At 61.7% G+C, this 57,671-nt stretch carries 48 protein-coding genes; 39 read left to right on the forward strand and 9 right to left on the reverse strand.

The window, feature by feature from the left end; all coding sequences use genetic code 11:
- Window positions 1-135: 135 nt before the first annotated feature.
- The 3 genes from JNK74_21430 to tsaA form a co-directional block, all read right to left on the reverse strand.
- Complete coding sequence (locus tag JNK74_21430) at window positions 136-831, reverse strand: DUF1080 domain-containing protein (protein MBL7648747.1); 696 nt, start codon at window positions 829-831, stop codon at window positions 136-138.
- Between the two features lie 205 nt (window positions 832-1,036).
- The gene (locus tag JNK74_21435) at window positions 1,037-2,470 is read right to left on the reverse strand and encodes a Gfo/Idh/MocA family oxidoreductase (GenBank protein ID MBL7648748.1); all 1,434 of its coding nucleotides are present in this window, start codon (window positions 2,468-2,470) and stop codon (window positions 1,037-1,039) included.
- A 238-nt stretch (window positions 2,471-2,708) separates the two neighbouring features.
- Complete coding sequence (tsaA, locus tag JNK74_21440) at window positions 2,709-3,482, reverse strand: tRNA (N6-threonylcarbamoyladenosine(37)-N6)-methyltransferase TrmO (protein ID MBL7648749.1); 774 nt, start codon at window positions 3,480-3,482, stop codon at window positions 2,709-2,711.
- Between the two features lie 196 nt (window positions 3,483-3,678).
- On the opposite strand from tsaA, the gene JNK74_21445 reads away from it, so the two are divergent.
- The 4 genes from JNK74_21445 to JNK74_21460 are packed head-to-tail and all read left to right on the forward strand — an operon-like array spanning window position 3,679 to window position 6,873.
- Window positions 3,679-4,167 carry an SRPBCC family protein gene (locus JNK74_21445; protein MBL7648750.1) on the forward strand — a complete coding sequence of 163 codons (489 nt, stop codon included), beginning with the start codon at window positions 3,679-3,681 and terminating at the stop codon, window positions 4,165-4,167.
- Window positions 4,164-4,913, forward strand: coding sequence for an SDR family oxidoreductase (locus JNK74_21450; protein MBL7648751.1), 750 nt, complete (start codon window positions 4,164-4,166; stop codon window positions 4,911-4,913). The genes JNK74_21445 and JNK74_21450 overlap by 4 nt, the downstream gene beginning before the upstream one ends.
- Complete coding sequence (locus JNK74_21455; protein ID MBL7648752.1) at window positions 4,910-5,371, forward strand: hypothetical protein; 462 nt, start codon at window positions 4,910-4,912, stop codon at window positions 5,369-5,371. The genes JNK74_21450 and JNK74_21455 overlap by 4 nt, the downstream gene beginning before the upstream one ends.
- The gene (locus tag JNK74_21460) at window positions 5,368-6,873 is read left to right on the forward strand and encodes a cryptochrome/photolyase family protein (protein ID MBL7648753.1); all 1,506 of its coding nucleotides are present in this window, start codon (window positions 5,368-5,370) and stop codon (window positions 6,871-6,873) included. The genes JNK74_21455 and JNK74_21460 overlap by 4 nt, the downstream gene beginning before the upstream one ends.
- A gap of 59 nt (window positions 6,874-6,932) precedes the next feature.
- Here JNK74_21460 and JNK74_21465 read toward each other — a convergent pair whose 3' ends face one another.
- Window positions 6,933-7,556: a hydrolase gene (locus JNK74_21465; protein MBL7648754.1), complete on the reverse strand. Its 624-nt coding sequence runs from the start codon at window positions 7,554-7,556 to the stop codon at window positions 6,933-6,935.
- 692 nt (window positions 7,557-8,248) lie between these two features.
- Here JNK74_21465 and JNK74_21470 point away from each other — a divergent pair.
- Together JNK74_21470 and JNK74_21475 are read left to right on the forward strand one after the other, a co-directional pair.
- Window positions 8,249-11,104 carry a PASTA domain-containing protein gene (locus tag JNK74_21470; GenBank protein ID MBL7648755.1) on the forward strand — a complete coding sequence of 952 codons (2,856 nt, stop codon included), beginning with the start codon at window positions 8,249-8,251 and terminating at the stop codon, window positions 11,102-11,104.
- Window positions 11,105-11,195: 91 nt separating this feature from the next.
- A complete protein-coding gene (locus JNK74_21475) occupies window positions 11,196-12,077 on the forward strand; it encodes a four helix bundle protein (protein ID MBL7648756.1) in 882 nt (293 codons plus the stop codon).
- An 18-nt stretch (window positions 12,078-12,095) separates the two neighbouring features.
- Here JNK74_21475 and JNK74_21480 read toward each other — a convergent pair whose 3' ends face one another.
- A complete protein-coding gene (locus JNK74_21480; protein MBL7648757.1) occupies window positions 12,096-12,881 on the reverse strand; it encodes a serine/threonine-protein phosphatase in 786 nt (261 codons plus the stop codon).
- Between the two features lie 254 nt (window positions 12,882-13,135).
- Between JNK74_21480 and JNK74_21485 the strand changes: the two genes are divergently transcribed.
- The 4 genes from JNK74_21485 (at window position 13,136) to JNK74_21500 (ending at window position 19,773) form a co-directional block, all read left to right on the forward strand.
- Window positions 13,136-13,690: a TetR family transcriptional regulator gene (locus JNK74_21485; protein MBL7648758.1), complete on the forward strand. Its 555-nt coding sequence runs from the start codon at window positions 13,136-13,138 to the stop codon at window positions 13,688-13,690.
- A gap of 272 nt (window positions 13,691-13,962) precedes the next feature.
- A complete protein-coding gene (locus JNK74_21490) occupies window positions 13,963-15,003 on the forward strand; it encodes an efflux RND transporter periplasmic adaptor subunit (protein MBL7648759.1) in 1,041 nt (346 codons plus the stop codon).
- Window positions 15,004-15,007: 4 nt separating this feature from the next.
- Window positions 15,008-18,157, forward strand: a complete 3,150-nt coding sequence (locus JNK74_21495; GenBank protein ID MBL7648760.1) for a multidrug efflux RND transporter permease subunit — start codon at window positions 15,008-15,010, stop codon at window positions 18,155-18,157.
- Complete coding sequence (locus JNK74_21500; GenBank protein MBL7648761.1) at window positions 18,157-19,773, forward strand: efflux transporter outer membrane subunit; 1,617 nt, start codon at window positions 18,157-18,159, stop codon at window positions 19,771-19,773. The genes JNK74_21495 and JNK74_21500 overlap by 1 nt, the downstream gene beginning before the upstream one ends.
- Window positions 19,774-20,237: 464 nt before the next feature.
- On the opposite strand, the gene JNK74_21505 is transcribed toward JNK74_21500, so the two are convergent.
- Window positions 20,238-20,762 carry a hypothetical protein gene (locus tag JNK74_21505; protein ID MBL7648762.1) on the reverse strand — a complete coding sequence of 175 codons (525 nt, stop codon included), beginning with the start codon at window positions 20,760-20,762 and terminating at the stop codon, window positions 20,238-20,240.
- 55 nt (window positions 20,763-20,817) lie between these two features.
- Between JNK74_21505 and JNK74_21510 the strand changes: the two genes are divergently transcribed.
- The 8 genes from JNK74_21510 (at window position 20,818) to fliS (ending at window position 27,173) form a co-directional block, all read left to right on the forward strand.
- Window positions 20,818-21,546, forward strand: a complete 729-nt coding sequence (locus tag JNK74_21510) for a 16S rRNA (uracil(1498)-N(3))-methyltransferase (protein ID MBL7648763.1) — start codon at window positions 20,818-20,820, stop codon at window positions 21,544-21,546.
- A gap of 173 nt (window positions 21,547-21,719) precedes the next feature.
- The gene (locus JNK74_21515) at window positions 21,720-22,067 is read left to right on the forward strand and encodes a histidine triad nucleotide-binding protein (protein MBL7648764.1); all 348 of its coding nucleotides are present in this window, start codon (window positions 21,720-21,722) and stop codon (window positions 22,065-22,067) included.
- Window positions 22,068-22,142: 75 nt separating this feature from the next.
- Complete coding sequence (locus tag JNK74_21520) at window positions 22,143-23,003, forward strand: shikimate dehydrogenase (GenBank protein ID MBL7648765.1); 861 nt, start codon at window positions 22,143-22,145, stop codon at window positions 23,001-23,003.
- Window positions 23,004-23,076: 73 nt separating this feature from the next.
- On the forward strand, window positions 23,077-23,271 hold the full coding sequence (locus JNK74_21525; protein MBL7648766.1) for a hypothetical protein: 195 nt from the start codon (window positions 23,077-23,079) through the stop codon (window positions 23,269-23,271).
- A gap of 139 nt (window positions 23,272-23,410) precedes the next feature.
- Window positions 23,411-24,241: a PTS sugar transporter subunit IIA gene (locus JNK74_21530; GenBank protein MBL7648767.1), complete on the forward strand. Its 831-nt coding sequence runs from the start codon at window positions 23,411-23,413 to the stop codon at window positions 24,239-24,241.
- An 81-nt stretch (window positions 24,242-24,322) separates the two neighbouring features.
- The gene (locus JNK74_21535) at window positions 24,323-24,751 is read left to right on the forward strand and encodes a cyclic nucleotide-binding domain-containing protein (GenBank protein MBL7648768.1); all 429 of its coding nucleotides are present in this window, start codon (window positions 24,323-24,325) and stop codon (window positions 24,749-24,751) included.
- 180 nt (window positions 24,752-24,931) lie between these two features.
- Window positions 24,932-26,647 carry a flagellar filament capping protein FliD gene (fliD, locus tag JNK74_21540; GenBank protein ID MBL7648769.1) on the forward strand — a complete coding sequence of 572 codons (1,716 nt, stop codon included), beginning with the start codon at window positions 24,932-24,934 and terminating at the stop codon, window positions 26,645-26,647.
- Between the two features lie 85 nt (window positions 26,648-26,732).
- Window positions 26,733-27,173: a flagellar export chaperone FliS gene (gene fliS / locus JNK74_21545; protein MBL7648770.1), complete on the forward strand. Its 441-nt coding sequence runs from the start codon at window positions 26,733-26,735 to the stop codon at window positions 27,171-27,173.
- 189 nt (window positions 27,174-27,362) lie between these two features.
- On the opposite strand, the gene JNK74_21550 is transcribed toward fliS, so the two are convergent.
- Complete coding sequence (locus JNK74_21550; protein MBL7648771.1) at window positions 27,363-27,947, reverse strand: DJ-1/PfpI family protein; 585 nt, start codon at window positions 27,945-27,947, stop codon at window positions 27,363-27,365.
- A 95-nt stretch (window positions 27,948-28,042) separates the two neighbouring features.
- Here JNK74_21550 and sfsA point away from each other — a divergent pair, with 95 nt between their 5' ends.
- The 6 genes from sfsA to JNK74_21580 all read left to right on the forward strand — a co-directional run bounded on the left by sfsA (window position 28,043) and on the right by JNK74_21580 (window position 34,858).
- Window positions 28,043-29,149 carry a DNA/RNA nuclease SfsA gene (sfsA, locus tag JNK74_21555; protein ID MBL7648772.1) on the forward strand — a complete coding sequence of 369 codons (1,107 nt, stop codon included), beginning with the start codon at window positions 28,043-28,045 and terminating at the stop codon, window positions 29,147-29,149.
- 315 nt (window positions 29,150-29,464) lie between these two features.
- On the forward strand, window positions 29,465-29,716 hold the full coding sequence (locus tag JNK74_21560; protein MBL7648773.1) for a hypothetical protein: 252 nt from the start codon (window positions 29,465-29,467) through the stop codon (window positions 29,714-29,716).
- A gap of 197 nt (window positions 29,717-29,913) precedes the next feature.
- Entirely contained in the window at window positions 29,914-32,322 is a 2,409-nt protein-coding gene (locus JNK74_21565) for an ATP-dependent Clp protease ATP-binding subunit (protein MBL7648774.1), read from the forward strand.
- The gene (locus JNK74_21570) at window positions 32,319-32,903 is read left to right on the forward strand and encodes a hypothetical protein (protein ID MBL7648775.1); all 585 of its coding nucleotides are present in this window, start codon (window positions 32,319-32,321) and stop codon (window positions 32,901-32,903) included. Before JNK74_21565 ends, JNK74_21570 begins: the two co-directional genes overlap by 4 nt.
- A 121-nt stretch (window positions 32,904-33,024) precedes the next feature.
- Window positions 33,025-34,104 carry a sigma-54-dependent Fis family transcriptional regulator gene (locus tag JNK74_21575; protein MBL7648776.1) on the forward strand — a complete coding sequence of 360 codons (1,080 nt, stop codon included), beginning with the start codon at window positions 33,025-33,027 and terminating at the stop codon, window positions 34,102-34,104.
- Window positions 34,105-34,291: 187 nt separating this feature from the next.
- Window positions 34,292-34,858 (forward strand): hypothetical protein, encoded by a 567-nt coding sequence (locus JNK74_21580; protein MBL7648777.1) that lies wholly within the window; start codon window positions 34,292-34,294, stop codon window positions 34,856-34,858.
- Between the two features lie 103 nt (window positions 34,859-34,961).
- Here JNK74_21580 and JNK74_21585 read toward each other — a convergent pair whose 3' ends face one another.
- A complete protein-coding gene (locus tag JNK74_21585) occupies window positions 34,962-36,548 on the reverse strand; it encodes an amidohydrolase family protein (protein MBL7648778.1) in 1,587 nt (528 codons plus the stop codon).
- A gap of 262 nt (window positions 36,549-36,810) precedes the next feature.
- Here JNK74_21585 and aroA point away from each other — a divergent pair, with 262 nt between their 5' ends.
- From aroA to aroC, 3 genes are all read left to right on the forward strand, one after another.
- Window positions 36,811-38,085, forward strand: a complete 1,275-nt coding sequence (aroA, locus tag JNK74_21590; protein ID MBL7648779.1) for a 3-phosphoshikimate 1-carboxyvinyltransferase — start codon at window positions 36,811-36,813, stop codon at window positions 38,083-38,085.
- Window positions 38,086-38,344: 259 nt separating this feature from the next.
- Entirely contained in the window at window positions 38,345-39,601 is a 1,257-nt protein-coding gene (locus JNK74_21595) for a sterol carrier protein domain-containing protein (protein ID MBL7648780.1), read from the forward strand.
- Window positions 39,602-40,230: 629 nt separating this feature from the next.
- Window positions 40,231-41,847 (forward strand): chorismate synthase, encoded by a 1,617-nt coding sequence (aroC, locus tag JNK74_21600; protein ID MBL7648781.1) that lies wholly within the window; start codon window positions 40,231-40,233, stop codon window positions 41,845-41,847.
- 110 nt (window positions 41,848-41,957) lie between these two features.
- Here the strand turns inward: aroC and JNK74_21605 are convergent, their stop codons facing one another.
- Window positions 41,958-43,403 carry a hypothetical protein gene (locus JNK74_21605; GenBank protein MBL7648782.1) on the reverse strand — a complete coding sequence of 482 codons (1,446 nt, stop codon included), beginning with the start codon at window positions 43,401-43,403 and terminating at the stop codon, window positions 41,958-41,960.
- Between the two features lie 386 nt (window positions 43,404-43,789).
- Between JNK74_21605 and JNK74_21610 the strand changes: the two genes are divergently transcribed.
- The 12 genes from JNK74_21610 to JNK74_21665 all read left to right on the forward strand — a co-directional run bounded on the left by JNK74_21610 (window position 43,790) and on the right by JNK74_21665 (window position 57,653).
- Window positions 43,790-44,278, forward strand: coding sequence for a division/cell wall cluster transcriptional repressor MraZ (locus JNK74_21610; protein MBL7648783.1), 489 nt, complete (start codon window positions 43,790-43,792; stop codon window positions 44,276-44,278).
- Window positions 44,265-44,612 carry an STAS domain-containing protein gene (locus JNK74_21615; protein MBL7648784.1) on the forward strand — a complete coding sequence of 116 codons (348 nt, stop codon included), beginning with the start codon at window positions 44,265-44,267 and terminating at the stop codon, window positions 44,610-44,612. The genes JNK74_21610 and JNK74_21615 overlap by 14 nt, the downstream gene beginning before the upstream one ends.
- An 80-nt stretch (window positions 44,613-44,692) precedes the next feature.
- Window positions 44,693-45,610, forward strand: a complete 918-nt coding sequence (rsmH, locus tag JNK74_21620) for a 16S rRNA (cytosine(1402)-N(4))-methyltransferase RsmH (protein MBL7648785.1) — start codon at window positions 44,693-44,695, stop codon at window positions 45,608-45,610.
- Window positions 45,611-45,630: 20 nt separating this feature from the next.
- Entirely contained in the window at window positions 45,631-46,302 is a 672-nt protein-coding gene (locus tag JNK74_21625) for a hypothetical protein (protein MBL7648786.1), read from the forward strand.
- A 115-nt stretch (window positions 46,303-46,417) separates the two neighbouring features.
- Window positions 46,418-48,667: a transpeptidase family protein gene (locus JNK74_21630; protein MBL7648787.1), complete on the forward strand. Its 2,250-nt coding sequence runs from the start codon at window positions 46,418-46,420 to the stop codon at window positions 48,665-48,667.
- Window positions 48,654-50,120: a UDP-N-acetylmuramoyl-L-alanyl-D-glutamate--2,6-diaminopimelate ligase gene (locus JNK74_21635; GenBank protein ID MBL7648788.1), complete on the forward strand. Its 1,467-nt coding sequence runs from the start codon at window positions 48,654-48,656 to the stop codon at window positions 50,118-50,120. The genes JNK74_21630 and JNK74_21635 overlap by 14 nt, the downstream gene beginning before the upstream one ends.
- Window positions 50,120-51,481: a UDP-N-acetylmuramoyl-tripeptide--D-alanyl-D-alanine ligase gene (murF, locus tag JNK74_21640; protein ID MBL7648789.1), complete on the forward strand. Its 1,362-nt coding sequence runs from the start codon at window positions 50,120-50,122 to the stop codon at window positions 51,479-51,481. The genes JNK74_21635 and murF overlap by 1 nt, the downstream gene beginning before the upstream one ends.
- Before the next feature lie 11 nt (window positions 51,482-51,492).
- Entirely contained in the window at window positions 51,493-52,977 is a 1,485-nt protein-coding gene (gene mraY / locus JNK74_21645; GenBank protein MBL7648790.1) for a phospho-N-acetylmuramoyl-pentapeptide-transferase, read from the forward strand.
- A gap of 10 nt (window positions 52,978-52,987) precedes the next feature.
- Complete coding sequence (gene murD / locus JNK74_21650) at window positions 52,988-54,340, forward strand: UDP-N-acetylmuramoyl-L-alanine--D-glutamate ligase (GenBank protein ID MBL7648791.1); 1,353 nt, start codon at window positions 52,988-52,990, stop codon at window positions 54,338-54,340.
- Window positions 54,337-55,440: a cell division protein FtsW gene (locus JNK74_21655; GenBank protein ID MBL7648792.1), complete on the forward strand. Its 1,104-nt coding sequence runs from the start codon at window positions 54,337-54,339 to the stop codon at window positions 55,438-55,440. The genes murD and JNK74_21655 overlap by 4 nt, the downstream gene beginning before the upstream one ends.
- An 82-nt stretch (window positions 55,441-55,522) precedes the next feature.
- Window positions 55,523-56,686, forward strand: a complete 1,164-nt coding sequence (gene murG, locus JNK74_21660) for an undecaprenyldiphospho-muramoylpentapeptide beta-N-acetylglucosaminyltransferase (GenBank protein MBL7648793.1) — start codon at window positions 55,523-55,525, stop codon at window positions 56,684-56,686.
- Window positions 56,673-57,653, forward strand: a complete 981-nt coding sequence (locus tag JNK74_21665; GenBank protein MBL7648794.1) for an HD domain-containing protein — start codon at window positions 56,673-56,675, stop codon at window positions 57,651-57,653. The genes murG and JNK74_21665 overlap by 14 nt, the downstream gene beginning before the upstream one ends.
- Window positions 57,654-57,671: the final 18 nt, after the last annotated feature.

A 57,671-nucleotide genomic window follows, 5' to 3' on the forward strand; every position in this document is an offset into this window, starting at 1 on the left:
CCATACGACCCATACGACCCATACGACCCATACGACCCATACGACCCATAAGACCCATAAGACCCATAAGACCCATCATCACTACCGCGCCGGTTGCGTTCTACCAGACCCCACTTCGTTGTCAGTTGTCCATTGTCAATTGTCAATTACCCTAATCCGCAAGTCCTTGAACTGGATCTTCATCGGCGGACCGGGGTGCATCTGTACCGCGATGTATCCATCCTTGCAGGCCATCTTTGCGTCGCGGTCATCCACTTCGCACATCAGTTCTCCGTTGATGCGCAGCGTAATCTTTGAGCCAATGGCGGAAACTTCATAGTCGTTCCACTCGCCTTCTTTGACGACCTTCTGCAGTTCGGCAGGATCGCCGATGGGCGTGTCCTGGCGGGAGCCGTCCTCCGCGATGACTGCGGTGAAGCCCCGCTTTACCACCGCCTCGCGATCATGCTGAAACAGGCAACCCGTCCACTGGCCGGGGGACTCCATGTCGGCCTGATAGCCCCAGGCGTCGTAACCATCGAGCTTTTTACTGCGGATCTGCACGCCTGAGTTTCCGCCCACAAGCTTGTAGCGAAATCGCAGGATGAAGTCCGCAGGTTTTGCCGTTTCCCAGAACAGATAGTGATGCTTCAGGCAGGGCTTTTCCGTCGTGCTTTCGGAGGTAATGGCGCCATCCTCCACCCACCAGCCCCCTTCCTTGCCATCCCAGCCACTGAGATCCTTGCCGTTGAACATAGGCACAAAGCCTTCCTCTTCGACCGGTGCCGCCGTTAGGTTGGCAGCGGACAGGAATGCGACGGCGAGCAGACCGAATACGTAAAGGTGCTTCATGTGCGAGTCCTCATGGATTTACTATCATCGCCACAGTCCGAGGCTGGTCTATTCGTGTAACCACGGGACGCGTGAACGAAAAATTACACCACGAAGGCAGGAAGAGCACGAAGGTGAAAAACAGGGCAACCTGATTGCGGAGCCTACTTTCCTCTTTCCTTCGTGAACTTCGTGCTCTTCGTGGCGACAGAATTTCCAAGCGAGATCACGTGGGCAGTTCGTAGCCCTTGCGGCGCGGGCGCGACAACATCGCGTTGCCCTCGGGACAATTGCGGAATTCTTCTTTCTTCGGATTCCACTGGAGTACTTCGCCGACCTTGCCCACGCTCCGGGCGATGTTCACGAGGTAGCACAGCGTTGAACTGCGCTGGCCATACTCGATATCGCCGTTGCAGGTTGCCCGGGTCTTGATGCACTCGATCCAGTTCTCCACATGGGGATGGGTTTCAGGCACGCCGATGGGCGTGGGCTTGCCCGCGGGATCCACCAGTGTGTCGGGCGAACAGGTGTACATGTTGCGGTTCAGCTCGATCTCGCCCTTGTCGCCAATGTAGACGCAACCGAGACCGGGGGAGCGGTCGCCGTCCATGTCGAGCTGAAGTTCGACGCCGTTCTTATACTTCATCCGAACCTTCGCGCGCGGTCCCGTCTGATCGGCCATGCCGTAATAGGGCGATCCCGTGTCTTCCGGCGGGATATTCGTACGCTCGAACTTGCCCGTGCGGCGCTCGGCCACTTCCTCCTCCAGCACCACTTCCACGGGACCCGTTTCGTCGGTGCCCAGACCCCGCTGGATCTGGTCGTAGCCATGGGCACCCCAGCCCGTTACGCCATAGGTCGTGCCGCCGCCGTCATAGTCATCCCACTTGTCCCACATGCGATGGATCTTTTCATGATAGGGGCGCACGACCGCCTGATTCGTCCAGATGTCCCACCAATTCTCGCCGCCATCGGGCATGGGCTGTTCTTCGGTACTGGTGTAGATCCACGGGCCAATGTAGTTGCAACCGCGCACGGTATGAACCTTGCCGATGGCGCCGTTCTTCACCAGATCGCTGATCCAGTTGTTAACCGGGATGCTGCGCTGCTGCGTTCCGATCTGGGTGACGCGATTGTACTTCCGCGCGATATTCACCATGTCGCGGCCTTCCGCAATGGTCAGCGCCATGGGCTTTTCAATGTAGGCATCCATGCCCATCGCCATGGCGTGACAGGCCACCCACGCGCGGGCGTGGGTGGTGGTTTCCACCATGACACCGTCCAGTTTCTCCGATTCGATCATCTTCCGGAAATCGGGGTAGCCGGTGAATTTGTGCGTCGCGCCGTGGAGTTCCTGGAACTGGGCGATGCGCGGCTGGAAGCAGTCACTCACCGCGACCAACTGGAAGTTGGGCACATCCTTGCACTGGCCAATAAGATCGCGGGCGCGTCCGCCCAGGCCGATCACGCCGATGGCGACTTTCTCATTGGGCGAAAGCTTGCCGGGAACGACTCGGGCCGTGTTGGTGCGCGTGGCGCAGCCGGCAAGGGCGCCGACGGCGGTGAGGGTGGTCGAGGCGAGAAAGGCGCGCCGCGTCAGGTCATGGTGTTTCATGGTGCTCAAACTCCTTGGACCGGACTGGCCGGTGCATCGTCTCATCGTGGGCTCCCGGGGAACCGGGCGCTACCCATGGACAACCTGCTGTTGTCCAGTAAGATAGATGCATAAAGCATGCCCGTGGCTTCGGCCCCCTCAAAGGGCAATGACCTTCGGGATACAGGGCGTAATCGCGTGGGGGCATCCCTGATCGTGATGCGCTTGAACAAATGTGTATTGAGCAATGTTGGGCTATGGTCGCCATTGCTCAGCGGTGCGGCATGGACCAGAAACGTCCGTTTCAGCCCGTGGTCCGAATGGCAAATATCCGATGGACCCCTTTGTCTTCATAAGGGTCGTGATCACTTGCCAGTTCTTCGGGCGTATAGCCGGAGCTCAGGTCTTCGATCCGGATCGTGCATTCGGCCTCTTCTACCGTGAAGCGCGCGCGCCAGGTGCGGTAGGCGATTTCCCATTCCCGCTCGCCCAGTTGGCGCAGCCGTTTCCGTTTGCGGTTGAAGGGTTCGTCGGCAAGCTGCTGCACCAGAAAGGCCTCCAGACACTCCACCCCCTTCGACTCCAGCCAGCGCACCTGCGTCTCGGCCGTCTCGCTGAAGGTAACGGTCCAGGTCGGCTCTTCAATTTCGTCAAGCCAGCCGAGCGTAGCGTCCGGAAAACTATCTGCATAGGTGAGATAGGGCTTGATATCCAGGACAGGCGTGCCGTCCAGCAGATCGTGGTCCGCCACCTCCACAATTCGGCCCGACACGGCGATCAGGCGCACACACGTGAGGCCGATGCTGTTGGGGCGGTAGGGCGCGCGGGAGGCAAAGACACCCACCTTCCGATTGCCCCTTGGCGGCTGCACGAGGGGCTTCCAGGCCTTGTTGTGGTGAAACTGGAAGATGACCCAGATGTGGGAAAAGCCCGCCAGATCCTGCAGGGCCTGCTCGAAGTTCTGGCCGCCGTCCAATTCGATCCGCCCCAGGCTGTCAAGGGCCACCGTGCCCTGACGCGCGGCGTCGTAGGGGTGTTTTTCCGAACAATGGAATACACCGATGGGTACGATCTGCATGTCGGTCTCCTCACTCGCTGCCCAGATTCGACCGCCATAGTAACACGGAGTCGGGTCGAATACGAATGCATATCTCAACATATTGTCTAAAACATATTAGACAAAAACTTTACAAGATCGCCGCCGAATGGTAGAATAGAAACGGTGATCGAAATCGCACGGCCCAACCCGGAGCCTCCATCAGGAGAAGCAACCCATGAAAGTTCACCTGCTCCAGCAGGAGCAATATCTCCCCGCCCCGCTCGACGAGGTGTTTCCATTTTTTGCCCGACCGGAGAATCTCGGGAAGTTGACGCCCGGTTTTCTTGGCTTCAAATTGTTGACGCCCAGTCCCATTCCGATGCACGTTGGCGCTATCATTGACTATGTCGTTTCGGTGAATGGAATCCCCATGCGCTGGACGACGTGCATTTCTGAATACGACCCACCCCATCGCTTCGTGGATGTACAGCTCAAGGGTCCGTATTCCTTCTGGCACCATACCCACACCTTCGAAGCGCAGGGGGAGGGGACCCTGATTCGCGACGAAGTGCGCTACGCCCTGCCCTTTGGTCCACTCGGCGAGATTGCCCACGCCGTGATGGTGAAGCGCCAGCTCAATACCATATTCAATTTCCGCCGTGGCTACCTCGATGCGATTAAAGATTGGTCCACGATAAACTCGGGCGCGGTGTCGACTTCATGAGCGAAGAGCGGATCGCAATATTGGCTCCGCGCAGCGCCATCGCGACGGCCCTCATGGCGCAACTTCATGAGCGGGGCGCGCACATCGCCGCGATTGGACGCGACGTGGCGGGTCTCGCGGCGCCAGGCGCCGCATGGCGCACGGCCTGCGATTTGACCGATTTTGATGCCGTGGCCAGCGCGCTGGCGGAAGCAAAAAAAGCGCTCGGCGGCCTTACCGGTCTGGTGAATTGCTCCGGCTCCATCCTGTTGAAGCCGGCCCACCTCACCTCTCGCGAGGATTTCGATAGCACGTTGAACGCCAACCTCGTCACGGCCTTTGCCGTGGTGCGCAGCGCCAAAGCCGTATTTGGGAGGGACGCCGGCTCGGTGGTGCTGGTGTCTTCTGCCGCCGCGAGCTTCGGCATGGGCAACCACGAAGCCATCGCCGCAGCAAAAGGGGCCATCGAGGGGCTGGTTCGGTCAGCCGCCGCCACCTATGCGTCCAGCGGCATTCGCTTCAATGCCGTGGCGCCCGGTCTGGTGGAAACGCCCCTCTCGGCGTCCATCACCGCCGCACCGGCCGCGCGCAAGCTTTCCGAGTCGCTTCACCCCATCGGGTCGCTCGGCCAAGCCGACGACATCGCCTCCGCCATCGCCTGGTTTCTCGATCCCGCGCAGCGCTGGGTCACCGGGCAGGTGCTGGGGGTGGATGGGGGATTGAGTCGGGTTCAGCCCCGCCCCCGCGTAAGTCCGGCAATCGGATGAATCCGGGCACGGCAGTATTGCTGGCCAATGCCGCCAGCACCTTCGCCCTGACGGGTCTGATCTGGACCATACAGATCGCGCATTACCCCGCCTTTCGCTACATTGCCGGGCCGAAATTCATCGAGTTCGAGGCCTTTCACCAGCGCCAGATCAGTCGGGTGGTGGTGCCGCTCATGCTGGTCGAGCTTTTCACGGCCGCCGCCTTGCTCGGGTGGCGCCCGGCAACATTGCCCGTGCATTTTGCCATCACGGGCGGGCTACTGGTAGCAGCCATCTGGGCGTGCACGTTCGCGGTGCAGGTGCCGTTGCACAACCGCCTGACCCAGGGCTATGATCGCGCTGCGATCGATGCGCTCGTCAACAGCAACTGGATACGGACCGCCCTCTGGTCCCTGCGCGCGGGCCTCTTGCTCTGGGCGCTCTGCGTCACATGGCCCGTCGCGGAGCAGACGCTTTGAACACGCTATTCGTTCAGCCCGATCAACTCTCCACGGATACGGCGCTCTTTCGTGGTTGCACGCCCCGTAATACGCGCGTAATTCTTGCGGAGTACAAGAGCGAATTCACCCTCGTGCCCTTTCACAGGCAGCGATTGACCTTCGTGTTTTCCGCCATGCGTCATTTCGCGGAAGAGCTGCGCGGCGCCGGCTTCACGGTGGACTACTTCGCCTGTTGCGACGACCTGACGGCGGCACTCAAGTTAACCGGTGTGCGCGAAGTTCGGATGATGGATTCGGCGGACTGGGGCGCAAGTGCGCGATACCAGGCGGCCGCGGAGTCCGCCGGTATCGCGGTCGAGGTCGTGGACAACGACATGTTCATCAACGCGCGGTTGGATCAGCCCGTCATGCTGGTCCGCGGCAAGGCCACGCGGATGGAAGTCTTCTACCGCAAGCTGCGCGCCGCCACCGGCATGCTCATGGATGGGCCGGAACCGACGGGCGGGGCCTGGAACTTCGACGCGGAGAACCGTAACCCGCCGAAGAAGGGGCTGGAATCACCGCCAGTACCGCGCTATGCCCCCGACGCGATCACCCGCCAGGTTGTCGCCGATGTAAATGAGCACTTTCCGAAGGCCTTTGGGCGACTCGACTCGTTCCATTGGCCCGTCACCCGCCGCGAGGCCCAGGAGTTTTATGACAACTTTCTCCAATGGCGTTTTCCCCTCTTCGGGGACTACCAGGACGCCATGGTGGCGGGCAACGTGGCCCTCTTTCATTCGCTGATATCCGCCCACATCAATATCGGCCTGCTCGACCCCGATGGGGTGTGCCGTCAGGCCGAGGCCCACTTTCGACGGGGGCGCGTGCCGCTCAATGCGGCCGAGGGCTTCATTCGCCAGATCGTGGGTTGGCGAGAATTTGTGCGGGAGCTCTACCGCGCCAATATGCCGGGCTACGAAGAATCCAATCGACTGGAGGCGGACTTGCCCCTGCCCGGGGTGTACTGGCACGGTCAGACCCGTATGAACTGCATGGCCGAGGCCGTGGTCCCGGTCATACACCATGGCCTCAATCACCACATTCAGCGGCTGATGATCACGGGAAACTTTGGCCTCCTCGCCGGGGTGCGACCGCAGGCTCTGAACGAGTGGTACTGGCTCGCCTATATCGACGCGTGGCACTGGGTGGTGACGCCCAATGTGATCGGCATGGCCACCTTCGCCGATGGTGGACTCATGGCCTCCAAGCCCTATGCGGGTTCGGCGAACTACATCAACAAAATGAGCAACTACTGCAAGTACTGCCCCTATGACCCCAAGCAATTCCTTGGCGAAAAGGCCTGCCCCTTTAACGCCCTCTACTGGGATTTCCTGGCGCGAAACAAGGCGCTCCTGTTCCGCAATCCGCGAATGGCCCTGAGCTACAAGAATCTCGATCGCAAAACGCGCGATGAATTGAACGATATTCGAAAGAAGGCCGACTCCATCAGACTGGCCTCGGTGAACGATGCCCTTTGAACGTGAAGCCCGGTGCGTAGTCAAACGCACCGGGTTTCGCATACTTACTGCGGTCTCTCTTATTTGCGTGCGTTATAGCTCGTAATCAAATTCTTGTAGGCGGGCAGATGATTGGCAAAGAGCGTTCCCAATCCTTCCACGTCGTTGCGCCAGTCCCGGTGCAATTCGCACGCCACGCCAAACCAGCTCATCAATTGCGCGCCCGCCGCCTCCATGCGCGACCAGGCCGCCTCGCGCGTGGTTTTGTTGAAGGTGCCGGAGGCGTCTGTGACCACGAACACTTCGTAGCCCTCCTCCAGCGCCGAGAGGGCCGGAAAAGCCACGCACACCTCGGTGACCACACCCGCGATAATCAACTGCCTCTTTCCCGTCGCCTTGATGGCGTCGACGAAGTCCTGGTTGTCCCACGCGTTGATCTGGCCGGGGCGCGCAACGTAGGGTGCATCGGGGAATAGGGCCTTGATTTCAGGTATCAGCGGGCCGTTCGGGCCATCCTCAAAGCTCGTGGTCAGGATCGTGGGCAGTTTGAAATACTTTGCCGAATCCGCCAGCGCGAGCACATTGTTGATGAAGTCGTCGGGCGAAAAATCGCCCACGATGTTGCAGAGCCCCGACTGATGATCCACCAGCAGCACCGCCGCATCATCCTTGTCCAGCCGACGATAGGTGTACCTGTTGCTCATTCTTTGTGCTCCTTATAGATGAGATTTCGATCACTGTGCCAAACCTGTGGTGCAAGTATAGCATCGCTACTATTTCTCCAGTTAACGAAGGAGACCGTGAAAGTGGTTGTGTTGGCGCGCGCGCCGCCGGGCAGGCTACACTAACGGCAGGTTGCGGAAAAAAGCCGTGGTGCGTTCGCGCGATCTGCCTCCGGGCATCGTTGGGTGCGGTGAATCCAGGCGGGTTTCGTACGAGACGCCGTGGCCTGGCCGGGAGTCGGCTGCGGCGCATTCAATCAAACGAAAAAGGGAGTCGGGATCGGATGTCTGAAGTTGTCTTAACTACCTGCGCGGTAATCGCTTGTGCGGGTTTGTCCGCGCGGGTTTTGCGCGTTCGCATTTTTCGGGGTATACTTTCTGCGGTGGCGTTTTGGGCCGCCGATGCGAGAACTGTTTTCACGACCTTGCTCCGCACTGACGTGTCTGCAGACAACGTAGAAAGGTTGGGAAATCATGCCGTTTTCGATCCTTGTCGCCGCTCTTCTTTTCTCCGCCGTCATTCTCCTTCCACGCCCCGCCGCACTCCAGAAGGCTACTGTACTCGCACGTGGTCGACGTCGGCGCCTCAGGCGTCGCGCCCGTCAGTGGTATGCCGACTGAGGCGATATCCGCAGCCGGCGCAGTGCCTTATAGCGTTGGGGCTCCTCGTCACCATGCTGACCGGGTGTCCCACGCCCCCGAATACCGTAACCGTTCCCGATCTGTCCGGCCTCACCCGCGAAGTCGCGGAGGATATGCTGCATGATGAAGGTCTTGAATTAGGCACCGTTACCCAGGCCCACCACGATACCATTCCCGTCGGGCAGGTCATCTCGCAAAGTCCGCTGGCTGGCGCTGAAGTCGCCGCGGATTCTACCGTCTCCATCACCATCTCGCTCGGTCATGATCACGGAGGCGAGGGCGAAGGAGAGGGCGAAGGTGAAGGTGAAGGTGAAGGTGAAGGTGAAGGTGAAGGAGAACTCGTTTCCCTCTGGTCTGATCCCGCCACCTGGGGGGGCGCTGTGCCCGCAGCCGGCGAAGATGTCACCATCGACACCGACATGCACGTGCTATTGGATGTGAGTCCGCCCGCCCTCGGCGTGATCACCGTGCTGGGCATGCTGGAAATCGAAGACGCTGATCTTGAACTTACGGCTGAGGCCATCATGGTCCACGGCGAATTGCGCGCCGGTTCAGAAGCGGATCCCGTCGAACACAATGTCACTTTCACGCTCACCGGTGTGATTGGCCAGGACATCATGGGTATGGGCACCCGAGGCATCATGGTAATGGACGGCTCTCTCGAACTCTTCGGCACCCCGCCCGCCGTGGCCTGGACCAAAATCAACGCCCACGCGGAAGCCGGCGCCACCGCCCTCGAAACCCTGGAGGAAACCGGCTGGAACGCGGGCGACGAAATCGTCCTGGCGCCAACGGACTGGTATGGCGTTTCCGAGACCGAAGTGCGCACGCTCGGCCCGGTCACCGGCAACACGGTGTCACTGCAGAGTCCCGTGACCGATTTTCACTGGGGCCGCCTCCAGTATGTCACCCCCGAAGGCATGAGCCTCGATGCCACCAACGTCATTACCCCCGATCATCCCGATACCCCCGTGGTGCTGGATGAGCGCGCGGAAATAGGCAATCTCTCCCGCAATATCGTGATTCAGGCGCCCGATGATTCACTCTGGCGGGACGAAGGCTTCGGCGTGCATGTCATGATGATGCAGCACGGCTCATCGGCCAAGGTGGACAGCGTGGAGTTTCGCCGTGGCGGTCAGCGCGGCCGACTCGGGCGCTACCCCTTTCACTGGCACATGCTCAGCTACGATGGCGTGAATTTCCTCGGCGACGCCGACGGCCAGTTCATCCGCAATTCGACCATCAACCTGTCCGCCAGCCGCGGCATCGTAGTTCACGGCACCAACGGCGTGCTCGTGCAGAACAACATCGTCTACAGCACCCACGGCCACGGTATCTTCACGGAAGACGCGGTGGAGCGTCGCAACACCTTTGACGGAAATCTGGTGCTTCATGTGCGGAACCCCGAGCCGGAAGATGCGCTGAAGCAGCACGAGATCTTCGGTGACGGCGGCTCCAGCGGCTTCTGGATTGCGAATCCCGACAATGTCACCATCAACAACGCCGTGGCGGATTGCCGGGGTTTCGGCTATTGGCTGGCCTTCCCCGCCAATCCCTGGGGGCCGAATATCGGTGTCGCCATGCGGCCGAACCGGCTTCAATTCGGCGCCTTCGGCGACAACAGCACCCACACCAGCGGCGCCGAAGGCATCATGCTCGACTTCGTCGAAATCGACAACGCGGGCAATGTTTTTCCTGCCCAGTACATCTCCACCATCGACGGTATTGACCCGGTCTATCCCCGGGCCAATATGCGCCGTTTCGATCTGACGGGCCTGAGCACCTGGAAGAGCGGACGCAGCGGCATCTGGGATCGTTCCAGTTGGCCCACAAACTCCGGCATCGTCTCCGCCGACAACGCGGGCCGCTTCTTCGCGGGCGCGGGCGAAGACGGTATCATCGAGCACTGCCTGGCCATCGGCGACAGTCTCAACAGCGCCACGCCCCGTCCAGATGCCTATGTGGAGGCCCTCGGCGGCACAGAAATTCCAACGGCCTTCGCCACCTACCACAGCACCTTCGATATTCGCGAAAACGTCGTTGTGAACTTTCCGCTGGTCCCCGATGAACGCAGCGGCACTTTCGCAACGGACGACTACTACATCCGCCCCGTGGAAAAAGGGCAGACGCGCAACACGGACAACCTTCTCATCAACAGCCACCCCGGCTATCGATCCCGCTCGAACTACGATCACTTCGTGCTTGCGGGTGCAATGCTCGATCCCCACGGTCTCTGGGGTCCTGCGGAACAGTTCATCGTTTACGACGAGCCCTTCTTCACGTTTGGCCTGACCCCCACGCCTGTTGCTCCCGGCGCGGGCACGGGCGGCGTCAGTGTGCCCGGTCCCTTCTATGGCATCACGGAATTCGTCATCAACAACCTGCGCCCCTACTACCATCCCCTCATGGCGGTGCAGGCCACACGCCTGAATCCGGATACCCTTGTGCCCATCGCCACCTGGAGCGTTGCCGAAGCGGGCGAGGACTGGCTGCTGTCGCCCTTCCGCCACTTTGCGGCCCATGCCAGCGGGATCTATATGGTCGAATTCCCCGGATCGCCCATGCCCACGGATTTTCGCCTGAATTTCGAAAACATGCTGGAGCCTCAGGACACCCTCGTCATCGGCATCCAGTTCAGCGGCGACGTTACGCCGGAAGTCTCCGTGGAGTCTTATGGCCGTTTCCAGGCCTACAACGCGGTGGAATCGCTTCAGGCAGTCCGTGATTCGGCCGGGGAGACCTGGTGGCAGGATACCGAGAATGATCGCGTGTGGGTGAAGCTGCGGGGAGGATTCTGGCAGTTCTGGGACCTTACCGGCGAAGAGGCCGTGCCAAGCAACGATGAGCTGCTGTACGAGAACACGACGCTGCATTTGGATGGGGAGTGAGGGCTGAAATTGCTAAAATATCGGTCTTATACGACGGATAAGACGGATAGGACCGATTTGATCGATCTCAACTCAATTTGGAGCACGAGCCATGGGCAAGCTGCGCGCCAGTGGTGGCTACCGCAACCTCGCCACCTTTCAGATGGCGACCATCATCTACGACGCCACGGTGTGGTTCTGCGAGCGCTTCATCGACAGCCGCTCGCGAACCGTAGACCAGATGGTTCAGGCGGCAAGATCCGGTAGGCAAAACATCGCCGAGGGGAGCCGCGCCTCCGCGACTTCCTCGCAAACGGAGTTGCGCCTCGTAAATGTTGCCCGAGCGAGTCTTGAGGAATTGCTGCTGGACTATGAAGATTTCCTGCGACATCGACACCTGACGCAGTGGGCGTTGAACAGCCGCGAAGTGTCGGAAGTGCGGAGAGTTGCGCGATCACTTCGACCAGACTCGAAGAATAGGGCGGATTCGACGGATAGGACCGATTCGATGGGACAAGCCGATCCAAGTAATCAGTCCTATCCGTCGAATCCGTCCTATATGCTCCACCTCACCGATCACCAGCGCTACGCCCTCTACGCCCCCTGGCTCGACCACGCCGATCCCGCCATCCGCGCGAACGCCCTGATCTGCCTGATCCACCAGGCGAACTATCTGCTCGATCAGCAGATCCTCGCACTCGAGGCGCAATTCATCGGCGAAGGCGGCTACAGCGAGCTACTCGCCACCGCGCGACTCGAAGAGCGGAGCCGACAGAAAGCACGGTCCACAAATCGGATTTATCAGACTGCTCAGACCGATCAAACTGATCCGTCAGATCGGTCGGATCGGTCAGATCGCTCCAATTCCATCCCCGACTGCCCCCAGTGCGGCAGGCCCATGGCCATGCGCACGGCGAAGCAAGGCAAAAACACTGGCCAGTCCTTCTGGGGCTGTACCGGCTATCCCGACTGCAAGGGCGTCGCCCGCGCTTAGACGCGCAGGACGGTCCCCTTAGCCCTGCCCCTCGCGCTTTCGCGCTCGCGCTTCTTTGCCGTAGTTGTTGCGGAAGTAGACCATCACCCGGTTGCCGCGCTGGAAGGGAAGGACTTCCAGCACGGTAAAAGTGACATCATCGTCCGCTACCGCTGGATTGGCGAGGTGCTCGCGCAGCACCTGCAACAAGCCCGTCGCGATGTCGCTCGGCCGGGCGCTGCTGTCAGGAAGGCGCCCAGGTGTCCAGAGGTTTTCGGCCAACTGCGTGCCGCTCGCGTCGTGCGCTTCGGTCAGACCGTCGGTGTGAATGAGCAGGCGATCGCCCGGTTGCAGGCGCGCCTTGCCCACGGAGTAGCGCGCTTCGCCCGTTACGGCCAGGGGTACATTCCAGGGCCTGGACTTGTCGCGTGCGTGGACTTCCAGCGCTTCCCAGCGATCCGAACCCGCCCGGCAGACGCGCAGATGCGGGTGTCCCGCATTGCAGAACACGAGCCGCCCGTTCAGGGAGTTGTAGCTGAAGCACAAGGCGGTGGACATGAGGCACAGCCCACGCCTTACCGCACGTTGGTTCACTTCGCGGAGCACGCCCGAAGGGCTGTGACGGTTCATGTGCGCCGAAAAGACCTGCTCCAGCCAGGTGGCGAAATCGGCTACACCCTCCCCGTGGCCGCGCACATCGGCGATACACATGCGCGAAACGATTCCGGCGCCGCAGGCGGAAAGGTAGTAGAGGTCCCCTCCCACATGGCTGTCCTTCGGGATGGCGTGGAGGACCCCGGCCAGTCCGGGCATGGAAACGGGCATGGCGGCTTGCGAATTGCCGCCCCAGATCTTCCGGCACGCAAGCGCTACGGGCTGTCCAGTTTCGGGGGCTGCGTTCGTCGTAGGGGGAGAAGTCATAGCGCAGAGCATAGCACAAGGAGTTGATCGGGCTCTCCGCAAGATTTCCAGAGTCGACCGGGCGGTCAAGTCGGTCTGATCGCTCCAGAAGTTGACAACAGTGGAGTTTGGTGTTACTATACCGTCCAGACGGTTTAGTAACTCTCCGAAAGGTAGCCATGGTACGACCCAGTTGTAAAGATCTGATGCTGGACGCCGCCGAAGTGCTGTTGACCGAGCAGGGTGCCTGGCGCCTGACCCTCGATTCAGTGGCGGAGCGCGCTCAGGTCAGCAAGGGCGGCCTGCTCTACCATTTCCCCACCAAGGATGCCCTGCTTCAAGCCCTGGTGGACCGTCTGATAGAGAAGGGCAGAGAAAAGCGCCGGGCGCGGCGCGCGGCCTATGGCGACGGCCCGGAGGCCATGCTGAGAGCCGATGTGGAAGGGGCCCTGCTCGACGAGGAGCGAAATCCTCAGCTCTGTGCCGCCCTGGTCGCGGCCCTGGCCAACTGTCCCAATCTCAAAGCACCCATACTGAAGTTTCACGAACAGCGAGTTTCCGATCTGGAGTCGCTGGATGTCGATCAGGAAGAGGCCAATATCCTGCTGCTCGCGGCGGATGGCCTCATGCTGATGGAATCCTTGAATGTATCCCCTTTCTCGGAAGAACAGCGGCGGGTGCTGGTGGAGGCCATGCTCGCCATGGCGAGCCGGCTGGCCGGCGCACGGGTGTAATTTCCAACGACCACAGGGGCACAAATAAACGGGCGCGAGTCGGCGGCGCGCTTCGCAACCCTGCAGAATGCGCATAGTCTCTAGATAGCAGGAATCTTGTCCATCCAGCGCTGCATCCCCGCATGCTCCCGGATGGAAACGGGCCATAGAAAGGTTTCCGAATGCAGTACACCACTCCACTCCGATCTTCCATGTTAATGCTATTTGTACTACTTACAAATGCATCCCTCGCACAGCCGGGCGGCCCCCCACCGCCCCCCCAGGTGACTTTTGTGGTCGTAGAGCCCCGCTCCATGCCGGTCTCCTTCGACTTTGTGGGCGTCACCGAAGCCTCCAAGGTGGTCGAAATTCGCGCCCGCGTCCAGGGCTTTCTGGATTCCCGCGATTTTGAAGAAGGCACCCTGGTGGAGGCGGGCAAGCAGCTCTACAAAATCGATCCGCGTCCCTTCGAGGCGGACCTCGATATTGCCAAAGCGCGCGTGACCCAGGCGGAAGCCCGGGTCAACCTGGCCGAAAAGGAAGTGGCCCGCCTGAAATCCGTATCCGTACCCGGTGCGATAGCCCAGAGCGATCTGGACAAGCAATTGGCCGAGCGGAGCGACGCCGCCGCCGCGCTCAGCCTCGCAAAGGCGCAACTGGCCAAAGCCGAACTGGAGTTGGGCTATACGGTAATTGAAGCCCCCCTCACCGGCTATGTCGGCAAGACACTCAAGGAAATTGGAAGCCTGGTGGATCAGGCGCAAAACGGCCTGTTGACCGTCATCCATCAGGTGGATCCAATCTACGTAAGCTACCAGATGACCGAGCGGGACTACCTTCGCTGGCGTTCCCTTGAAGCGGACGGTTCTTATCAGGTCAACGGCGCCGGGACGCCCTATCTCGAGATCACTCTGCTCGACGGGAGCACCTATCCGGTCCAGGGCACGCTGGATTTCGAAAGCACAACCGTGAACACCGGGATGGGCTCCCTGGAACTGCGCGCCACTTTTGAGAATCCCGACCGGAAGCTCAAGCCGGGGCAATTTGTCCGGGCGCACATGCGCGGGTACCAACGCCCCAACACCATCGCGGTTCCCCAGCGTGCGGTGAGCGAATCCCCCCAGGGCAGCTTCGTGTATGTCCTCAAAGAGGACAACACCGCCGAGTTGCGCATTGTGGAACCCGGATCCTGGAGCGGGGCCGACTGGATTATCGAGTCCGGGCTTTCCGCGGGCGAAAAGGTCATCGTGGACGGCGTCACCAAAGTCCAGCCTGGCACCGCGGTGACCCCGGCTCCGCTGGAATCGGCCGCCGACGCGAAGCCGGAGAACTAGCGCGATGCTGGCCAAATTCTTTATCGACCGGCCCGTATTTGCGGCGGTTATCTCTATCGTGATTACCATCTGCGGCGCGGTGTCCATCCTCTTTCTTCCCGTGGAGCAGTCGCCTGAAATCACCCCCCCCACGGTGGTGATCGAAGCCAACTACCCCGGGGCCGATGCCGAGACCGTCTCCGAATCGATCGCGACACCGATCGAGCAGGAGCTGAGCGGCATCGAAAACCTGATCTACTACCAGTCCACCGCCACCAATACGGGGCGCCTCAGCGTCGTGTGTACCTTTGACATCGGCGCGGATCTTGACATCGCCGCAGTGGAAGTGCAGAACCGGCTCAAACGCGCGGAGCCGCGCCTCCCGCAGGAGGTGATTCGTCAGGGCCTGTCCGTAAACAAGCGCGCGAACAACATCCTGGGTGTGGTCGCGCTCAACGCCGCAGACGGCAAAGTGGACGACCTCTACCTCGCCAACTACGCAACGATCAACCTGCTGGATGCGCTGAAGCGCGTACCCGGTGTGGGCGACGTGCAGGTGTTTGGCGGTAAAGACTATTCGATGCGCATCTGGCTGAACCCGGACGACCTGGCATCGAAAGGTCTCACGATCAGCGACGTGGCCAAGTCGATTCGGGAGCAGAATTCCCTCTTCGCCGCGGGTCGCGTCGGCGCCGCCCCCAACGATGGCGAAGTCGCTTTCACGATCCCCGTCATCACCCAGGGGCGACTCTCCGATCCCGAGGAATACAAGGACATCATCCTGCGCGCGAACGAGGACGGTTCGGTACTGCGTCTGGGCGATGTCGCGCGGGTGGAGTTGGGCTCGCTGAGCTATGACTCCTTCGGGCGTTACAACGCCCAGCCCGCCGTGCCCATTCTCATCTTCCTTCAGCCCGGCGCCAACGCCCTGTCAACGTTGATTGGCGTGAAGGATGCCATGGAGGTGCTCAAGGCGGACTTCCCCGAAGGCGTCACCTACAGTATCCCCTTCGACATCACGCGCTTCATCGACTCGTCCATCTCCGAGGTGGTGAAAACGTTGCTGGAGGCGGCCTTCCTGGTCGTGCTGGTGGTGTTTGTGTTCCTGGGGAGCTGGCGCGCCACCCTTATCCCGCTCCTCGCGGTGCCGGTGTCGATTATCGGAACCTTTCTCGGGATGTACGCCTTCGGATTCTCCATCAACACCCTGACCCTCTTCGGCCTGGTGCTGGCCATCGGTATTGTGGTGGACGACGCCATTCTCGTGGTGGAAAACGTGGAGCGCGTGCTGCACGAGGGCAACCTGTCCCGCCGGGAAGCGACGATTAAAGCGACCCAGCAGATCTTCGGCGCCGTGGTGGCCAGTGTGCTGGTACTTCTCGCCGTCTACCTTCCCGTGGCCTTTCTCAGCGGTCTTACCGGCGCCATGTACCGGCAGTTCGCCATCACCATCTCGGTGTCCGTGGCCATCTCCGGCCTGGTGGCGCTCTCACTCAGCCCCGCGCTTTGCCGTATCATGCTGCGCGCCAACCACCAGAAGTGGGCGCCCTTCCGGGCCTTTGACTGGTGCTTCGACAAGGGCAGACAGGTGTACGTCGTGGTGGTCCGCCAGGCCATCCGCTTCGGCTATATCACCATCGCCCTCTTTATTGGACTGGTCTACCTGACCTACCTGTTGTTCGGGCGCGTCCCCGGTGGCTTCGTGCCCCAGGAAGATCAGGGCTATTTCATTATCGCCGTACAGCTTCCCCAGGGCAGCGCGCTCAACCGGACCGAGGCGGTGGTGAAGGAAATCGAGTCCTTCGTCCTGGAACAACCCGAAGTCGAACACATGGTGGCGCTGGTCGGCCTCGATTTCCTCTCGGGCTTCGTGCCGAACACCAACGGCGCGGTCATGTTCGTGAATCTGAAGAATTGGGAAGACCGGCCCGGACCCGAGCATCACGTGGACAGCCTGGTGGGCCGCATGTTTGGCCGATTCGGCGGCAACAAGGACGCGTTGATTCTCGCCCTGAACCCGCCGGCCATTCGCGGCCTCGGTGTTCGCGCGGGCTTTGAAATGCAGCTCGAAGGCCGCGGCGTGGGCAACGTCGAACAACTCACGGAAGTGTCCCAGGGCTTCATGGCGGCGCTGGGAGCCGACCCGCGTCTCCAGTTCCTGAATTCGACAATCAACATGGGCCAGCCGCGCATTTTTGTGGATGTGGACCGGACCCGCGCCAAGGCGATGGGGCTGCCGATGACGGAGATCTTCGATAGTCTCCAGGCGTATCTGGGGTCGCTCTATGTGAACGACTTCACCAAGTTTGGCCGCGTGTATCGCGTCCAGGTCCAGGCGGAATCCGAGTACCGGCAGAATCCCGATGATATCCGGCGGATCTACGCGCGCAATGATCAGGGCCACATGGTGGAGCTCTCGGGCGTGCTGGATCTGAAGTACAAGGCCGGCCCCAACCTCGTCACTCGCTTCAACAGCTACCCCTCCGTGCAGATTACCGGGGTGCCCGCGCCGGGTTACAGCACCGGCGACGCGATCAAGATCATCGAGGAGCTCGCCGCGCAAAACCTTCCCGACGGCTACGGCTTCTCCTGGAGTGGCGCTTCCTATCAGGAAGTGCGGGCCGGCAACCAGGCGCCTTATGTGCTCGCCTTCGGCCTCGTAATGGTGTTCCTCGTTCTGGCCGCCCAGTATGAGAAGTGGTCGTTGCCGCTGGCGGTGCTGCTGGCCGTGCCCTTCGGGCTGTTCGGCGCCATCTTCGCCGTGTTCATCTTCGGCATGCCGAAAGACATCTACTTCCAGGTCGGCCTGCTCACGCTTGTGGGACTGGCGGCGAAGAATGCGATCCTCATTGTAGAGTTCGCCGCCCACGAACACCGTGAGGGCAAGGGGGTCGTCGAGGCCGCGCTCGAAGCGGCGCGCCTGCGCCTGCGGCCGATCCTGATGACGTCGCTGGCCTTCGTGCTGGGTGTGCTGCCGCTGGCCATCAGCAGCGGCGCGGGCGCGGCGGGCCGTCAGTCCATCGGCATCGGCATCCTCGGCGGCATGATTTCGGCCACCTTCCTGGCCGTGGTCTTCGTGCCCCTCTTCTTCGTGGTCATTCAGGCCGTTACCGACAAGCTCAGCCGCAAATCCGCGGATGCCGAAGAGGCAAGCCCCGCGCAGGAGGCGCACTAATGAGAGTACCCAGTAAAAAGGCCGGCCTGGCGGCGCTACTCGCGCTCCTTGCTTCCGGTTGCATGACCGGGCCCGACTACGCCCGGCCCGAGATCGCCACCCCGGAAGACTGGGTGTCGGAGAAGGCCGGGGGCGTGAGCGCCGCGTCGCGCGACATTTCCGCCTGGTGGACCCAGTTCAACGATCCCGCGCTGGACAGCTTGATTGCCCGTGCGGTTGAAGGCAATTTCGATTTGCGGGCCGCGGCCTCGCGCGTTCGTGAAGCCCGGGCCGCACGGGGTATCGTGGCGGCCAGCCTCCAGCCCAGCGTGAACGCCGGGGCGTCGCTCAAGCGCAGCCAGGGCCCGGAGCAGCAGGTCGACGGCGGCTCGCCGGTGTCCGGCAGCATCGGCTTTGGACCCGGCGGTCTCACCCGCACCATCAACATTCGCGGGCGAAACGTGAGCGTCTCCCATACCGCCTCCGCCGCCGGCGGCACGACCGGATTGACCATCAGCCCGACGGGCGGCGCGCCGGATCGCACGAGTGACCTGTTCTCCCTGGGCTTTGACGCCTCCTGGGAGCTGGATGTCTTCGGCGGGAACCGGCGGGCGGTTGAAGCCGCCGATGCCGATCTGGAGGCCGTGGTGGAGGCGGAGCGGCAAGTACTGGTATCGCTCGTGGCCGAGGTTGCGCTGAATTACATTGATCTGCGCGCCGCACAAAACCGCCTCGACATCACCCAGCGCAACATTCAGGCCCAGTCTGAAACCGTGAAGCTGACCGCCGCGCGCTATGAGGCGGGGCTCAGCAGCGAACTCGACGCCGTTCGCGCCCGATCGTTGCTGGCGGCTTTCGAAGGCCAGGTGCCCTTGCTGGGCCAGCAGGTCGCCAGCGCGATCTATCGCCTTGGTGTGCTTCTCGGCGGAGAGCCTGGCATGCTTCTGGCCGAGCTGGAGACCGCCGCGCCGCTGCCCGCAGTGCCGGCGGAAATCCCCGTCGGGCTGCCCTCCGAATTGCTCAAGCGCCGCCCGGATATCCGCGTGGCCGAGCGCCAGCTAGCCGCGGAGAACGCGCGTATCGGCGTGGCCATGGCGGACCTCTATCCGAAGTTCTACCTGACGGGCGGTGTTTCGGGCCAGAGCAACGTCGTCGGCAGCGCGCTGAACAGCGCCAATCAACTCTGGAGTTTCGGCCCCGGCGTGAGCTGGCCCATTTTCCAGGGCGGGCGCATCCGGGCGAACATCGAAGTGCAAAACGAGCGCCAGGAACAGGCCCTCATTCGATATGAGCAAACCATCATGCAGGCCTTGGCCGACGTGGAGACGGCCCTTGTTGCCTTCTCCTCGGAGCAGGTCTATCGCCGCTCCGTAACGGAGGCCGTCGCGGCCAACCAGCGCGCGGTCGCCCTGGCCAACGAGCGCTACGCCCGCGGCATGGAAGGCTTCCTCAACGCGCTCCAGGCGCAGCGCTCCCTGTTTGAAAGCGAGGACCAGTTGGTCCAGAGCGAGAGTATCATCCTCGCGAACCTGGTATCCCTCTTCAAGTCCCTCGGTGGTGGCTGGGATCCGGCGGCACTGAGCCTCCCGGAAGACCCCGCGCCCATCGAACCCGTGGAGCCCGAGGCGGCACCCTGAGCGCCCGGCCCGAATGATTTCCAAATGCCCCCCGCCTCGTCCGGCACGGATGCCGGCGTGGCGGGGGGACCCCGTGATGGCGCCGGGTTCACCATAGCTCCCGGACGAGGTCCGGAAACGAGGTGAGGGGCTTCCTGTTCTCCAGGCGCCACCGTGTCGTGTAAGTCCCATCCCAATGCGCAGGACCGACGCGCGCTGGCAAGCGCATGCGGCGGACCACAGTTTCTCCACGTCGTGGACCTACAACTTTATGACGACATGATGGAGCAAGAAGTACGCCGATTGCCAGTTCCATCGGAATCGACAAAAAATGCCCGAAAATGGGGATGATCGGGCGTTTCAGCGTGCCGCGGGAGCGGAGGCTGTCCGCAGGCGTGCGTCAATTTTTCTCACCTCTTGCCGCCCCTCGGCACGCCGTGACCACCGGGAGATCCGGCGGCGGCGCATGCCCGACGTGCAAGGGGCTATTTTTCACCCGTCAGGGGCAGTTCGTGGATGGGTGAGGTCAGTTCATCGCCGAGCGTTCTGTAAATGGCCTTGCAACTCAGCGTATGGGTGCCTTCCGTCCAGTCTGGCACGTCCAGCGTGTAGGTTACGGTTGCGGGAAAGGTCGGGATCTGAATCCAGATCAGGGTGGCCAACCCGGTGGTGCCTTGTTGCGGGTCGATGGCGGGTTTGAGATCACCGCTTGTCCCGCCATAGCGCCATGCCTGGGGCAGCGTCGTCTGCAGGGCCAGCGCGGTCACCGGTTCGCTGCCGGTGTAGTTCATTGTCGTCTTTACCGTGACGGTCGCCCCCGGCTTATAGGGACCATTTATTTCCTGTGTTACTGTGAAGGAGGGCGCCTCCGCAATCTTCGCAGCCCCGGTCGCGGCCGACTGCGGCGCGGGAAGGGGCGCCTCGCTTGTCTGCTTCGAGCACCCCCAGAATCCGATCGCCAGTGTGGCTGAAAGGGCGAGCCGCCCCAGAAATCGCGCTGCTGTTCTCATGGTGTTTGCGTCCGTTGTGCTGTAATTGCTCCGAGGGTCTACGGTATCATGCGGCATGCCGCACTTGCACCGTTTCTATCATCCTCAAGGCCATTCCGGCTCCGGAGTCGCCCTGCTCTCTCCCGAAGAATCCCACCATGCCCTGCGCGTACTCCGCGTTCGGACTGGGGACAGCGTCGAACTCTTTGATGGTCAGGGGCGCGCCTGGTCCGCCACGGTCGGGGCGCTTTCCCGTGCGGAAGTCACCGTGGAGGTGGCGGGGGAGTACTTTACCCCCCGTGAACATCCGGGCCTCACCCTGGCCCAGGCCTGGCTCCACCGCGACAAGGTGCTGGATGAACTCGTGCGGGATGCGACCGTCCTCGGCGTGGCGCATATCTGCTTCTACCGCGCCGCCCATTCCGAGAAGTCCCCCCGGTATTCCCCGAAGTGGACCCGCCTCGCCGTCGAAGCCTGCAAGCAATGTGGACGCCGTTGGCTGCCCGAAATCTCCGTGGTACCGTCGCTCGCCGAAGTGCTGGAGGAGAACCCGTCGGCCCGCCTCGCCGTCGCCGCCATGGACGGCCCCCATGTTCCTGTGTCATCCATCGGTCGGGAATCTCCCGTGCTTTACCTCGTGGGCCCCGAAGGTGATTTCAGCGCGGACGAGATGCGCTTGCTGCGCGAGCGCGGGGCGCTGCCACTGAGCCTCGGCCATTACACCCTCCGTTCGGAGGCCGCCGCAACCGTTGGCGTGACCCTCATCCAGCATCAACTCGGCGCCCTGGGTGGAAATCAGGTCTGACGCCTGAAACACGCGCACAACGTTGCCTCAAGTGAAATTCTACTCCAAATGCGCGCTTGTTTTTCGCTTTCCGCCCGGTTACCATGGACTTGATGGCGACGGTCCACGTGGGGATGTGCCATTCACCGAGAATTCCACAAGGCCATTGCAATGGGGTAAGGAGAAATTGGCTCATGGCGGGAGACTGCCTGTTCTGCAAGATCGCGGCGGGGGAAATTCCATCCACGCCGGTCTATTCCGACGACGAGTTCTACGCATTTCGCGACATCAATCCCGGCGCGCCGACCCACTGCCTGATCGTGCCGCGGCGGCACATCGCCCGGATCCATGAGGCCCGCCCCGAGGACGAGGCCCTCCTTGGACGTATGTTCCTTCGGGCCAGCGCGATTGCCCAGGCGGAGGGTATTGCCGAGGCCGGGTATCGCTTCGTGGTCAATTGCAACGAAGATGGCGGTCAAACGGTTTTTCACCTCCATCTCCACATCCTCGGTGGCCGCTCCCTCGCATGGCCGCCCGGATGACCCGCGGCGCCCTCGTCATACCTTATTCAATCGCCTCGTTTTCTGCAGGAGGTTCTCCGATCAGTGCCCCGAGTTATTGACACCAGCACCCAATTTTGCGCCGTTATCGGCAATCCCGTGGGACACTCCCTGTCACCGGCCATCCATAACGCCGCCTTTGCGGCGACCGGACTGAACTTCGTCTATGGCGCCTTTCGCGTCGAAGACGTGGGGGCCTGTCTTGCGGGCATGCGGGCGATGGGTGGTTTTCGGGGACTCAGCGTGACGATACCCCACAAAGTTGCCGCGATGGAGCACGTGGACGAACTGGACGCCATGGCGCGCAGGGTGGGTTGCATCAACACGGTCACCAGCGAGCGAGGGCGACTGTTCGGCAGCGTGACCGATGGCACGGGGACCCTGCGGGCCTTTCGCCAGGCGGGTGTCGATCTAACGGGCAAGCGGATTCTTTTCCTGGGCGCCGGAGGCGCGGTGCGCGCCGTGGCTTTTGCGCTGGCGCTGGAACCGGGCGTGGCGGGCATGACCATCCTCGCCCGCGACGGCGGCAAGGCCGCCGCACTTGCCCACGACCTGGAGAACGCCGGCGGCTGCCCGGTCCGCAGCGGCGATCTCGCCGCCCAGATCGAAGGGGCGATGGCGGATCATGAGATTGTGGTACAGGGCACGCCCGTCGGCATGTATCCCCGGCACGAAGGGGCGATGTGCATTCCCGAGGGCATGTTGCGGCGCTCCCACATTGTGTTTGATATGGTGTACCGCCCGCTGAAGACCACCTTTATCCAGGAAGCCGAGGCGGCGGGTTGCACCGCCATCCTGGGTTCTGAAATGCTGATTCAGCAGGCCGCCCTGCAATTCGAGACCTGGACCGGCGTCCCCGCGCCGATCGAGGTCATGCGCGCTACCCTGCTTGATATACTCAGTGGGGAACCATTCTGAATGATTTGGGAGACGAACGTGTGTGAAACCGCCCCGGGCAAGTTCCGTGGCTAGATCGGGAAACGGAATCGAAATGAAGGTCAAGACATTTATTGCGAAATCCAATCTGGATGGGCTGTCCCAGTGCGACGGCCAAATCAACGCGTGGCTCGAACGGGAGAAGGTGGAAGTTGCGTTTGTACATCAAAGCTGCGGCCAGGAGCGGCATCACGGCCAGAACGCCGACCCCATCGTGGTGACCTCGATCTGGTACAAGGAAGCGGAGTGATCTCTCCATTTTCCCCCGCCGCATTGTGCGGAAGTGGAGTTGCGTGATAGTATACGGGCCGGATTTGCGGTTCCGGATGGCGTACGCCCCGCGGCGCGGCGATCCCGTACCGGCCCTGGGCCTCTGAGGACAAGACCACATGTTGATATCCAAGTACATCACGGAAGATTGCATCGCCACCAAGCTCAAAGCCGGCACCAAGGCGGACGCCCTCAAGGAGTTGACCAATCTCCTTTTTGAAAGCAAAAAGTTGAAGAACGCCGGGCCCGCGCTGGACCAGATCATGGCGCGCGAAGCGACGGAAAGCACGGGTATTGGTCATGGCATTGCCGTCCCCCATGCGCGGGTCTCCGGACTCAAGAGCCTGATCTGTGCCGTCGGGAGGATCCCCGCCGGTCTCGAGTTCCTCGCGGTGGACAAGCATCCCGTTCACCTTATCTTCCTCATCTGCTACCCGCCCTCCCAGCAGACCACCTATCTGAATTTCATCGCGACCATCTCCAAGCTCCTGCGCGACGGAGAGCACATGCAGGCGATTCTCGACGCGGCGGATGAAGCCGAAATTTTCCAGTTGCTGGAGAAGCTCTCGGAATCCCTCATCACCCAGGAAGAGACCTACGAGAGTCAGGTCAAGGCCGATCCCGACCTCTTGACCGCGCAGGACGCCCACGCCGACCTCGTGCTCCTCGCCCGGCTCCAACTGTGCCAGGAAATGTACGAGGCCGCCCGCACCGGCAAGAAGCAAATCAAGCAGCGCATCGAAAATATCCGCGCCATGATCGACCCCCGTATCCTCAAGCACTACGACCGCCTCGCCAAGGGTCGCGCCCCCGCGCTTGTCCCCGTGGAAGGGGATACCTGCCAGGGCTGTTTCATGAAGCTGCCCTCCCAGTATGCCCAGCGTGTCCGCCAGGATACCGACCACATCCACACCTGCAACAACTGCAGCCGTTTCATCTACATCGTATAGAACGTCCGAGGCGTCTGCCTGAGTATTGCAGTCGTTACCGCGGGCAGCGGCCAGGCGAAAGCAACCAGGAGACTTGAACCGATGGACCCGAACACCATTGACCAGTACATCAAGCACGTTGCGCTCTTCAACGGGCTCAACCGTGAAGAAGTGGCCAAAATATTTGCCAAAGGCATGACCATGCATGTCAGCGCCGGGCAGGATATTTTCATTCAGGGCACCGTCGGTAGTCAGATGTATGTGGTGCTGGGCGGAAAACTGGGCGTCTTCGACGGGAACAAGTGCATCGCCGAACTACGCACCGGCGATATGTTCGGGGAGATGGCGCTGGTGAACAAGGAGCCGCGCAGCGCGACGGTCCGTGCGGTGAATGACAGCCGTCTGTTTGTGTTGACCGAAAGCACCTTTGAGCGGTTAATGTCGAAGCGCGTCGCTATTCGGGTGCTGCTTAACATCATCAAGACCCTTAGCCACCGCCTCAAAGAAGCCAACAAGCGCCTCATTAGTTAGTTGCTATTTGTCGGTTATTGTTGGTCCAGGCCCCTCGTTCCACCACCAATGCCCAGGACACCGTACCCCGCAAACTCCGCGCTAAAGCCCCGCACTTTCCTGCCGATAATAGGAACGTACGGATACACCGGAGCTCCATCCTGGGATGGGTAAATGCCGCTCCGGGCGCGGAGAATTCGGATGAGTGGTACCTTCAGCTCAGGTGGATTGATCACCGGTATTGACAGCGCGACCTTGATCGCGCAGTTGATGCAGATTGAGCGCCGTCCCGTCCTTCGCATGGAAGACCGGATTACCGCGCTTGAAGAGCAGCAGACCGCGGTACGGACCCTCCGGACCACCCTCCAGACCCTGCGCAACACGGCGCAGGATTTCCGTTTCAACAATATCTTCAATGCCTTCCAGTCCACCTCGAGCAAGCCGGAAGTCCTCACATCGTCGGTTACGGGCTCCGCGCCGGTCACCGGTTCCTTTGCCATCAACGTGACCCAGCTCGCCACCGCCACCGAGGCGGTGAGCAGCGGAGCCATCGGCGCGCCGATCAACACGGGGGTGGCCCTGAATTCCAGCGGCATCACCACCGAGATCACCGCGGGCAACTTCACCATCAACGGCGTCACCTTCGCGGTTGACCCCACCACCGATACCTTGAGTTCCATCCTGGCGGACATCAACGCCAGCGCCGCGGGCGTTACCGCTTCCTACGATTCCCTGACGGACAAAGTCACCATCGCCAATACGACCTCGGGCGACGCGAGTTTCATCAATTTCGGCGGTACGGATTCCAACACGAGCAACTTTCTCGATGTGATAAATGTCCGGGGCGCCACCCAGGCCGCGGGTGTCGGCGGCTCCACAACCGTGTCGAGCACCCGGAATCTGGGTGCGGTCTCGACCACCGAAGCGTTGAATTCCGCTAATGTAAACGGCACCGTGACCTCGGGTACCTTTTCGGTAAACGGCGTCGCCATCACTATCGATCCCTCCTCCGATACCATCCTTGATGTGATAGGCGCGATCAACGAATCCGAGGCGGGCGTAACGGCCAGCTACGACACGGCAACGGACACCATCCGCGTGGTTTCCAATACCCTCGGCAGCCCCACGATCCGCTTCGGAAGCGCCGGTGATACCAGCAATTTTCTTGATCTGGTCAATCTCGACACGGCGGTGCAGACGGCGGGCGTCGACGCGCAATTCACGGTAAATGGCGGTGCGGTCCAGACCCGCAACACGAATTCGGTGTCCGACGCCATCGGCGGCGTGACCCTGGATCTGTTGTCCGTCGGCACCAGCACGGTCACCATTTCCAGTGACGAGGATGCAATTGTTGAAGATATCCAGAAGTTCGTGGAGGAGTTCAACACCGCCTTGAATGAGGTCCGAAGTCTCGTAGGCCCCGAAGGGGTTTTGCGTGGAGACGGCGGAATACGGTCGATCGAGACCTATCTGGTGGGCACCATATTCTCCCAGGTTTCCGGTCTGACGGGTGACTACCAGAGCATGATCGACCTGGGCATCTCGAGCGGCGAGGACTTCAACAGCGATCTTCCGCTGAACATTACGCTGGATGAAGAAAAATTCCGGGAGGCGCTCAAGTCGGATCGTTCGGGGGTGATCAGCGTATTCGTCAACGATGCCGAAAACGGCATCGCGGACCAGCTTTTCACTTTTCTCGACGACGCCACCAAGACCTCGGGATTCCTGAACGAGCGCTCCAAAGACAATGGCACCATCGATCAGCAAATCCAGAGCACCAACGACCAGATCGACCGGTTGGAAGCCCGGCTTCTGCAGCGTGAGAATCGGCTGCGCCGGCAATTCACCTCGCTGGAGCAGATTTCCGCAGTCTATCAGAATCAGGCCGCGGCCCTCTCCAGACTGGGATCATTCTAGACCCGCCAACGGGCCTTGCCGGGATACCGGAAAGGCGCTATTATTATAATTGTACGTGGGAAAACAACACGCAAGGAGTTCCGCCATGCCCGCTACTTCCAAGATGAACACGTATACGACGGTCGATGTTGAGACGGCGTCTCAGGGAAAATTGGTCGTCATGCTGTTCAACGGCGCCATCAAGCGCGCGGAAGAAGCGAAACGTCAGTTGGAAAAGAAGAAATTCGAGAGCGTCCACAACAACCTCATTCGTTCGCAGGAGATTGTGGCCGAGTTGCGCGGTTCTCTGGACATGCGCCACGGCGAAGTCGCCAGAAACCTGGACCGACTCTATGAATACTTCCAGCACCTGCTGATCACGGCCAACGTGAAGAAGACCGAGGCGCCCATCATAGAGTGCATCGATCTGATGACGGACATGCGGGACACCTGGCAGGAGGCCTTTCGCAAGGCGGCGGAGGAACGTCCCCCGGAGGCTCCCCGAATCAACCAGCATGGCGCGGCGGTTCTCAACCTCCAAGGCTGATCTGGCAAAAGCCCCGAAATTCAAAGCCCCTTCCCAATTGGGAAGGGGCTTTTTCATAGGGACCGCTTCCGCCCGGCAACATGAAAAGACCGCGTAAGAAGTGTCGTTCTGCCGTGTGCGGGGCGCCCCGGGAATCGCCGGAGGAAACGCCTCACATGCGCCCTGACTCTTCCCGCACTTTCCCCCGGCCTACCCGTGACTGATCTTCGTCCCCAACAGTTCCAGAAACTGCGCCAGCCATGCGGGGTGGGCGGGCCAGGCCGGCGCCGACACGAGATTACCCTCCGTGTGCGCGGCGTCCACCGGGATATCCTGGAAGGTCCCGCCCGCCGCCGTCACCTCGGGTCCAACGGCCGGATAGCAACTGCACGCGCGCCCCTTCAGCACTCCGGCCGCCGATAGAATCTGGAGCCCGTGGCAGATCGCGGCCACCGGTTTGTTCGTCTCGAAAAAATGGCGACACATATCCAGCACCTGGCTGTTCAGGCGCAGGTATTCCGGAGCGCGGCCGCCCGGCAGCACGAGCGCATCATAATCCGCCGGATTGACGCCGACGAAATCCGCGTTCAGAGCGAAATTGTGGCCCGGCTTCTCGCTGTAGGTCTGATCACCTTCAAAATCGTGAATCGCGGTTCGCACCTTGTCTCCCGTCTTGCGGTCCGGGCAGACGGCGTGCACGGTGTGGCCCACGGCCAGCAGTGCCTGGAAGGGCACCATGACCTCGTAGTCCTCAACGAAATCTCCCACGATCATCAGAATCCTTTTTGCTGCCATTGGTATATCCTCGTAATGGTTGAGTGCCCCGGCGGGGCGCGGTTGTGTTGCCATTGTACACCAGCGCGCCATCGGGTATGTGTTATGCTCTCGCCATGTCACCAACCTATCGCCCGCCCTTCGACGCCATCCAGTGCGCCACCTTCCTTGAACGGCCCAATCGTTTCGTTGTCATCGGAAAACGGTCCGACGGCACCCGGGTTCGCGCTTTTCTGCCCAATCCAGGTCGCCTCCAGGAATTGCTCCTGCCCGGCGTAGAAATCTACCTCGTGCCGGCCGACGCAAGCGCCGAACGAAAGACCGCCTATACTATGGTCGGCGTGGCGGGAAAAGATCGCCCAATCTTTCTTCACACCCATGTGAATAATGATGTGGCGCGCCACCTGCTGGAACGGGGCCGCGTGCCGGGCCTCGAACAAGCGCGGATCGTTCGCACCGAGGTCCCGCTGGGCCACAGCCGCTTCGATTTTCTCCTCGAGGCCGAGGGAAAGCCGGTATACCTGGAAGTGAAATCCTGCACGCTCTTTGGCAACGGCGTCGCCATGTTTCCCGACGCGGTAACGGCCCGGGGCCGCCGCCACCTGGAGGAGCTTGCGGCCCTTGCGAAAAGCGGCGTGCGCACGGCGGTCCTGTTCGTCATACATTCCGGTGAGGTTCGCTGGTTCATGCCGGACTACCATACCGACCCCGCATTCAGCCGGACCCTGCTCGACGTGAGAGACCTCATTGAAATTATTCCCCTGGCGGTTACCTGGCGGCGGGACTTCCGGCTCGGGAGCCAAGTACGCCATGTGCCTGTACCATGGGAACATGTGGCCCGAGAGCTGGGGGATCGAGGCAACTTCCTCGTGTTGTGTCGCGAAACCTCCACGGACCAGGGCGATTACCACGTGCTGGCCGGATGGCGATCATCCGGACTTTTCGCCTGGCTTCGAAAGCTGCACAAGACACCGCGGTTCGACGGGCTTCGCGTCATCGAGGAATTTGCCCTCGTCTCGTCCGTGGATCACGCGTCACAGATCGCGGCCCTGTTCGCAAAGCGCTTTCCCGATATGGCCGCGCCGACCCGTCCCGTCGGCGAAGGGGTGAAGCACTGCGGGGTCTTCGAGCGCGATCCCCGCAACACCCGCGAATTCCACGAGGTGCTCGCCCGTTTTCGTATGGCCCATCCCCGGTGTCCCAAATTGGGAAAGGACGAGTGACTCGGGACAAGCCGGGGCCTTGCCGCGCAAAATGACCATGAATATGGTGGTCGTGTCGGTCGTCCATACCAGCGAAGGGATGAGGAGTTGTCAAGTAATAATTGATTTTATTATTAGGACCCCTTGATTTATTCGCGAATCTATGTTACATATTCGTTTGAATCGAGTGTTGCAGGGCAGCGAGACCGGAAGAATTACTGGGACCATGTGCCCGGTCCTTCGGTCCCTCCCTTGCCCGGCACAATAAGGTAGTGCACCGTGATGGAATCGTTGACGAGGAAAGAGCTCGAGGAAGTCAAACGGCATAAGTATTTTATGTCGGAAGCCTGCGGCTATGACGTGGGCTATGAGGCCGCCTGCGAGGACTGGCTTACCTATCACGCGTCCTCCTTCCGACAACGCGAGCAGGCGCGCATGCTGGACATGCAGCGCGAAGAAATCGCGCGCCACAAGTGGATAGAATCCGAAAAAGCCAACCGTGACCTGGGCCGCGAGGCCGCCCTTGACTGGGTCTTGAAGTATGCCGCCCAATGGCGCGCCTGGTATAACAGCAACTGCCTCGGTTGACAATTTCCCCCCAGGCCCCACACCCTCTCCTTCTCCCTGTGACGGTTGCCCCGCACCTCGTGTGTCCCCCTATCCCAGCTTTCCCGCTGTTTTTCTTCCCCTTCAAAAACTTGTTGCACATTCCGGGTAAGATCGCAATAATGCTGCAAAGCAATTCGACAGGCTGGGCCTGAACTTGGGCGCAAGGGAGATTTGGGGTGCAACTGAATGTTTCACCGGAGATTGGCGACGTACTGGAGAAGGCCGCTGCCATCAGCGCCAACCAGGGGACGTACTTCGTCGGCGTCAGCCAGGTGCTGACCGCGCTTCTGGAATCTGCGGGCCAACTCCCGGAAGGCGTCCGCGAACGCTATTTGAGTGACCTCTTTTCCGTTCAGCGCGAAGTAAACAGAATGGCGTGGACGGGCAATGCGAGCACGCCTTCGGGCGAAACCTTCTACACGCCCCGCTGTATCCAGCTCATTTCCCAGGCGTCGAAGCTGGCTACGCGCATCGGGCATGGAAAGCCATTGGCGGGCCACCTGCTTCTGGCGCTGCTACGCGATGATCTCTCCGCACCCGCCCGCGCCATGGACCGGCTTGGCCTGGATCGCGCCGGCTGCAACCAGCAGCTTCAGGCGGAGCTGGGCTTCGTGTCCCCCCAGGCCTACCACAAGGTCACGCCCCTGCCGGACTATTCCGATGTACAGTTGCAGAATATTCCCGCAGCCAAGGGTGCCCGTGCGGCAAGCGCCGCGGTGGGGGCCTCACCGTCCGCACCCGCGGCGCGCGACGAGATAGTGCCCCTGCCCAACCAGTCGGGACCCCTGACCCGCGATCTCACCGAGGCGGCCCACCGTGGCGCCTTGCAGGAGGCCACGGGGCGCGACGATGAAATGTTCGAGATACTTCAAATCCTCTCCCGCAAGACGAAGAACAACGTGATGCTGGTGGGCGAGGCGGGCGTTGGGAAGACCCAGATCGTCGAGGGGCTGGCGCTCCGGATCGCAAAGGAAGGGAAGAATGGCGGTATACCGCCCTTCCGCATCCTCGAATTGAACATCGCGGCCCTGATGACGGGCACCCAGTATCGGGGGGCCTTCGAAGAAAAAGTGCTCGCGCTGATTGAGCAAGTGAAGCGCTCCGAGCACGCCGTGCTCTTTATCGACGAGGTTCACCTTATTATGGGGGCGGGCGCCACCGACGGCGACGGCATGGACCTGGCCAATCTCTTGAAGCCGGAATTGTCCCGGGGCGAGTTCCGATGCATCGGCGCCACCACCCTCCAGGAGTACCGCAAGTTTGTCGAGAAGGATCCGGCGGTGGAGCGGCGTTTCCAGATGGTGCGCGTGGACGAACTCTCGGCCGAGGCGTCGTATGAAGTGCTCAAGCGCGTGCGGCCAACGCTGGAAAAGCACCACGGCGTCCACATTCACCGGCGCACCCTGAAGGCGGCCATCGACCTGACCGTGCGCTACATGCCCAACCGCAACCTGCCCGACAAGGCCATCGATGTGCTGGATCAGGCGTGTGCGCGCCATCGGCTGCGCAGTCTCATGATGCGTAAGAAAGACCTGCGGGAATCGGACAATCCCGATACCGACGGAGAGCGCAGCGTGACGCCCCATTCCATCCGCAAAGTGGTCAGCCAGATTACCGCGATTCCGCTGGAGCAGCTCACGGCCGATGAGCGGATGTATCTTAACAACCTCGATCAGGTCCTCAAAAAACAATTGATTGGCCAGGACGAGGCGGTCAACCGGGCGGTTTCCGCCGTGAAAAAATCCCGCACGGGCCTCTCCGATCCGAACCGTCCCGATTCCATCATGCTTTTTCTCGGCCCGACGGGCGTGGGGAAGACCCAGTTGGCCAAATTGCTCGCACAGCATCTTTTCGGCTCGTCCAGCCACCTCATCGTCTTTGACATGTCCGAATACAGCGAGGAGCATTCGATAGCCAAATTAGTCGGCGCCCCACCAGGCTATGTGGGGCATGAAGAGGAGGGGGTGCTGACCGGCGCGGTGAAAAATGCGCCCTTCTCCATTTTGCTCTTTGACGAAATCGAAAAGGCTCATCCCCGAATCTTCGATCTGTTTCTGCCCATGTTCGACGAAGGGCGCTTGCGCGATTCGCGCGGGCGCGAGGTGAGCTTCAAGAACTGCATCATCATCATCACCTCCAACATCGGCTCCGAGCTGCTGCTCCAGGCCGAAGTGGCGGTCGCACAGGAGGCGCTGATACAGGCCCTCCGCGATCACTTCCGCCCCGAGTTTGTGAATCGCCTCGATCAGGTGGTGCCCTTCTACCCCCTTCTTTCCGAGGATGTGCGCAATATCTTGCGCCTGGAGGTCAATGCGATCCGGAACCGGCTTCAGGAGAAGCAGATCGGCATCCGCATGTACCAGCGAGCCTACGAGTACATTGCCCGCGAAGGATACAGCCGCGAGTATGGCGCGCGGGAGCTTCGCCGCGCCGTGGATCGCTTCGTGACCACGCCCATCAGCGACGGGTTGGTCGACGGCCGCTTCGAAAGCGGCGATATGATCGATATCCTGATCGAGGGCGATGACACCCTGATCTACCGCAAGGGCAAGCCGGCCCACAGCATGCCGAGGATCGTACCATGAGCCAGCCCGACATGCTGGAAATCATCAACGGCCCGGAAGACGGCACCGAGTTTCCCATCAACCGCGCCCCGCTGATTATCGGCAGTGACATGAGCTGCGAAGTCAATGTCCGCCTGGATGAGGCGGTACAGCGTTACCACGCCCGGCTCACCGCCGTGGGCGATGGCTACCGTGTGCGGAAAATTCATGGCGGCAACCTCGCCGTCAACGGCAAGTCCACCGGCGTAATCCGCTCGAGGGTACTCCGCGAGGGCGGCATTCTGACGGTCGGCAACACGGAATTCCATCTCCGCTGCGCGCCCGACGGTCTGGCGCGCAGGAGCCGGGGGCTCCCCGTAGAGAACGACGTGGTGTGGTCAATCCGCGTGCTCGGGCGTAAGTTCTGGGCCGCCGCCTGGTGGGTGGGCACCTTGAGCGGGGGGACATCCCGATTCGTGCGCGGCCTGGCCGTCCTGTTCATCGTGGCCGTGGTGGCGGGATACTTCCGCCCGGGGCTGCCGGGCGAGATCCAGTATTTTGTGCAGCGGGGTATTGCCAGCATGCTGGAGCTGTTGCGCCCCTTCCTGAACGGACCTTCATGACACTTCGTCCCCGCCGCCGCGCGGCCCTGAAATCGGGAAAATTTTGGCTCCGCGCGCGCCCGCTCCGTCGTGTATACTTTTTACACGGGTAGCAGTCCGGAATGGAGCGTCAGGCGGGCCTATGACACAGATCAAGCGATTCGGCAGGTTGGTGGGGGACAGCCGTCAGATGCGACGGGTCTACACCATGATCCGCAAAGGGGCCGCCGTTGATATGCCGGTGCTCATCATCGGCGAGACCGGCTCGGGAAAAGAATTGGTGGCGCGCGAGTTGCATGATCGCAGCGAACGCAGGCGGGGTCCGTTCGTGGCGTTCAACACCGGGGCCGTTTCCAACGAACTTATCGCCAGTGAACTCTTCGGCCACAAGCAGGGAGCCTTTACTGGAGCCACGGACGACGAACTCGGGCGTCTGCGCGAGGCCCACGGCGGCACCCTTTTTCTGGACGAGATCGGCACGATGGACACGCGCATGCAGATCGCCCTTCTCCGCGCGCTGGAAGAAAAAAAGATTCGGCCCATCGGGGCCAAGCGCGACGTGCCCACCGACTTCCGGCTGGTCGCCGCCACCAACGAGAATCTGGAGAGCGCCGTGCGCGAAGGCCGCTTCCGAGAGGACCTCTATTACCGGCTGAAGGTGCTCTGCATCAAGCTGCCCGCATTGCGGCACCGGAGCGACGATATTCCCATGCTCTGCAAGGATTTCATTCGCAGCATCAATCGTGAATACGAATTCGACATCCAGGGGATCTCCCCCGAAGCCCTGGAGTCCCTGCTGGGCTATGAATGGCCCGGCAACCTGCGCGAACTGAAGAATGTGCTCGCACAGGCCACCGTGACGGCCTCGACGGGCATCATTCAATTGCGCCACATGCCGGGACGCGTCGCCGAAGTCTCCGATCACGATTTCGGTCCATCGCCCCACGATCTGGCGCAGCCCGCCATCGCCCTCGCTTCGGAACGGCCCGGGCCTCCACCCGGCAATGGCGACGGCGGCGCGGGACATGGCCGGGAAGCGGGCGAGAACGGCATCTTTATCCCCGCCGGCCACACCCTTGACGAAGTGCAGCGGGCCTATACCCTCCAGACCCTGGCGCGCTGCAACAACAACAAGACCCTGGCCGCCCGGCAGCTCAACGTGAGCCGCAAAGCACTCTATGACAAGCTTGTGCGCTGGGGCGCGGTCAAGACCTCTGAATAGTGTGCGCAGGCCCCGTGCGCGAGGCGCGGGTGAGGCGCCCCGGTGATCGTATAAGGATTACACGGTCCGGCCCCGGATTGACACCCTTCTTTACGGATCTTGCCCTGTTTTCATTGGCACGCTCCTTGCCCCCTGTTCAGGAGGCGCGGCAGCAACCTGCCGCGCAGGAACCGAAGGAGTTTGAACCATGAACACGTACAAAGTTTGGCCCACCCTGGCCGCACTGACCCTCCTCGCCGCGGGCGGCTGCAAGCAGGAAGCGCCACCCGCACCCGACCAGAGCGCGCCACCCGCGTCGGAAGCGCCCGTGAACACCGAGTCGGAGTTTCACCCGGCGCACCCGGTCGAATCGGGCCGTAGTTTGGAAGAAACGGGCCGTGAGTTGGGCCGGGAAGTTCGCGAGCTTGCCGAAGATGTGAAAGATGAGGCAAAGGACGCGAAAAATGAAATGAAGGATCTGATCGAGGAAGGTCGGGATTCCGCCCGGGATCAATGGAACCAAAGCGCCGAAGCGCTGGACGAGCAGCTCGAAGACCTGCGACACAGGATGGATGAACTGGGCGACGCATCCAGCGCGAAGGCCCGGGAATCCTGGGCCGGCATCGAGGCGGAGCGCGCCGAACTCGCCCGTGAGTTCGAGGAGTTGAAGGCGGCCAGCGAGGCGTCGGCGAAGGATCTGAATGCCCGGATCGAGGCCCGGGTGAAAAAACTCGGAGAAGCCATAGAAGCCTTCAAGGAAGAGTTGGGCAAGTAGTCGAGTGTGTCCTCCAACGCGCCTTCGCGACACCCGCGCGCCACGGTTGAACTGGCTGCGGGGCGCCGCGAAGGCGCGAGGCGTTCAATAACGGATTGGCCGCCTATGCGCCGCCGTCGGGTGCGCCGGTGTCCACTTTGGGCACGGGCGGGAACGCTTCGCCGGGCTTTCGTTCCACCGGCGACACGCTCATGCGCTTCCAGTCAATTTCGCCCTGCGGTTTCGTGTTGACAGGCCGATACTTCCGAAAGGCGTGGTAGTTCCGAAATAGAATTCTCGACAGGAGATCGTCGGGCAGGTTCAGGCCATTGAGGGTTACACCGGGAATGGCGGGGGAGGTGTAGGTCTCCTTCGTGAGCATGTCTATATAGGCCTGAAACTGGACCGGCGCCCAGTCGTCCTTGCGTCCCTTGATCATCACCAGGTCCGTGGCGAACATGAAGCGATCGGGATACTTCTTGAAGATCCGCTTGAACTTGTCCGGCTCCTTCGAAATATAGAGCAGCCGCTCCTTCATGAAGTAGTCGCCGAAACTCACATCCGTGTACAGATTGGGGAAGGTATCCAGAAGCTCCTGCAGGCGATTGCTCTTCACGGTCGACAGGATAAAGTGAGGCGCCACCACCTTCATATCGGGGAACTGGGTGAGCACCGCGACAAATTCCTCCGCAAAGCCTTTCTTCTCGCCGAAGGGATTTACATGCAGCACGATGGGTATGTAGTTTTCCTCGCACCAGGCATAAAAGGGCAGCATGGCCGGGTCGTCCATGGCCACAGGGTGAAACATGTACTCGTGCTTCTTCGTGACGTAGCCGTGGCCCGTGTAGAGCTTCACGCCCGTCGCCCCCCGCCTCACCAGATCCTGGATCTTCGCGAGCTTGTCCGGATCCTCGGGGCTGAGCGTGGGCCACGCCTCGAAGCGCCCGGGGTAGGCCTGAACGATCTTCAACAGTTCCTCGTTGTTTTCGTCGTAACCGGTAAAACCAACGGGTTCATTCAGGGTCAGCGTAAACTTGGAACTGCCCATGAGGCACATGGTCTGAATCCCGAACTGATCCATGGCCTTGAGAAAGAGCGGAGCCTCCGCAAGGCTTTCGATGTGCTCGTGCACATCGACAATGAGCCGCTTCTCCTTCATTTCCGCCAGACTCATGGGGCCGGGATCGACCCAGTCGGTCAAGGGTTCGCCATGGCGCGCGGGCGCGGTTGTCGGCTCGGTCGGCGCAGGCGGTTTCGCTTCGGCGGCGGGCGTGGCCGCCACGTTGGACTTGCCCGCGTCGGCGGTTCCACGGACGGGGGGGGCTCCCCTGTACCCTATCGTCAGAACTACGGCAAAGCCCAGAATAATCGCCGCCCCGACAATCTTGGGAATGACTCGGCTGTTGTTCGAAGTATCGGCTGCCACTCGCCAATCACGCACCAGCGTTTCGTCCGTCTTTTGATCGCCCGCGTGGGTTGCCTTCGCTGGCACGGGCTTAGGCACGTGATTCTCGGGGAGCAGGGCATCCTTGAGTGAGGGCGCGTCTCCGGACGAATCCCGGTGTTCGCGGCGGTTTTTCCTTGGCCCGGGACGGCGCTTCCTGGCCTCGGGAGTGACCATGCCCGGTTTTTCGGGCATGAGGGCATCCTTCAGCGAAGGCTCCTTGTGGTCATGGGGATCGCGATGATCATCGTCGTGGTGCTTGCTCATGGGAGTACTGCCTCTACCTTTGCCGGTGGCCACCGCCGGGGGGCCCTGTTCAGTATACGGATTTGGGCATGCCGGAGGAAACTCGGCGTAGCGGGAAATCGGACCGTTCAGACCGATCCGGCGAATCCGGTTGAATTGAACCCCGAAGGCACGGGCTTCCGGCCTCCATTTTGACCCCCGTATGCATAGTCCGTATAATCACGGATTCCCATGAGCCCGCAGCGGGCGCACCATATCCCGATAGCACCAGAAAGTATGAACCATGAAATTGCTCGTCGAAGGCGCCCCCCTGCGCGGCACCGCGGAAATCCCCGGCTCCAAATCCCACTGCATTCGTGCCGTGGCCATCGCGTCTCTGGCGCCGGGTGAAAGCGTCATTCGCCAGCCCCTCGACTCCGAGGATGCCCGGGCGGCCTTCCGCGCCTATAAGGCCTTCGGCGCGACGATTGTGGACGAGGGCGATGTTTGGCGCGTGAATGGTTTCGGCGGCAAACCCCGGACGCCCGACTGCGTGATTGATGTGGCCAACTCCGGCACCACGATGCGCATCGCCCTGGGCAGCGCCACGCTGAACCCCGACGGCATCACGGTGCTGACGGGCGATAAACAGGTGTGCAGCCGGCCCTGCGGCCCCCTGGCGAAGTCCCTCAATGACCTCGGGGCCAACGTCCGTTCTACGCGCGGCGGCACCACCCCGCCCTTCGTGGTGGAAGGCACACTGCGCGGCGGAAAGACGTCGATTGAAGCCGTAACAAGCCAATATGTCACGTCGCTGCTGATCAACGCGCCGCTCGCCGAGAAGGACAGCCACATTCTCGTTCCGCTGCTGAACGAGCGTCCCTATGTCGGCATTACCCTCGACTGGATTCGACGCCAGGGCATCAAAGTGGAAGCCGCCGACGACTGGAGCGAATTCCACATTCCCGGTGGGCAGACCTATCTGCCCGTGGACCGGCGCATTCCCGGCGACTTCTCCTCGGCGACGTTCTTCCTCGCCGCGGGCGCCATGGGCGACAACGAGGTCTATTCCTCCGGCCTTGATATGGGCGACACCCAGGGCGACAAGGCCGTGGTGGACTACCTCAAACAGATGGGTGCGGAGGTGCGCATCGATGCCGAAGGGATCAACGTGCGCGCGAAGGATCTCGTCGGATGCGAGATTGACATGAACGCCACGCCCGACGCCCTGCCCATGATGGCCGTGGTCGGTTGCTTCGCGAAAGGCACGACGCGATTGGTCAACGTGCCCCAGGCGCGTCTCAAGGAGACCGATCGCATTGCCGTCATGAATCAGGAGCTATCCAAAATGGGCGCCAGGATCACCGAGCTGCCCGACGGCCTGATCATTGAGCAGAGCGACCTCCGGCCCGCCGAAGTGGAGGGCCATGACGATCACCGTGTGGTGATGTCGCTGGCGATTGCCGGTTCCATGCTGCCCGGTACGACGACGATTAACGGTTGTGAGGCGATGAATATTACGTTTCCGACGTTTTGCGAAGCGCTCGTCGGCCTCGGCGGAAAAGCGCGGGTGATCTGAAGGCCTGCGAAGTTATTGCGCAGCGGGAGCACGGACTTTTCAGTCCGTGATTGTCGTGCGACTCCGTCGCACGAAACGCGGGTAAGAAAGCCCGCGCTCCCGTTTCGGCACGACGTAGTGTGACCTCACGAATGGGACCTCTGCGACCACAAAGGCAGCAGGCGGTTGAAATTCAGCCGTCCCTGCAGTCTCAGATGTCTCTGAAATCCGGGTCGTGGACTGTGGCCTTAAACTGCTCTTCAGCCAAGAAAGACTTCCCATGGACTGGCGCTATTTCGATGCCCAACAGGATCAGGACGCGGCGGAACGTCTCTGGCACGAAGCCGGGTGGCTCAACCGTCACGATGCGCAGGCCTGCAAGGGTATGGCCGCCTACACCGCATCCGGAAGGGGCTATGCGGGGCTGGTCCATGGCGCGCCCGAGTGCCTTGTTTTCACAGCCCCGGCCAACATTCGCCACCTCGATGCCGAACTCAGTCTCTGCGGCGTAACGGGCGTGGCCACCAGCCGCAACGGGCGCAAGCAGGGTCTCGCCCTAGGACTTACCGCCCGCGCCGTGGCCGAAGCGGGTCGCGACGGATTCGCCGTGGCGGGGCTTAGCACCTTCGAACAGGGCTTCTACAATCGAATCGGTTTCGGCAATGCCGCCTACGAGCATCTCTGGCGCTTCGATCCCGTCCGCCTCACCGTCTCGGACAAAGTCCGTGCGCCACACCATCTTTACCCCTCCGACTTCGAAGCGGTTCACGACGCGCGCCTGAGCCGAAAGCGATTCCACGGAAGCGTGTCCGTACTCGATCCCCGCATGACGCAGTCCACGCTCTTGCGAACGCCGGGCGGTTTTGGACTCGGCTATTTTGACGGTCCGGGCGAGACGCCCTCCCACGGGCTCTGGTGTGGCGTACAACAAATGATGAGCGGACCCTACGTCGTCGAATTTTTGTTCTGGAAGACGGGGGACCAGCTCCTCGAATTGCTCGGCCTTATCAAGCAGTGGGGCGACCAGATACGCCAGGTGAATCTAGCGGAACCTTCCGGGATTCAGCTTCAAGACCTAATGGATCGGCCCACGCAGCACTTTAACAGCACGGCAGGCGGAAACTTCCCCAGCGGTTGTCAGGGCCGGGCCTGGTTTCAATATCGGATGCTTGACCTGGTGGCGTGTGTCGCCGCAACCCATCTGACCGGTCCGGAGCTGACCTTTAACCTGGAATTACACGATCCCATGGAGGCATATCAGCCACGCCACGCCGATCTCTTCAAAGGAATTGACTGGCGCGGTATCTCCGGCAGCTATCGGGTGTCTTTCGGCCGGGAAAGCCATGTGGACGCGGGCTTCGACGACAGACTCCCCACGTTGACGGCTTCGGTCGGCGCCTTCACCCGACTCTGGCTCGGCGTACGCCCGGCGACCGGCCTGGCGGTGACCGATGAACTCTCGGGGTCGCCGGAACTGCTCCACCAATTGGATGAATGCTTCCGTCTACCCCCACCAATCACCGATTGGCAGTTCTGAGGGGACGGACACGCGCCCGCCACCAGGGCGAGGGAGTGAAACGTTGCGTCAAACCGCCATTGTTGGATTGGGAAGAGAACGTCAACGCGCGTGCCTGTCTCCTGGGGGGGACGCGGACTAAACAGAATCTTCCCCGAGTATTCTTGTACCCTCACGACCTCCAAAGAAATATTGCCCCACAGATCCACACAGATCCGCACAGATAAGAGGAAGAGACGCAACAATTTTCGATTGGGCTATGACGTGATGGGTTGTTCTTGCTTTTTCTGTACAGATCTGTGTCGATCTGTGTGGAGCTGTGGGGAAATACTTTGTTGCTTGCCATGAAGGTGCCGACATTTTTGGGAAGAATCTCGATCACTTTCTATATGTTCCACGTCGAGATTCCAGCATCCCCTGGGACATTTCGCAGACGCGCCGTGGCGGGCCGCCGCACTGTAGTGGGATCTGCTCGGGTGGGTGCTTATTGAAGGCCAACGAAAACTTTGCTACTGCGCAGTTTCGGTTGCGGCGGTACGTCCCTTGGTCGCTCAAAACTGGATCCTGCGGGCTCCGGTATGAAAAGATCATAGGTTCCCGAGTCGAGCGGCCTTTTTCTGCCTGCCGCCCATCCAAAGAAAGAATTTCTGATGAATATTGTACTTATGGGTTCCAAGGGCGCCGGCAAGAGTACCCTCGGCACCGCGCTGGCGGCACTCACCGGCATGGACACCATTGATACCGACCGCCGCATTGAGACCCGCTATCAGGAAACCCAGGGCGAGGCCGCGACCTGCCGCGAGATCTTCAAGGCCGCCGGCGAGGCGGGTTTTCGCGCCCTGGAGCGCGCCGTGGCCCTGGAATCCGCGGAAGCCTCCTACAAACTGATCATTACCGGTGGCGGCATGATGATGGACCCCGATGCCCGCCGCGCCCTGCGCCTCAATGCCATACTGGTCTTTCTCACCGCCGCCCCGGACGTGCTATGGGCGCGCGCCACGGAAAAGGGGCTTCCTCCCTGGCTCACGGGCCCCGAAGGCCGCGTCAAGTTCGAAGAACAGGCCGCCCACCGCACCGAGGTGCTGCGCCCCTTTGCGGATATCGTGTTTGACACCACCGAGGGCAGTCCGGACGAGCAGGCCGCCCGACTCGCGGATTACATCGGCGAGGAACTGGCCGTGCGCCAGACCTCCGCGAATACCTACGGTGACGTGATCCGTATGACCGGCTTCGGCGAGAGCCACGGCCGCGCCATCGGCACCGTGCTCGAAGGCATGCGCCCCGGAATCGAGTTCAGCGAGGAAATCCTCCAGGAGCAACTCGATCGTCGCCGTCCGGGCCAGAGCAAGGTGGTTACCCAGCGCAAAGAGCCGGACACGGTGGAGATCCTTTCCGGCGTCTTCGAGGGCAAGACCACCGGCGCGCCCATTGCCATGGTGATTTATAATCAGGATCAGCGCTCCAAAAATTACGACAACGTCAAGGACGTGTTTCGTCCCGGCCACGGCGACTTCACGTTTTATAAGAAATACGGCTTCCGCGACTATCGCGGCGGTGGGCGTCAGTCCGGCCGCGAGACCGCGTGCCGCGTGGCCGCCGGCGCCGTGCCGCTGAAGATGCTGAAAGAAAAGGGCGTCCGCATCGTCGCCCACGCCACGGAAGTGGCCGGTATCGAAGCGAAGACCGTCGACTACGATTTCATCGAGCAGAACCCCGTGCGCTGCGCCGACCCCGAAGCGGCGAAGGCCATGGAGCAGGCCATTCTCGATGCGCGGAGCGACAAGGACTCCGTGGGTGGCGTGATCCAGTTGGAGATCCACGGGCTGCCCGTAGGCCTCGGTGACCCCATCTTCGGCAAGCTCGACGCGCGCCTCTGCACCGCCATCATGACCATCGGCGCGATCAAGGGTGTGGAAGTGGGGGGGGGCTTTGCCCTCTGCAAGCTGCGCGGCAGCCAGGCCAACGACGCGATGTATGACGGCAAGTTTCTCAGCAACTATGCCGGGGGCATTTTGGGCGGAATTTCCACGGGCGATCCAATTGTGCTGAAGGTGGCCGTAAAGCCGACCGCCTCGATTGCGAAGCAGCAAACGACGACCAACGAGCATGGGGACAACGTGGAGATTGAGGTGCTGGGTCGTCACGATCCGTGCATTGTTCCCCGTGCCGTGCCGGTCATCGAAGCGATGGCCGCCCTGGTCATTCTCGATGCGTGGGAGGTTCAGAGTCGCTTGAATCCGGAGTGGGCGGCGGCGAATCCGCTGTAAGGGGCGAAAAACCGTGGACTAAGTGGACGGGATGGACTAAGTGGACCGAGTGGACTGATGTCCGCCTTAGTCCACTCGGTCCACTTTGTACAAGTTGGAGGGGATCTCTCTCACTCCTCCGTAAACTGAAACGCGTAGAGCTTTCCGCGGGTCAGCTTGATGTGCATCTTTATCGGCTTTCCGATCAGCGACGACACATCCGAGTTGCCCTTCCAGTAGATCGTCTGGTCAATGAAGTTGCCGCCGATTTCTTCACAGTCTTCCAGGGTGAAACCCGGAATCGGCGTGCCCGATTCATCGCGCAGTTCCACAAAGGCCGTCCCCATGGCTCCCGTGTCGATGTTGAGCCGCAGCTTTTTTCCGGTGAAGGTGAGCACCGGCGTCTCCAACCAGCCGCCCTTGTGATCCGCGTCGATGGAGTAGTAGCCGTCCATGCGCTGCTTGATTGCGCCCACACCGCCCAGATTCTCCACGTCATCGTACTCGGCGCGGATGATCAGCCCGTCGTGGGTGCGACCACTGGCGGTGTAATACTGGAACAGATAGTTGCCGCGCCGCGCGATGCCCTGGGCCATGGTGGCGTACCAGCGATCCCATTCATCGCCCAGGCCGGTGGGGAAGTAGGGCTCGCGGGAGGGGCGGTCCCACTTTACGCCGTCGCGGCTGACCGCAAGCTGAATCTCCAGCACACCGAAGTCCTCCCACTGGCCGGGTGCCTTGGGCCGCAAGAAGGGCTGGCGACTGGGCATGAAGTGGCGGAAGGGGGCCAGGGCCATGAGGTAGGTGTTCTGGGCCCAGGGGTAAATCGTAGCCGAGTTGTAGTAGAAATCCGAATAGGGGTCGTCTTCCGCATCCGTTTCCAGAATGGTCGCTGAATTCGCAGGTGTGAGGAGCCAGTCGTCCTTGTCGGTCTTGGTGTAAGGCCAGGGCTTCAGCGGATCGTCGGTAACGATGCGGGTGATGCGCCGCTCATTCTCCGCATCCCGCTCCAGCACGCGCGTGTAGATTACGTAGGAGCCGATTCGATCGTCCCAGAGCACGATTGGGGGATTGTCGCAGTAGAAAGGGAGCACCTGGCCCACCTCGGTGAAACTCAGACCGTCGGCGGAGTAGGCCGCCTGCACACCGTGTTTCGCGGTGTCGAAGGGCGTGTCGAGGGTCAGGTAGAACATCTTGTAGCGCTTGGCGGGGTCTTGCTCGTGGGTGTCCAGAAGCAGCGTCGGGAAGATGCCCCGCCCGATGGATTTGCCCGTGTGGGTGAAATGGAGGCCGTCGTCGCTCTCGTATATCGTGAGGGAATCGGCGCCGATGTAGAGGCGCACCTTGCCTCCCTCCTCCATGACCTGGTTCACGTGGCCGTGGATGCGGTTCCCGTTCTGATCCAGCAGGGGACCGATCTTCTGGCCCTGATTCATCCGCCGGTGGGTGTTTTCCGAGGCTGCGATGAAGCGGTCGTCGAAGAAGAGCTGCTTCTGATTGCCCACGGGGATGGGTTCGGGGAAGGCTCTGGGGGAGAGGATGGCGATGAGGCAGGCCACTAAGAGGGTGGGGCGCATGGGTACTCCTGGGTGGTGAGGACGGGCGATTGAACATTTCTTAAGCATGATACTCATTGGACTCATAAAGTTGCATGGTGGTGGTGGGTCATATGGGTCTTATGGGTCTTGGCGGATCCACCCATTTAGACCTGTAAGACCCATTCTTTCCCCCGGGCTCGCTCCTGAGCCCCCGTTGCCCCCCGGCCACCCACAGGCTCCCACACAAGACACCCCTGCCAGTCTTGTGGTATTTGACAGACTTGCCACTATATGTAGTGGTGCTGTGGTAAACACCTCACACTTCGGCCCATTTTTGCAGGTTCCGTTGTGTTTTTGTGTTGACTTGGTGGGTGAGTAGTGGTAAATTGTGGGTGGTAAGGGTTAAATCGTGGGAAAGACCAATCGTGTATTACGGTGAATCACAGACAGCCATCGACGACAAGGGACGGATCACCGTCCCCCAGCAGTTTCGTCAGGTGATGGAAGTCCATGATCACGACACGTGGTTCATGACCCGCGGCTTTGACGGCGCGATTTTCCTGTTTGAGAAGTCGCAGTGGGAAAAGTTGAAAGACCTCGGAAGCGGCCATAGCCCCCTCGACCCGCGGATGCTCGATTTCCGCCGGATGTTTCTGGGCAGTGCCGCGAAAGTGAAGCTGGACAAGGCCGGGCGCCTCGCGGTGCCGGCCCTCCTGCGGGAATACGCGGGCCTGCAAAAGGACAGCGTCTTACTGGGCGTAGAAGACCACCTGGAGCTCTGGAGCAAAGAAGGTTGGTGTACCTTCCAGCAGCAGCAGATGGCGAGTTATAAGCAAATGGCCGCGGAATTGTTCGCCGCGGCGAAGTCCGGGAACGGAAAAACAGAAGGAGCGGAGCGGGATGTTGACCATTGATAAATTTGAGAACGGTCTGGTCACGGTATTGCGCCTCGACGGCGATATCGACGAGGACGGCATGAACGTGCTGCGCCTGAGCCTCATGGAGTGCATCCAGGCCCAGCGCTGCCACGTGGTCGTGAATCTTTCCCAGGTGAAGTTCGTCAGCTACATGGGCGTTGGTGTGCTCGTGGAGCGCCTGCGCCAGTTGCGCGCGGTTAAGGGCGATCTGAAGCTGACGGGTGTGAATCTCTACACGGAGCGTCTTTTCCGTATGGTCGGAATCACGAATGTGTTTGAGACTTTCGCCACGGAAGCCCAGGCGGTTCAGTCCTACGCCGAAGCGGCCTGATCCGGGTCCTTCGCAACGCTTTTCCAGGGAGGAGCGTATTCCACACGGATGTGGCGTTGTAATCCCGAGAGGATGGCCAGGTGCTTCATATCCCCGTCATGGCCGATGAGGCCCTGCACTGGTTGTCGGTTCGTCCCGACGGTGTGTACGTGGACGGAACGGCGGGTGCGGGTGGACATTCCTCGCTGATTGCGGCGCGCCTTTCGGGCGGCAGGCTGCTGGCTCTGGATCGGGATCCGTCGGCGGTGGTGCTTGCGGGCGAGCGGTTGCGCGAATTTCCCTGCGCGACGGTGCATCACGCGAACTACGCCGAACTGGCGTCCGTGCTGGCGGTGGCGGGAATTGACGGTGTGGACGGCGTGCTCATCGACGCGGGTTGTTCCAGCATGCAGATCGACACGGCGGGTAGAGGCTTCTCCTTTCAGGAAAACGGCCCCCTCGACATGCGGATGAACCCGGAAGCTGGCGAGCCCGCGGCCGCGCTCCTGCGGCGCTGGTCCCGCGAGGAAGTCGAGAGCATACTGCGTGACTATGGCGATGTGGGCCCCGCGGGACGGATCGCGACGGCGATTAAGGAGGCCGCCTTCGGTGGCCGTCTTGAAACGACCCATGATCTTGTGGCGGCGGTGAAGGCGGCGCTCCCCTTTCTATCGGAAACGCCGGAAGAGGTCCGAACGGTCTTCCAGGCGATTCGCATCGCGGTGAACGATGAGCTCGCGGGATTGCGCCGGGGGGTGGAGGCGGCGATCGACTGTTTAAATCCGGGCGGCCGACTGGTGGTGATTGCATTTCACTCGGGTGAAGATCGGATCGTGAAGCAGGTGATGCGGGAGGCCTCCCGCAAGCGCCATACGCTCCATCCGGACGGACGGGTGAAGGCCACGGAAGCGGCCCGATTGAAAGTATTAACCCCGGGGCCCGTGGAAGCGGGCGCGGGGGAGTGTGCGCGCAATCCACGCGCGAAAAGTGCCCGGCTCCGAGCCGGGGAGCGGTGTTGAGCGCCGCGGAAAGAGGCATCATGAAACGATCGACCATGAAGAAACAGCGCCGGGTGTTGCGGGGTTGGGTCAAGTGGGTGCCCGTGGTGGCGATTCCCTTCTCCATTCTCTTCTTCCACACCTGGCTGAACATCCAGATTCTGCGCGCCGACTACGTGCTGCGCGAGCTCGACGGTGAAGCCCGGGAGTGGGCGGATCGCCTCAACCATACCGGCGTTGCCGAGACCATCCACGAAGATCCCGCCATGCTCGCCGAGCAGGCCGAGCAACTCGCATTTGTGCAGCCCAGCCCAGGCCAGCGCGAGATTATTTACTTCGATCCCAACGTTCCTCTGGTCGCCCCGGAAGACGCCAACATCGCCGTCGCCCAACGCGAAGGCGGGAGCGAGTCCAACCCCGTGGCGACCGAGTCGCTGAGCGATCAGTCGATACCCGTCCCCGCGCCGCCGGTGGAGGGCGCATATTCCGCGACCTTGGACGAAGAGCCCGCCATCGAGCTCCCCGCGGTGGAATCGGTGTCGGCGGTATCACCGGCCAACATTCCCGAGGCGGTGTTCCCGGCGGCGGTTCCGGTCGCGCAGGAAGCGGCGGAGACCGTAGTCACCGGCGCGGCACTGGAAACCCCGGAAGCGCCTGCGGTCGAGGAGGTAGTGGATCTCGAGTCGGCCATGGAGTCCCTGGAGTCGCTTTGAGGTCCGCCGGCGAGCGCGGCTGGCGCCGATGAATGGCCGGAGCATCCGAATTCGCCGCGCGATGGAATGAGTAAGAACCGGGCCGCACACCGCGCCCGAAGTTGGGAGCAAGGTCATGTTCAGGTCGAGATCGGGCGCTAAGAAAGAAGAGCTGTCCCCCTATGGGGAGCGATTAAATCCCCACCAGCAGCGCAGCGCGCGCCTCATGATGACGGCCTTTCTGGCCGTCTTTGCCGTTATCGCCCTGCGCCTTCATTTCGTTCACCTGATCCCCAACAAGGCCCTGAACGTGGAGGAGGCGAAGCACATCGGCGAGGTGACGCTTCGCGAGCCCCGGGGCGAAATCTACGACCGCAACGCGATCCGTCTCGCGACCAACAAGAGCGTGCCCTCGCTCTGGGTGGACTGCACCACGCTGGAGGATCCCGCCGCCTTCGCCGCCGCCGTGGCCTCCCCCCTCGGCCTCGAAGCCGGAGAACTGACCCGGCGCCTCAACGAGCGCACGCCCGACGGCAAGCTGTACAAATTCAAGTGGGTCAAGCGCTGGGTTACCGAGCCGGCGGAAGAGGCCGCGCTGGCCGACCTGCTGGTGGAGTGGGAGAAGATCCTCCACGTGCGTTACGAGTCCCTGCGCCACTATCCCCAGCGGACCGCGGCCGCCCAACTGCTCGGCTTCGTGAATCGCAACGACGAGGCCTCCGAAGGGGTGGAGCTGAGCTACGACAAGCACCTGAGCAGCGAGCAGGGCGTCTACCGCGCGCGCACGGATACGGCCCGGCGCCTGCTGGAATCGCGTGTGCTTGAGTACACGCCCGCCCGGGCCGGTGAGGCGCTCCAGCTCACGCTGGACGTAAACATCCAGCATCACCTGGAGGAAGTGATCGACCAGCGACTGATCGACTGCAAGGCATCCAAGGGTATGGGGATCCTCATGAATCCCCACACGGGTGAGATCCTCGCCATGGCGACACGCCCGGCCTACGATCCGAACTTCTACGAATCCTACACCGACGAACAGCGAAAAAACATCGCCATCGTGGACGTGTTCGAGCCCGGATCGGCCTTCAAGATCGTGGCGGCGGCCGCGGCGCTTGAGGAGGGCCTGATCACGCGCAAGACGATGATCAACTGCGAGAATGGCGGTTTCAATCCCTATGGGCACTATATCAAGGACCACCACCCGCTCGGGGTGGAACCCTTTGAGCACTGCTTCGCGGAATCCAGCAACGTAGCCATTATCAAGGTGGCCAAAATGGTGGGTCCGGAGCGTTTCGAGCAATGGATCCGGGCCTTCGGATTCGGCCAGCGCACCAGCCGGGACTTTCCGGCCGGCGCCGAGAGCCCCGGCATCTTCCGCCCGCGCAAGCAGTGGAACGGCCTGTCGATGGGCTCGCTGCCCATGGGGCAGGAAATAGCCGTAACCATGCCCCAGCTCGCCCGCGCCTTCTCGGTCATCGCCAACGGCGGCTATCTGGTCGAGCCCTACTTCGTGGAGCGGGCTATTGCCAAGGACGGCACGGAAACCTACAAGCACCAGCAGGATACGCGGAAGCGCGTTATTTCGGAAGAAACCGCGAAGACCATGCGTGAATTGCTGAACTTTGCGGTGCAGACCGGCACGGGTGACGACGCCGCCATCGCGGAGTACGACGTGGGCGGCAAGACGGGCACCGCCCAGATGGCAAGCGCCACGGGTCGGGGCTACGACAAGGACCGCTATACCACGGTGTTTGCCGGTCTCGCCCCCATCAACAACCCGAAGCTCGTCTGCGTGATCGTTATCAAAGAACCCATGATCGCCCGCAACTTCCGCTATGGTGGTTACGTCTGTGGACCCGTGTTCAAGGACGTGGTGCGCGACGCGCTGGTGCGATTGAACGTTCCGGCGGATCATCCTCCTGAAGCGGGGGAAGAGGTGAAAGTGGCCAGGGCGATGCCCGTGCCCACCGCTGCGGAGGCGGCCGCCGCGGAGGAAGTTCTCCCCGTCGACGGCGATACCGTGGTGGAACGGCTGAGCGAGGAAGAGATCGAATCGCTCATGCTGGCGATGGAAGATCAGATGGAAAGCCTCGACGGACTGGAACTAACCGCGCCAACCGGGGATGTACAGGCTGGAGATCCCGTCCTGCCCGATCTCACGGGTCTGACAAAGCGCCAGGTGTATGAAAAGCTTCAGGCTCTCGGTCTGCCGTGGGACCCCCGGGGTTCCGGTCGGGTCGTTTCCCAAAGCCCCGCGCCGGGTACGCCCGCGAGCCCGGGCACGCTGTGCGTGGTGGATTTCGCCCGAGGTCCGCTGGAAGTGGCCGAGATGGACGAATCAAGTGACGCGTCGAAAGCATCGGAAAAAGTGAATGACCAGTCATGACCTATGCGAAATTCTGGGCCTGCCCGCGGGCGGAGTCCCGGACTTTGTCGCGCTGGGCATCGCTGAAGACTCGCGCAAGGTCGTTCCCGGCGATCTGTTTATTGCGGTTTCGGGCGAGAAGGTGGACGGCCACGCCTTCGCCGCCGCCGCGGCCACTTCGGGCGCCGTGGCCATCCTGGGGAATCGCGCCGGACTGAACGCCCTCGAAAATCTTCCCTATCTGTATGTGGAGAACCCGCGCCGCGCCGCCGCGTTGATTGCCCACAAACTCGCGGGCGACCCCACGGCCCATCTGGCGGTGATCGGTATTACCGGAACGAACGGCAAGTCCAGCACGGCTCTGCTCACCCAATCCATTTTTCACCATGCCGGCCGCCCGGCGAGCAACTACGGCACCCTGGGCTACGAGATCGGCGGGACCATGCACCACGCGGATCACACGACGCCTTTTGGTCATGAGCTTGCCCGTCTGTTCAAGCAATCCGTGGATGCCGGGGACATCCATGTGGTCATGGAAGTCAGTTCCCACGCGCTGGATCAGGAGCGCGTCGCGGGCATTCATTTTCGCGGTGCCGCGTTCACGAATTTGACCCAGGACCACCTCGATTATCACGCGACCATGGAGGCCTACCGGGACGCCAAGCTGAAGCTCTTTCGGCGCCTTTCCGGCGACGACGCCTTTGCCGTGATCAACTTTGCGGATCCGGCTGCCCCTCATTTTCTGGCGGCCTCCGCCGTCCGCACCATCACCTTCGGCGAGGGCGGCGCCATTCAAGCCAAAGACATACGCCTCGGCATGGGAAAGACCCGCTTCACCCTCTCGACCCCCGAGTGCGGCCGGGAAGTATCAATTAACCTGCTCGGACTGCACAACGTGCAGAACGCGCTCTGCGCCGCGTCCATCGCCTACGGCATGCGCCTCGATCTGGAGGCCATCGCCACGGGTCTCGAAAAGGTCGCGCGCGTGCCGGGTCGCTTCGACGCCGTGGATTGCGGCCAGGATTATTACGTGATTGTGGACTACGCCCACACGGAAGACGGGCTGAAGAATGTCTTGGAGGCCGCGCGCGCCCTTTGCAAAGGAAAAATCATCACCGTTTTTGGCTGCGGTGGCGATCGGGATCGGGGCAAGCGCCCGAAGATGGGGAAGATGGCGGGTACCTTAAGCGACTATTGCGTGCTGACCTCGGACAATCCCCGGAGCGAGGACCCCCATCGGATTCTCCTTGACGTGGAAGTGGGCTTGCAGCGCGCCGGAAGAAGTAAAGAAGAGGACTACGTGGTCATTGAAAACCGTGAGGAAGCGATCCGCCATGCCATCGGGCGGGCGAAACAGGGCGATCTGGTCATGATCGCGGGCAAGGGCCACGAGGACTACCAGATCCTGGCCGACAAGACGATTCACTTTGATGATCGGGAAGTCGCGGCCGCGGCCATCGGGGCGCGGGGCTGATGGGCTGGCGCTATACTCTCAACGAGCTCGCCGCGTGGTTGAATTGTGATGCGGGCGCCCACGGCGATGTGGCCGTCACCGGCGTTTCGACGGATACGCGCACGATAGCGCCCGGCGACCTCTTCGTAGCCCTGGAAGGGCCGAATTTCGACGCGGACGATTTCGTGGCCGCAGCCTTCGTACGGGGGGCCGCCGCCGCCATCTGCAAGCGCCCCCATGCCGAGGGCCCTTGCCTCGAAGTAACCAATCCGCTCGGCGCGTTGCAGTGTTGGGCCACCCGCCATCGCATGAGTCACGATATCCCCATCTTCGCCGTGACCGGTTCCTGTGGCAAGACGACGACAAAAGATCTCACGGCCGCACTGCTCGAAAGCCGCTATACGGTCGTGAAAACCAAAGGCAACTTGAACAACGACATCGGCTGCCCGCTTTCGCTCCTGCGCATCGATCGGGACACCTCCTTCGCCGTAATCGAGATGGGCGCGAACCACGTCGGGGAGATTGACCAACTGTGCGGCATCGCCCGACCCACGGAAACCGCGGTGACCATCGTCGCGCCGAGCCACCTCGAAGGCTTCGGCAGCATCGAGGCCGTCGCCAGGGCCAAGAGCGAAATTGTCAACAGCCTCGACGCCGACGGGTGCTTCTATAAGAACATGGACAATCCCTGGTGCCGCGCCATGGGCGAGAACTTCCGCGGTGAGATTGTGCGCTTCGGTCGCGAGGGGGACGTGGTTCTAAAGTCCCAGTCCTTCGATGCCTCCGGCGAAATGGTGCTGGATATCGACCCTGTCGGTACGATTCGTCTGCCTCTGCTTGTGCCGGCGCACGCGACCAACGTGCTGCTCGCCGTCGCCGTGGGGTTGCGCCATGGCATCACGGAATTCGAAGGACCCCTGCGCGCCGCCTGCGGCGCCGCGGCCCGCTTCAAGGTGCGGACCGTGGGGCCCTTTGAATTACTCGACGATACCTACAACGCCAATCCCGCCAGCATGGCCGCCGCACTGGAGGCGCTCGCCGCCCGCGCGGTCAAAGGAAAGCGCATCGCCGTGCTGGGGGGAATGCTCGAGCTGGGCGAAGACGCCGCGGCCCTGCATCGGCGTGTCGGCGGCCTCGCCGGAGAGCACGGCGTGGACGCCGTGTTTGCCTACGGCGAGCACGCTTGTGATATCATAGCCGGCGCGCGCGAGGCCGGAATCCTCCGGTCGGAAGCGTTCGATTCCCACGAAGCCATCGCCGATGCCCTCGTTCTCTCAGCCGCACCAGGCGATTCCATACTTCTCAAAGGCTCCCGAGGTATGCGCATGGAACGCGTTGCGGAGCAACTGGAGCGGCGTTTCCCGCCGGTCGGCGAGGAGTAGCCCCCTAGTTTATGTTGTATTACCTCACTCAGGCCCTTATCCCCTACATCAGCGAACTCGACGTATTCCGTTACCACACGGTGCGCGCGGGCGGTGCCGCGATCACGGGCTTTCTATTCTGCCTGCTGGTCGGGCCGCGGTTGATCGCCCTGCTGCGCGCGTTGAAAGTGGGCCAGATTATCAAGAAGGACCACGTTGCCGATCTCCATGCTCTTCACAAGGGCAAAGCGGGCACACCCACCATGGGTGGCGTGATCATCATTCTCTCCACGGTGCTCTCCCTGTTGCTCTGGAGCACCCTGACCAACCGCCTGCTCTGGGTCGCGGTCGGCGTACTCGTGTTGCTCGGCGCTGTCGGCTTTCTCGACGACTTCATCAAGCTCAAGCGCAAACACAACGACGGCCTCAGCGCCCGGGCCAAGTTCTTCGGCCAGATCCTCACGGGCGGACTATTGGGCCTGTATCTCTTCTTTAATCCCATCACCCTCGGCGACATGTGGGTCGGCCCCCGCGATATCGAGGACTGGAATCTGCTCACCAGGACCCTGGTCGCCGCCGAGGACCAGCCCGCCGATTCGCCCGGCGGCCGCATCTGGGCCAGTCTGGATCATGAATTGCGGTCCGTGCTCAAGCTGTCCGAAAGCGTGGAGTTTCTACCGGTCGACTACCGCATTCCCGTGCTGGTCTCCATGAACGCGGCCCTGAATCAGGGTCGATGGGCGGACACCTTTTCCATCCCCGAGGCGGCCATGGATGCCGAATACAAGCGCCTCTCCGAAACGCCCTTCGACGATCTCGACGACGTGGACAAAGTGCGCTACAACCGGCGGGTGCTCGAAGCCTCGATGCCCGGCGTAATCGCGGGGAGCGTCTCCAACCTCCACACGCGCGTGGGACTCCCGGGCTTCAAAGATGTCCTCATCCCTCTGGGACCGTTCTACATACTTTTCGTGATTTTTATCATCGTCAGTGTCTCCAATGCGGTGAATCTTACCGACGGCCTCGACGGGCTGGCGGCCGGCACGTCGGTGGTGTCCATCTTCACCTTCGCCGCCATTGCCTATGTGGTCAGTCGCGCCGACTGGTCCTACTACCTTTACCTGACGCACATTCCCGAAGCCAGCGAACTGTTCGTTTTCGGCGCCGCGCTCCTGGGCACCGGCCTCGGCTTCCTCTGGTTCAACGCCCACCCGGCCGAAGTCTTCATGGGCGACACGGGTTCCCTCGCCCTCGGCGGAGCCATCGCCACCATGGCCATCCTCACGAAACAGGAACTGCTGCTGCCCATCGTCGCCGGGCTCTTCGTGATGGAGGCCGGCAGCGTGGTGATTCAGGTGGCCTCCTTTAAGATGACGGGCAAGCGCGTGTTTCGCATGGCGCCGCTCCATCACCATTTCGAACTGCTCGGCTGGACGGAAACCAAGGTGACCGTGCGATTCTGGATCATCGCCTTTCTGTTTTCGCTCATGAGCTTTGCAACGTTGAAATTGCGGTGAGGTGACGGCGATGAATTGGCATGGGATCAACGTGACGATAGTCGGGATGGGGCGTTCCGCCGCCGGCGCCGCCGCCCTGCTTGTGCGGCAAGGTGCCCGGCCCTTCGTGACGGATAGCGGCGCAGGCCCGCGCCTCGCCCCATGGCAGGCGGAACTCGACCGCCTCGGCGTTCCCCATGAGTCCGGCGGGCACAGCAACCGGGCGTGGCTCAACGCCGATCTTATTGTGCTGAGCCCCGGTGTGCCACCCGCCATCGCACCGCTGGAAGCCGCACGCCGGCGCGGTATTCCCGTGATGGGCGAGCTCGAGTTGGCAAGCCGTTTTGCGGACGCCCCTATCCTCGCGGTGACCGGTACCAATGGGAAAACCACGGTGACGGAAATGATCCGCCACGTCTTGTGCGCCCTGGGCCATGACGCCGTGCTCGCCGGCAACAACCACACGTCCTTCTCCAGCGCCGTGGCCACGAATCCCCGTCCCGATTACTTTGTGCTGGAAGTGAGCAGTTATCAGTTGGAGACCGCTGACGCCTTTCGGCCGCGCAGCGGCGCCGTGCTCAATGTAACCCCCGACCATCTGGGCCGTCATGGGACCATGGAGAATTACGCCGATACCAAGGCGCGCCTCTTCGCGAACCAGTCCACCGCCCTCGAAACGGCCGTCTTGAATGGGGACGACCCCATGGTCCGAACCATGGTGACCCCGCCCGGCGTTCGGCGTCTCCACTTCAGTCTCGACCCCGAATCCGAATGCGAACTTCTCTGGGACGGCACAAGTGTCCGGGTCGAGGGCAATGCGCTGCCCTTTTCCTGTCCCGTTCCGGGCCGACACAACCTGGCCAACGCCCTGGCGGCTCTCGGCGTGCTCTACGGCGCGGGATTGGAGCCCCCATCCTGTCTGGCCGCGCTGGAGTCCTTTCAGGCCGTGGAGCATCGCCTGGAATGGTCCGGTGATCGGGACGGCGTGGCCTTCTACAACGACTCGAAATCGACCAACATAGATAGCCTCCGCGTCGCGCTGGAGAGCTTCGACCGACCCGTGACCCTTATCGCCGGCGGCGAAGGCAAAGGCAGCAGCTATGACAGCCTGGTGCCCCTCGTGCGGGAAAAAGTATCTCACTTTGTCGCCATGGGCGCGGAGGGTCCCATCCTTGCCGAGGCCTTCGGCGCTTCCGTGCCGTTGACGTTGGTCCATGACATGGCGGAAGCCTTGGCGGCGGCTGTGGCGGCAACACCGACGGGCGGCATCGTGCTGTTGTCCCCCGGTTGTGCGAGTTTTGACCAATACACCAATTTTGAAGAACGAGGCGCCCATTTCAAGCAACTGGTGGCGGACCTCTCCAACAAGGAGCCTGTGCGATGAAACGGGAAACGACCGCCGTAATAACCCTGGTGCTGGCCCTGACGCTGGCGGGCTGCCTCATGGTGTTCAGCGCCCGGGGCTACGACGAGAGCGCGGGGGAGCTGCGTACCCAGGTTTACGCGCTGACGATCGGCTTTGTCGTCATGCTGGTGGCCGCGCGCTTCGACTATCACCGCCTGAAAGATGGCCTGATCTTCCGGGGTGTCGTGCTGGGCACCCTGGCGCTCCTCGTGCTCGTGCTGCTCGTTGGTGATACCGTGAACGGCGCCCAGCGCTGGATCCGCGTTGCCGGCTTTCAACTCCAGCCTTCGGAGCTCGGCAAGTTTGCCCTGATTCTACTTCTCGCCGTAAAGCTCACCGACAACCGGGAAAACCTCCGCAAGTTTTTTTCGGGCTTCCTGCCGCCCGCCTTCATTGCCGTGCTTTTCGCCGGGCTCGTTCTGGCGGAGCGCGATTTGGGCGTCCCGGTGCTCATGATGGGCGTGGCCTTTATCATGATGGCGGTGGCGGGCGTGTCTTACCAGTATCTCGTGGCCAGTTGCGTGCCCCTGGCGGCCGGCGTGGTTGCCCTGATTGTAACCAGCCCGCACCGCGTCGAGCGTCTCCTCGCCTTCCGCGATCCCTGGCATGATCCCCTGGACTCCGGCTTTAACCTGATCCAGTCCTACTCCGCTTTTGCTCAGGGCGGCCTCTGGGGAAAAGGAGCCGGCGCCAGCGAGCAAAAGCTGGGTTACCTTTTTGCCTCCCACACCGACTTTGTCTATTCCCTTATCGGCGAAGAGTTCGGCCTGGTCGGCACCCTGACCGTTCTGGGACTCTTCGCGGGCTTGCTTTACGCGGGTTATCGCATCATTATCAACGCTCAGGACATGTTTGGCGCCCTGCTGGCCACCGGAATCGTAAGCCTGATTTCATTGCAGGCCGGCATCATCATGGGGGTGACGACCGGGCTCCTGCCCACCAAGGGGCTTCCCCTGCCCTTCATCAGCTACGGCGGCACGGCCCTGATCGTCTTTCTGGGCCTGGCGGGCATCCTCAGCAATATCGGGATGCAAGGCAGCGAGCAGATTTCCCACGGGAAACGTACCCACACCCACTGAAGCGGAAATCTGGCGCCGGGATTGTATTCTCCGCGTCTATCCCGTATTCTGATTGCCTTATCTGCCAATCAAGGGTTTCCTTATGCGTATCATGATCACCGGCGGTGGGACCGGGGGACATACCTCGCCCGCCATCGCCGTTTTTGAAGAACTCAGCCGCCGCGATCCCCAGTTGCGCACCCAGTGGGTGGGTTGCAAGGGCAAGATCGAAGAGCGTATTTGTCGTCAGCGGGCTATTCCCTTTCGTTCCCTTCCCATTTCCGGGTGGCCGCGCAAGCGCGGTATCCGGCAGATCTGGGTGGGGGCCCGGCTGGCGCTGAGCCTGCTGCACGCCGTCCTGCTGCTCCGTTCCTTCAAGCCGCAAGTGGTGTTCGGCGTGGGGGGCTACGTGTCTCTGCCGCTGATGATGGCCGCGCAACGCCTTGGGATTCCCACGGTGATCCACGAGCAAAACCGCCGTTTGGGCATGGCCAACCAGATGCTGGCCGCACGGGCCTCTCGGATATACCTCAGTTTTCCCGACACGAAAGGGGATTTCCCCGCCGAGCGCGCCACCTTCGTGGGTAATCCGGTCCGGCCCGAGTTTGTCATGCCGCCATCGCGCGAAGAGGCCTGCGCCACCTTTCAGCTCGATCCCGAGCGCCCGGTCGTGCTGGTCTGCGGCGGAAGCCAGGGCGCCCGCCAAATCAACGAGGCCGTTGAGGTCCGCCTGGATGACTGGATGTCCCGAGGAATCCAGTTGATCTGGGCATCGGGCCACGGCGACATCGAAGGGCTGCGCAAGCGGACTGAGCGGTACCGGAGCGGCCTCCGGCTCCATGCCTTTCTGGACGATATGGTTTCGGCCTGCGCCGCCGCCGATCTGGTGGTGGGCCGCTCCGGCGCGTCGACCACGGCCGAGCTCGCGGTGTTGGGAAAGCCCTGTATTCTGGTACCCTACCCCCTGGCGACCGACAACCATCAGGCGCAGAACGCAGCGGCCTTCGAGGAGGCCGGCGCCGGTCGCGTCCTCGCCGATTCGGACTGCACCGGCGATGCGCTCTTTGACGCGGTCACGGCGATGTTGGACGACGTGGAAGCCCTGGCGCGGATGGGTGCCGCAGCGCGCACGCTGGCGCGACCCGTGGCGGCCGACGCCATCTCGGAAGGAATCATGATGCTCGTGTTTGGTGGAACGCCCGAGTCCGGCGCCGCCCCGATGGATGGTACGGTTGAAGAGAGGACCGCCGACCTTGAGTCTTCTTAGCAATACCGTGCAGAACGCGCCGGTCGGCTACTTTCCCATACGGATAGACGCCCTCCAGAACGACCTGGCCACCGGCTTCAGCCTGTATCTCCAGCCGCAGCCCGGTCGCGCGCCCGTGCTGTATCGCGATCCCAGTCTCCCCTTTACGGAGGAGATCCGCCGCCGTCTGCAAGCCAATCAGGTTGAAGAGCTTCTCGTGCAGCGGAGTGATCGCCAGGCCTGGCTGAGCTATACCGAAAAGATCCTGCCCGAGTATCTTTCAGATTCGTCCCACACCGTCAACGAACGGGCCACCCTGCTGTATGAGTCGGCCCAGGGCCTCGTCCAGGAGATTCTGCAGAAGCCGGACATGGGGGAGATGGTGCAACAGAGCAGGAACATGGTGGGCAGCATGGTGGGCTTCCTGTTCAAGGAAAGCACTTCCCTCCATGAATTGATGCAGCTCACCTCCTACGACTACTACACGTACACCCACAGCGTGAATGTCTTCGTCTACAGCGTCTCACTCGCCAATCGCTTGGGCTTCACGGGGCCGGAAGTGAACGAATTTGGCCACGGTGCTCTATTGCACGATATCGGAAAACGAAAGATTGACGCGGACATCACCAATTCCCGAGGCAAGCTGACCGAAGAACAATGGGAGCAGATGCGCATGCATCCGGTCCACGGCTACGAGATTCTGAAGGCCCAGGGCGAGACCAGCGCCATCGCCCTGGATGTGACGCGCCACCATCATGAGAAATTGAACGGTCGGGGCTATCCTGACGGACTGGCGGGCGACGAGATATCCCCCTGGGCTCGAATCTCAACCATCGCGGATATTTTCGACGCGCTGACCACAAAACGATCCTATAAAGACGCCATGGACACCTTTTTCGCGCTCCAGTTCATGAAAGAGAAGATGTGGGACGAGCTCGACCACGGGTACTTCATGGCCTTCGTTTCCATGATGGCGAAGCCCAAGTAGGGCGCCACTCGCCTTTCA

It is taken from the genome of Candidatus Hydrogenedentota bacterium, from assembly GCA_016791475.1.
Lineage (GTDB): Bacteria > Hydrogenedentota > Hydrogenedentia > Hydrogenedentales > JAEUWI01 > JAEUWI01.

Bases quoted from the DNA above. Each gene is read 5' to 3' on its own strand.
- JNK74_21430 (MBL7648747.1), bottom strand. From the start codon at position 831: ATGAAGCACCTTTACGTATTCGGTCTGCTCGCCGTCGCATTCCTGTCC.
- JNK74_21435 (MBL7648748.1), bottom strand. From the start codon at position 2,470: ATGAGACGATGCACCGGCCAGTCCGGTCCAAGGAGTTTGAGCACCATG.
- tsaA (MBL7648749.1), bottom strand. From the start codon at position 3,482: ATGCAGATCGTACCCATCGGTGTATTCCATTGTTCGGAAAAACACCCC.
- JNK74_21445 (MBL7648750.1), top strand. From the start codon at position 3,679: ATGAAAGTTCACCTGCTCCAGCAGGAGCAATATCTCCCCGCCCCGCTC.
- JNK74_21450 (MBL7648751.1), top strand. From the start codon at position 4,164: ATGAGCGAAGAGCGGATCGCAATATTGGCTCCGCGCAGCGCCATCGCG.
- JNK74_21455 (MBL7648752.1), top strand. From the start codon at position 4,910: ATGAATCCGGGCACGGCAGTATTGCTGGCCAATGCCGCCAGCACCTTC.
- JNK74_21465 (MBL7648754.1), bottom strand. From the start codon at position 7,556: ATGAGCAACAGGTACACCTATCGTCGGCTGGACAAGGATGATGCGGCG.
- JNK74_21470 (MBL7648755.1), top strand. From the start codon at position 8,249: ATGCTGACCGGGTGTCCCACGCCCCCGAATACCGTAACCGTTCCCGAT.
- JNK74_21475 (MBL7648756.1), top strand. From the start codon at position 11,196: ATGGGCAAGCTGCGCGCCAGTGGTGGCTACCGCAACCTCGCCACCTTT.
- JNK74_21480 (MBL7648757.1), bottom strand. From the start codon at position 12,881: ATGCCCGTTTCCATGCCCGGACTGGCCGGGGTCCTCCACGCCATCCCG.
- JNK74_21485 (MBL7648758.1), top strand. From the start codon at position 13,136: ATGGTACGACCCAGTTGTAAAGATCTGATGCTGGACGCCGCCGAAGTG.
- JNK74_21495 (MBL7648760.1), top strand. From the start codon at position 15,008: ATGCTGGCCAAATTCTTTATCGACCGGCCCGTATTTGCGGCGGTTATC.
- JNK74_21500 (MBL7648761.1), top strand. From the start codon at position 18,157: ATGAGAGTACCCAGTAAAAAGGCCGGCCTGGCGGCGCTACTCGCGCTC.
- JNK74_21505 (MBL7648762.1), bottom strand. From the start codon at position 20,762: ATGAGAACAGCAGCGCGATTTCTGGGGCGGCTCGCCCTTTCAGCCACA.
- JNK74_21510 (MBL7648763.1), top strand. From the start codon at position 20,818: ATGCCGCACTTGCACCGTTTCTATCATCCTCAAGGCCATTCCGGCTCC.
- JNK74_21515 (MBL7648764.1), top strand. From the start codon at position 21,720: ATGGCGGGAGACTGCCTGTTCTGCAAGATCGCGGCGGGGGAAATTCCA.
- JNK74_21525 (MBL7648766.1), top strand. From the start codon at position 23,077: ATGAAGGTCAAGACATTTATTGCGAAATCCAATCTGGATGGGCTGTCC.
- JNK74_21530 (MBL7648767.1), top strand. From the start codon at position 23,411: ATGTTGATATCCAAGTACATCACGGAAGATTGCATCGCCACCAAGCTC.
- JNK74_21535 (MBL7648768.1), top strand. From the start codon at position 24,323: ATGGACCCGAACACCATTGACCAGTACATCAAGCACGTTGCGCTCTTC.
- fliD (MBL7648769.1), top strand. From the start codon at position 24,932: ATGAGTGGTACCTTCAGCTCAGGTGGATTGATCACCGGTATTGACAGC.
- fliS (MBL7648770.1), top strand. From the start codon at position 26,733: ATGCCCGCTACTTCCAAGATGAACACGTATACGACGGTCGATGTTGAG.
- JNK74_21550 (MBL7648771.1), bottom strand. From the start codon at position 27,947: ATGGCAGCAAAAAGGATTCTGATGATCGTGGGAGATTTCGTTGAGGAC.
- sfsA (MBL7648772.1), top strand. From the start codon at position 28,043: ATGTCACCAACCTATCGCCCGCCCTTCGACGCCATCCAGTGCGCCACC.
- JNK74_21560 (MBL7648773.1), top strand. From the start codon at position 29,465: ATGTCGGAAGCCTGCGGCTATGACGTGGGCTATGAGGCCGCCTGCGAG.
- JNK74_21570 (MBL7648775.1), top strand. From the start codon at position 32,319: ATGAGCCAGCCCGACATGCTGGAAATCATCAACGGCCCGGAAGACGGC.
- JNK74_21575 (MBL7648776.1), top strand. From the start codon at position 33,025: ATGACACAGATCAAGCGATTCGGCAGGTTGGTGGGGGACAGCCGTCAG.
- JNK74_21580 (MBL7648777.1), top strand. From the start codon at position 34,292: ATGAACACGTACAAAGTTTGGCCCACCCTGGCCGCACTGACCCTCCTC.
- JNK74_21585 (MBL7648778.1), bottom strand. From the start codon at position 36,548: ATGAGCAAGCACCACGACGATGATCATCGCGATCCCCATGACCACAAG.
- aroA (MBL7648779.1), top strand. From the start codon at position 36,811: ATGAAATTGCTCGTCGAAGGCGCCCCCCTGCGCGGCACCGCGGAAATC.
- JNK74_21595 (MBL7648780.1), top strand. From the start codon at position 38,345: ATGGACTGGCGCTATTTCGATGCCCAACAGGATCAGGACGCGGCGGAA.
- aroC (MBL7648781.1), top strand. From the start codon at position 40,231: ATGAATATTGTACTTATGGGTTCCAAGGGCGCCGGCAAGAGTACCCTC.
- JNK74_21605 (MBL7648782.1), bottom strand. From the start codon at position 43,403: ATGCGCCCCACCCTCTTAGTGGCCTGCCTCATCGCCATCCTCTCCCCC.
- JNK74_21615 (MBL7648784.1), top strand. From the start codon at position 44,265: ATGTTGACCATTGATAAATTTGAGAACGGTCTGGTCACGGTATTGCGC.
- JNK74_21625 (MBL7648786.1), top strand. From the start codon at position 45,631: ATGAAACGATCGACCATGAAGAAACAGCGCCGGGTGTTGCGGGGTTGG.
- JNK74_21630 (MBL7648787.1), top strand. From the start codon at position 46,418: ATGTTCAGGTCGAGATCGGGCGCTAAGAAAGAAGAGCTGTCCCCCTAT.
- JNK74_21635 (MBL7648788.1), top strand. From the start codon at position 48,654: ATGACCAGTCATGACCTATGCGAAATTCTGGGCCTGCCCGCGGGCGGA.
- murF (MBL7648789.1), top strand. From the start codon at position 50,120: ATGGGCTGGCGCTATACTCTCAACGAGCTCGCCGCGTGGTTGAATTGT.
- mraY (MBL7648790.1), top strand. From the start codon at position 51,493: ATGTTGTATTACCTCACTCAGGCCCTTATCCCCTACATCAGCGAACTC.
- murD (MBL7648791.1), top strand. From the start codon at position 52,988: ATGAATTGGCATGGGATCAACGTGACGATAGTCGGGATGGGGCGTTCC.
- JNK74_21655 (MBL7648792.1), top strand. From the start codon at position 54,337: ATGAAACGGGAAACGACCGCCGTAATAACCCTGGTGCTGGCCCTGACG.
- murG (MBL7648793.1), top strand. From the start codon at position 55,523: ATGCGTATCATGATCACCGGCGGTGGGACCGGGGGACATACCTCGCCC.